Origin of the sequence: Lederbergia galactosidilytica (genome assembly GCF_017873565.1) — a bacterium.
GTDB classification, from domain to species: domain Bacteria; phylum Bacillota; class Bacilli; order Bacillales; family Bacillaceae_C; genus Lederbergia; species Lederbergia galactosidilytica.
The window spans coordinates 1-52310 of record NZ_JAGGKH010000025.1 but is presented as its reverse complement, the minus strand read 5'-3'; the positions used below and the strand labels follow the sequence as shown (position 1 = coordinate 52310).

The window sequence follows — 52310 nt, the reverse complement described above, 5'->3', positions numbered from 1 at the left end:
GGCGAGACTGCGCTGGATGGCAGGCTGTGGGGCATGCCCACGCTTCAATTGTGCCGGCATGGAGGCATCCCGTTTACACGCCTTGCATTCATAAGCATGTTCAATGTGCTGCACTTTTACCATTTTGGCAGGGATGAACTTTGCCTCCTCACGGACAATGGTGCTGCCGATATCCGTCATGGCGTGCCGACAGCACGCACAGGTCGTGTCGTCGGGGTGGTGATGAACACACTCCACCTCCACAAGGTCACACAAGGAGTCATTCCTCTTTTTCCTGGATTTCTTTCTAGCAACAGTGTACGAAACAGTCTGTTGGCTTTGTTCTTCTGTGTGCTCAGGTTCAGGAAAAGGGGAATCATCCTCATCAAATAGGGATCCTTGCCCATCGGGCGTATTGTATTTGGATTTCTCCGTTTTGGATCCGTAGAGGAGTTTGGTCAAGTACTGAATTTGATGGGTGAGTGATTCAATTTGCTTGGTAAGTTCTTGATTCTGTTGATTCGCAACAGCTAATTGTTCTTCCAATAATCGGATGATTTTTTCAGATTGCTGATCGCTTGCCACGACATTCACCACTTTCCGTCCGGTTTTGTTCCTTCTATTATAACGGGTCAGGAGTTCGGATGAAAGATAGATTTTAAAATGTGCCTTGTGGCGAAGGCTGAATCGCTTTTGGCTGTTGGATGGACAAACCTTCGAGCAACCATCGAAGCTCCTGCTGAGTTAAGTTCTTTACTTCCTGTTCGTCTCTTGGCCATTGCAGCTTCCCGCTATCCAGGCGTTTATACAACATGGCGAAGCCGTCTCCGTCAAAATACAGACATTTATACCGATCCTTTTTCCAGCCCGCAAACAGAAAGATGGAGTCGCTGTATGGATCCAACTCGAAAGAATCCTGGATCAGTGCAGCCAGACCATCAATTCCTTTTCGCATATCGGTTTTCCCGCAAATGATATAGATATTTTGAACAGAGGTATAATCCTGTCTCATCGCTTGATCAGCTCCCTCATGATCGTTTGGATGATGCGCTCCTCAACGCCGTTATGGAAGGTGATTTCGGCATTGGCCAGTTTGACGGTACAAAGGCCGGAGGTATGGGCAGAAACAATTGGAAGGCTGGCGTCTGACTCGGGATGCAATGTGACGGGGACAATAGTTAATGGTTTTTTCGGCATTAAGAAAGCACCTCCTTCAGTTGATACATTGATCATACTAGGAGGTGCTGCGTAAATATATGCGTTGTTTAATTGGGGGCTTACAATAAAAATAATAGAGGAAGGGTGTGAGCGTGTGATGATAAATTTTGTAACTACGGATGTGAGCCATTTTCGTTTCGATGAATATCGGAGAGAAATCATTGACTATGACGGAGAGGAAAAAAACGTAGTGATTCCATCTCATATTGATGGGATGGAAGTGGTGTCCATCGGGCCGGATGCGTTCTGGAATAAAGGATTGACATCGGTCATTCTCCCGCCGACGTTATCAGTTATTGGGTTTTACGCTTTCGCTTTTAATGAGCTGAAAGAAGTGCGTATCCCGAAGAGTGTTGTCTTGATCGAAGATGGTGCGTTTATGCATAACAAACTGGAGTTCCTGCGATTAGGAAAGGATCTTTTCTCTATTCCATATGCTGGGTTCTATCACAACAGGTTGTCTAAGATTGTCTTGCCGGAGAACGTACAGGAGATCCACCCGGATGCCTTTGGTCATAATCCCATCAAAGAACTTGTTTTTGAAGGGTTACCGACTTTCATTCATAGGCCTGCGTTTAACCTTGGCATAGATGACATGGGACAAGTTACAGTGTCAGGTGTGGGGGCCAGCGACCTACGCTCACTTCTCGACCATCACGCGAAATACGTTGATACCTTTCGGGCCTTGCATGCGAGCCGTCAATAAAATAAATCAGTTTCACACATGGATTTGCAGCCGTGTATTTTTTTTGAAAATGTGGTATGATGTAAATAGAACACCATATAATAAAAAAATGACCACAGCGGGAACTGTGGTCAAATAGATACCCATTCTTCCGATAGGGGATTGGCGTTATCTAATCTGTAAAAGAAAAAATAGCCCTTACCCATTTTAGCGAACAGGGGGGCTATTTTTTTGTGTTAAAAATAGCGACAACGACAGCGATTAGCGCGATGATCATCGTGGAGAACGAAATCATAAGCGTTAGCGCCTGGAAAATTGTCATGGCATCACCCCTTTCGGGGATAACTCCAACCACCCTATTCTTTATCAAGAGTAGATAATAAATCGAATGAGTATCTACTTACCAGTATAACATAAATATGCCTAGATTTCTTCTGTTCTCATAAAGAAAGCCTTGTAATATCAAGGGTTTTCACGATTCTTTATATACTTTGTAACGATGCAAAGAGTGAGGGTGTGATAGATGAAAATATCGTTGAATTTCTTTATCATTCCGGTCACTTAGTACGTGATCTAGGATGCAGCTGTTGCGTAAATGCTTTGCCGAAAGCTTTCGAAGGCCCGCTAGTCTTACCTCATCTTTCATCATTTCTTGTATACCTCTAGTTGATAATCTTTTCGGTTGTTCATTCGCATAATCGTATTGGTAGTCATTGCTACGATTATTAAAGGAAATAAATAATGGATCATTTGATAGGTATCGAGGTCTTTTAAGCGGGTCAATGGTTTTTAAATACGTAAGAACGTGCTGTAAGGGTTCGTCCGATAATTTATAGATGTTTCGATGACCGTCCTGTTTAAATTCAATGGTGGACTGCGCGAGGTTAATCATGCTCATGTTGATAGACGATATTTCTTTCGGGCGAAGTCCTTTGTATCGAATCAAATAGACAATAGCTATATTTCTATCGATAGAATATCCCGTGCTGCAGAATCGATGGGTCGTTTCATGGATTTCAGTAATCGATGCATTTCTTTATTCGATATGAAATCAGTTTGTTTTAAAGGCGAAGCGCGGTATGTTTTAACATGTTCTGACGATGTGGCATGGTTGTCGTAATGCACAAGTAATCGATGAATAACAGACAGGTGGCGCTTGATGGTAGTATCACTAAGTTTCTTTTTCTTTAGGTGTTCAATGTAAGAGGTAATATGTGCAGCGAAAGATCTTTTACGTCCAGCCATGAAATAAATGGTTTAAGGTCAGAGGTGTATTGCTTTAGCGTTCCCTGCTTTTTCCCTGCTTTTTTTAATGCCTCGAGATAGCGGTTCAGATAGAATATATTCTCCATTTTATAACGCCTCCGTATAAAATTTTACGCATCCAACCTGATAGTTTACTACAACCCTTATCCCAAGAAAAGTGAATATGTGTTTGGATAGTTGTTTTGTCCTAGAAGGGTGATTAATACAAAAACCCGGTGCGTAAAGTTTTATGTTATAAAAAGTGGATAAATAAATGGTTGATTTTATTCTTATAAGATTCTATAATCATCTTATAAGAAATAATTAAAATAAATCTATTAAAATCTTATAAGAAGAAGGCGATGGAGCAATGAAATTAGAAACGTTGCAAAAAGCTTTAGCCTTATCATCAGCAAACACCACGGACGAATTTGTTGATGAGGTCTTAACTGTTTATATTGAACAAAAGGAAGCAGAGGCGGCCAAGCGTGGGAATGCTCCCGTTCATTATAGAACTGCATGGGGGCGAACGAAGGAGTTTAAAGCGGAAGGATTCAGTGAAGATGGTCGAACGATTCATATTAAAGAGGGGTCGGATTTCGCATCCGAAGAAACGCCATCACTAACGCCTGGATACAGAGATTTCCGACGTGAGTTAATAGAAGATGGCGTAGTGAAAAAGATAAACGATGAGAAGTATGTGTTTGATAAAGATTACACATTCTTATCTTTTTCCACAGCTGCCAGTGTAATTCGTGGAGTGGTGTTAAACGGAACGAGATCTTTTAAAAAAATGACGGATTGATGAATCTGTCATTTTTTTAGAACTATGACACTAAAAAATATATTCGGTACATTGTCAACCGAGCAATGAATAAAAAACTTAATTGTAAATTATAATCAATGTCATTAGACGATGCGTTGAAAGAAAGGATAAACAAGTTTCTAAACACCATAGAGCGTGAAGTGAATAAGGGAGAAATAATCTTTTTTTGTTGTGGTTAGTGTGGAGATAAAAGGATGTTGTTCAGATCGTTGTAATTTTATTTGTGAGTATTTCAGGAAGCAGAAAAAAAGATGCCAAACTATTCTAAAAAGAGATGGAACGGTAGGAATGTGGAAAAATGATTACATAGTCCGAGCATAAATTGATTCACAGAGTTAGAATGTTGTTTACAAAAAAATGGGACATGTTTAATATTACGACTTTTTATAAAAGTGACTTTCATAGGGAAGAAACTGCAAGACTGTTGAAAAGATTGGGTCAATCTACTGACATAACGAAAGATGTGTATTACGGCACATTTGCCTATATTGTTGGTGCCACATATAAAGTAAGCCAAATATGGGACACTGTAGATGAAGATGGAATTGATCTTGAAAGATTGCTTGAGACAATAGACCCATATTCCGTAAGTGAAAAAATAATGATACGATTTGCTTTGCAATGCTTTAATAGCCGTTTAGATGATATTTCGATTAGTGATGTCATGCGCCATCTAGATGACGAAAACACAAAGGTAATTAAGCAGGCGATAGATATTAGGTATTAACACAGCAAAATGAAATTCTTTGTTGATCGTTTCAGCTACATTGTTTATTTTTAGGAATGTTTCACATTTAATAATCGCTGCTGTTATGGGAAGAAAAGAAGGTATTTTGGGTGAAGGAATGTTTAACTACGCTTTAGAAGTTACTCATTCTTATTCTAAAATTCCTGAAATAGTAGTATTTGTCATTGGTTTAATATACTTAGTATATGCAGAAATAAAAAAAGAAAAATGACAAAAATATGTAGTGGAACTTTAACAATTAAGTAATTACAGTCAACTAAGTCTGCATTAAAATATAGTGTTAAATTAGATTATAACCTAGAGATAAAAGTAAATAAAAAGGGCATGTTTCGAACTAAGAGTCCACTAGAACATGCTCTTTTTAATGAGATTGTTAAAATTTTTTATAAAAAATGGAATTATTGCTGCGTAACTATAAAGATGTTTAAAATCACAATAAAATCGTTTAACGGTGCCTAAAGATTGTATCATAAGTGGCTCAAAAACATGGCACCATTCCTTCGCTTTCCGCGGGCGGTACGGGGAGATCACTGTGGAGCACTACCTGTCACGCTAATCCCCCAAGAGTCGCCGCCCAGAATTTAAACTTTAATTTAGCGCAGTGACTGTATTTTCTTCGAGGAATTGCAGAATGCTACTGGTCTCGAATCTATAAGTTTCTCACAGTTGGGCTAACGTTTAAATCATATTCCTACGGAATTCTTTCAAAAGCTTTATTTATTCAAAATCAAGCACTCCTCGCATAAGATTTCCGAACTTTTCTGCATCTCATTTTCGTTACATCATCATCTGAGTGACCTAACCTTTCCAAAATCCTTTCCAAACTAACGCCAGCTTCGGCTAATAAAGATGTATGAGTATGTCTCAGTGAGTGAGGGATTAAAGATATTAAAGTATTATTTAGATTAGCTATTATTAATCGCCATTCTATGTTGAAGGATCTTTACATATACAGGGTAACCTGGGTATGTTCCATTATTACAAGCATTTCGTCAATTTCAATAGTGCGTTTAGATCTTCTTCCATCTCCAATTCTACTAGGGGTAGCATCAGATAACCGCGGAATGTTGGCGGTACCCTATATAGCTTCCCCTTTAAGTGATGGTTATGTCATAGCGTTTTTTACAATGTTGCGGTAGTAGCCTATGGTAAACAGAGCGAATACAAAATAGATAACCGTGTAAATCACCATGACGATGGATGCCGGAAACGTGGTGTCTGACCGGATCATAAATGAAGCCGCCTTGATAGCAAAGATCGAATGCAGCATACCGATCGACAGAGGGAGAAGGAACACGATGGTCTGCTTTCGTATAATGCCTTTCATGATCATATCCACGTCAAATCCGAGCTGACGCAACGTCTTAAAGCTTTGTTTTTCCTGCTCGGCTTCGGTCATTTGCTTGAAGTACAAGATGCTGCCGGTTGAGATTAAAAAGACAAGTCCAAGGAAAGCTGCGATGAAAATGAGCAAGCCTGTCAGTTCCAACACTTTTTTGTATTGCGCATAGTAATCATACTTTAATCTTTCGTCATTGTCGTATTTTTCGTATATTGAGGAAGCGATGGCGAGCTCTTCCTTGTCCGAAACTTGATACGTATCAAAGTGAATTTTTTTATAATCAGGCGTATCGGCCATTTGTTCTGCGATATTGTCCATCGTCGCTTCTGACACTAGCAGCTGACTGCCGGGAGCATTTAAATTCATGATATTCCTTTCCCTCAATGTCCTCAATGTATACATAACGGTCTGTTCATGCTGCTCCAATGCTATTTCGGTTGGATATCGCTTCGACTGCTCATCTAAGTCCCCGGCAAGTGAGGCCCCAGCGTCGTACAAAATGGCTTCACCATCTGGCGGCACGTTGAGGTCTGCGCCTGTTTGTTTAAGCTGTTCGGCTGGAAGCCATAACAAACTTTCTTCAACCTTGTAGGATTCGTCATTCGGATCAAGGATGATACCCACCGTCAGAACCGCTTGAACGACGTGGTGATGAACATTGATGCCTTCTTTCTCCAGCTCCATTTTGAACGACAGCGCCTCCTGCTGATCGTTTTCAAACATAAAATCATAAGGGAGATCGCGACGGGTCTCATGCTCTACGGAGTAGTAGAAGGAGTAAGCCATGGAAATCAGCGTGATGGTCAAGGCTGACAACACCGTAATCAAGGCAAGTGAGTTGGCATTTGCTTTCGTATGGTGCATCAGCGGAGCCATCGACAGGCTGTTTGTTAAGCCTAGGTGTCCATCTTTACGTTTGCGAAACCGATAAAGGCACCATCTAATCGTAACGTGAAACAATAAGTAAGTCCCTGTAACGATAGATCCGAGCATCAATAGTGCGTTGGGGAATAACTCTTTATCGACATGACCCGATAATTTATAGCCGTATCCAATCAGCGCCAGACCGAGCAGGGCGAAAATAGCAGATGTCACCGCTTTAGGCGGCTTAGTGAGATCAGGCCGCTTGTCAGCTTGAAACAGATTCAGAAGGGTGTTGCGATAAACTGTCAGCATTATCTGAATGGAAGTGATGACGATGATGAGAAGATAGACCATCGCCGTTTTAAAAGCCGCTGGTACGGAGAAGCTGATGCCGACAATCCCTTCTAAGCCGAGCAGATTCAGCAAAATCAAGACGAACAGCCTTGAAACCAACGCGCCGCAAATGATCGCAGCAAGTAGTGCACCAAAGCCAAGCAGTATATTCTCGATCATTAGATATCGGACTACCCAGCCTTTGGAAAGACCAATCAGCCGATATAGTCCGATTTCTCGACTGCGCCGACGCAGGAAAATGCCGTTGGCCGAGACGGTAAAGATCGCAACGATTACAATCAGCATGACTCCTGCAATTTGAAAGAAGGCAAAGCTCGTATGTGTCATATTCTGAACAGCCTGATCGTGCTGAAGTGAGGCGAAGACAAAATACAGGCTCATACTAAAGATCAGCGCAAAGAAGTACAAATAATAATGCTTCACATTTTGCCGCATACTGCGAAGCACTAATTCAAAAACCGTCAACATGGTTGTCCCCCCAGTACAGCTTGCACGTCCATAATTTCATTAAAGAAGGCATGTCTTGTTTTATCGCCGCGGTAGAGCTCGGAATAAATCTTCCCGTCTTTTAAAAACACAACACGGTTGCAATAGCTGGAGGCTACCGGATCATGGGTCACCATGACAATGGTGACGCCTCGCTGCTGATTCACCTTCTCCATCACGTCCAGTAACGAGGAAGCGGATTTGGAATCCAGTGCACCGGTCGGTTCGTCCGCAAACACGATCGAAGGCTGGTGGATCAGAGCGCGCCCAGCAGCTGTCCGTTGTTTCTGGCCTCCTGATATTTCATGCGGATATTTGTGCGACAGTGCTTTAATGTCAAGCACATCGGCGATGGCTGTGAACTCGCTTTCCGCTTTCCGCTTCCTCATTTTGCTAAGGGAGATGGGCAGCAGTATATTTTCCTTCACTGTCAACGTGTCCAGTAGATTGTAATCCTGGAAGATGAATCCCAGCTTGTTGCGCCGAAAGGCGGAAAGCGCGGTATTACTCAGCTTGGAGGTATCTGCGCCATCGATTAAAACTGTTCCATCTGTTTGATGATCAATCGTGGCTAAGACGTTAAGCAATGTCGTCTTGCCTGAGCCGGAAGGGCCCATAATGCCGACAAATTCACTGCGGGTGACCCGTAAATCTATTCCTTTTAAAACATGCTGTGCATTTCCTTTATTACCATATGTTTTGTGGATGCTTCGTGCTTGTAAAACAGTTTCTCCTACATTCAACTGATCCATAACGTACCTCCCAATCATAATTGTTGCTTGCGGATAGCTTTATTATACGATTGGATTTTCCGCTTGTCGTACGTTTAAGATGACAATCTGGCAAAACAACGTGACAATATTGTCAGATTCACTATTCCACGCCAAAAAGCAGTCAGGAGCAATCCTGACTGCTTCATAGCTGGATATTACTTACCCGCCCTCTTCGGACAGCTTCGAATGCGTTGGGATCGACAAAGATCATTCGCATCACCGTACCTTTCGTTTGACTGGGTTGCGCTTGGAGGGTAATTCCTAATTTATCTGCAACGGTTTTTGCAAGATAGAGCCCAAGTCCAGTCGCTGCGTTTTGAATCCTGCCGTTTTCGCCTGTGAAGCCTTTGTCAAAGATACGCGGCAATTCGTGCGGCTGTATTCCTGGTCCTTCATCGATGACATCCAAAAAGACTTGGCCTTTCTCTGTTACATCTGTCACGATCATAAGTGCCGTATTCGCAGGATTATATTTCACGGCATTCGTCAACAGTTGCCGAAGGATGAAGCGGCACCATTTTTGGTCTGTAATGGCCTTTACATCCGTTCCTTCGATACTGACCGCCAGATTTTTTTCCATACACCATGGCGCCAGCTCCCGTACTTCTTCCGCGGCAAGGCGCTGTATGGAGGCCAATTCAAGAACATAGTCTGATTCGATCGCGGGCAGACGTGTCATATACAGCTGACGGTCGACTAACAAATACACCCGCAACCATTCCGCCTCAATTTTACGTATTTCCGGATCACTTGACCGAGCGTCCAGGATTAGCTTCATAGCGGTGAGAGGAGTCTTCACCTCATGGATCCATGCGGCCGTGAATTCATTCTCGATAAGTTGAGTTTCTTTATAGTCAGAAAGCTTTCGTTTGAACTGAAGGGAGGCCTCCCGTAAGATGTCGTTTGTCATCTGATCTAGGCCGTCCCCAGGCTCAGGAAGTGACTCGATCCAGTCTAAGGCCATGTCTTCCTGCAGAGCAGCCAACGCGGCGGCATATTTTGTCTCTCTTTTGAAGCGCCATATAAAAAATAGGATAAAGGACAGAATAAATGAGGCGTTAAAATAAAGGAGAGAAGTAGATGTGACCTGGATGCCTTGATCAAGCAGGATCAGAGCATTGGCTAAGCCGAGCAAGCCGGCAAACAGTAAAATCCAGCTTTTCCTTGCATCAACGTAACGGATAAACATGGCACGGTTCCTCCTATCAGTACATGTTCATAATCTCTATAAAGTGATGGCCATATAACCTAGCCCTTTTTTTGTCACAATAGCGTCTGCCAGATTGATCGTCTCCAGCTTCTGCCGCAAACGGGTTATATTCGCCGTGAGGGTATTGTCGTTCACGAACTGCTCGTCCTCCCATAGCTTTCGTATCAAGTCATGGCGCGAGATAATAACATTGTTCGACCTCACAAGCGTGATTAGTATAAAAAATTCATTTTTTGTTAAATCCACTTCTTTCCCAGCGTTTCGAATTATACCTCGATTTAAATCAATCAAGGCGCCGTTCCATTGAAGAATATTCGATTGCTCTTCGCCATAAGCATATGTCCTTCGGAGCACGGCTTGAATTTTGGCATAAAGCACGTCTGTATGAAACGGCTTCTGGATGAAGTCGTCCGCCCCCATGCTCAGCGCCATAACCATATCCATTGGGTGATCGCGGGAGGAAAGGAAAACAATGGGTACCTTGGAAACAGCGCGAATCTCGCGACACCAATGAAAGCCGTCAAATTTCGGGAGTGTGACATCCATAATAATGAGCTGAGGCTGTTGTTCAAGAAATGAACGCATCACACTTTCAAAATCATCTGGTCTCGTGACCTGGAACGACCAAGCCTCTAGGCCTTTCTTCAACGCAGCAAACAAAGCATCATCATCTTCAACAACAAATATGTTTATCTTCATCGAGCTAGCCTCCTAGTGTCGCAAATTTGACTGTTGTAAAAAAAGTTGAGGTAACAAAGAATTACTCCTCATTAATATAACACAAATTAATGTTTCACCTATGGTAGGGGATGGAAATGATTCGAGAATTGAAGGGCTACTATGGGAATATTTACTTTCATCTTAGGCACGGCATGATGTAATAACGCCCACTCAAAGAAAAGAAGCTTCCTCTAAGTCTGCAGACTTAGGGGAAGCTTCTTTTTTGATAAATCCTTTTTTGTATGCCTTAACAGTAAGTGAAGTAGATTAATCGGGAAGTGTCTGGCACATACTCTTATGTTCCTTAATACAAAGCACTCCGATCAAACCGATGATGGAAAAGAGGACTGGAATGATGAAACCGTAGCGGTAGCCGGCATTTATATTTCCAGCAGCTTGAAAATAATCTAATACATTCCCAAAAATGGTTGGAAGCAATACAGCACTTAGGAATCCGCCCGTATTGGCAAACCCGGAAACAAGGCCGGATTCTGATATAGGATATGATTGCCGGATGAAGGCAAATGTTAGCATACAGGCTCCATAACAGAGACCAATAGTAAAGAAAAGTAACATAACCAAGAAAACCGGCGGCTTCTCAGCAAGAAACAGAAAGGCGGACCAGCTCAATAGCATTGTTGTATGGACCCAAACATAGGGACGTTTCACCAATTCTAATCGATTGGAAATCCAGCTAGATAGCGGTGCACCAATAAGTGCTCCGATTAGGCCAATCATTATAAGTTGACTTGCATCTGACCGTGTCATTTCAAACACATGCATCCCATAAGGCACTGCCCATGAACCGATAAATCCAACATACGCACCGACCATCCCAAAATGGCAAAAGAATAAAGCCCATGTTTGCCAATTCGAGCAGATTCTTTTTAGTAAAACGAATGTTTTTTCACGCTGTGCTTCATTTTTTATCCATAACGATTGCTTTGGCTTTTTCACAAGAACAATATAAAGCATCAATCCACATAAGCATATTAACAGTCCCGCTGTAAAAAAGGCTGCTCTCCAGCCAATTAATTCAATCCATAAAGAAAAAGGCACTGTCGCCAAAACGAAACCGAGGCTCCCTGTCATTCCGGCCAAACCAATTAATTTTACAAATTCCTTTGCACTAAACCATTGGCTCAAAATTAACACCAGATTGACCCAGATCGTTGCATCTCCTATTCCTGTCAATATTCTCGCGAAAAACAGGGGGAATTCATGCCCACCAAGGCTATAAATAATTGTGCCAGCCCCTGACAGGATCGCCCCTATGATTAGAAAAAAATTAGGTCCAAAACGATCAGCTAAAATACCCATTGGAATTTGCAAACCGGTATATACAAAAAACTGTATGCTTGCCAGTAGTCCAATCGCCGATGCTGTGACAGCAAAATCGCTCATCAATTGATCTGTAATCAAACCCGGAGCCGTTCGCTGACTCGACATGAATAAATAGGTACATGTGACAGCAGCAAATACAACCCATCTAAACCTACTATTTTGTTTATCCAATGATTTCTACCCCTGTAGTTATTTACTCTTATCTATATGGGATAACTGTAATAATAGGAACATCTTTTTACTATGAAGAAGGATTTACTTATTCATGGAGGTAATACAATCTGGTTTGGAAATATACTTCTCTTTATTAAATGGAAATGGATGAGATTGGATTAGCTGGAACGGACATATGCAGTGAAATCGTAAAACGGTGTGAACAAGAGGAAAGGGTGCGATCATTTCAAACCCTTCCCCAGCTGTATGAAGAAGAACGGAGTGAATATTTAAACACAGCCAGTTTGGCCGTCTTTTATAAAAAATCTTGCTTGAAAAAGATAGCAAATTTATAAAGTTATATTAATTCCAGTTTTTCTCTATAAATTGAACAGCAGGTTGTAAATTGGTTTCGTTAGCAATTGAAATGAGAGCGGGAACCACAGATGGGGCTGTTTTGGAGAAGTTAGGGATCCGTGGATTTAGCCGAAAAAAACGATCGCCAAGAAGTTGAGAACTGACCTCGGATTCATAGTAACCGGATCCACTAGCGACAATCTGAAGAAATGGCAGTAAAGGTTCATTGGGAGACCGGTCAAAAAGAACTCCCCAATTGGGGGGAAGGTTTTTCATATTTTTGGGGCGTATGTTATCTGCACTTATCATTCCCCACCCCTTCGTATCCCTTCTTAAACGAGTAGGCTCTTGACCTGTTCCAATGGATAATACCGCAATTTGATCCAACGGCTGTTTGGCTTTCCCTACAGCAAACGCGATACTGGCTGTACTTGGATTAGTTGTTACTGTATACCCATCTACGTAGTTTTGATAGGCTCTTTGCGTCGCGGGAGCACCACTGCTCCGTAATATTACATCACTTGCTTTCTCATATAAATAGGGAGAGCTACGGAAGTTGTGAAATAACACAGGAGTCCAACGGTTTAGCTCCGGTGAGAATAAATGAAATGCAGGGACAACAATTCGCTTTTTTAAGTCTTTGAGGAGAAGATCAGGTGGAAAAAATGTTTGTACTGCTTCAATGAAACCAGAATATGGTAATTGCTGGTTAAAAACAGGTCCACCGGGTCGGGAAAAGCTAAATGCTGGCAGAATTTCATCCTTAAAATACTGGAATGTCTCCTTCGGCGATCTTCCGCTTGCTAATGCAAGGGCAGTGAATGAACCGATTGAATTTCCTGAAAAAACATTGGTTCGACTAATTAAATTAGAGTTTCGGCGAGCCAGTCTGTTCAAAAGTTGTAAACTTAAAGCGCCTAGGACACCGCCTCCATCAAAGGACATGATCCGATATTTAGTCAAAGCTGCTTTCTCCTTTCTAATCTGGTCACAAGTATCATTCAGTATATGTTTATTTTGTCTCATACATGAGTATGAATACTTCTTTTATGCAAAATCCAGCAGAGCAGGAGCAGATTAGAGCATTATGCTTTTTAAAGAAGGCATCTCACTAGTTTACTGAACCTATGAGACCTCCTTTCTTTTGTTACATGACCATCAATATTATTAAACCATTTCGGGGTTCCAAAAGTTATTTTAGAACTTCTTCTAATTGTTTTCTTATAACTTCACGTCAGGAATATTCACCTGAAAGGTTTATTAGTATTCATTGAATACAGCTTTGAGGCATGGCCAACCATCTATTAATGCGAATTTGTATTTTTAAAAAGATTAATGGATAAAGAGAAGTAGCAATCAAGGAAAGTACCTTGAACAATTAACAGAAGAGTGTGATAACATATGTAGTGAAGATTGGTTCCGCCTCAAAAATATTTACGAGGAGGTTTAAAATGAATAAAAGATATTCACTTTTTGGTTTTGTGTACTTTGAGCTCCATGCAAAGTCTATATTATGAACAACAGCGGTTGTTTGTATGGAGCTAGCTAGTTATAACCGTTGGACTTCACTCTGGATTGAATGGTCGATATTGTTGATAGTATAGGCTTTGCTACCTTAAAATTCATAATTATTTTAAGGAGCGGAGCGAGAATATGAAATATATTAAAGCGTATTCGATTTTTCCAAAGGATCTTCTTGAGGAAATTCAAAAATATGTTCAAGGAGAACTAGTATATATCCCAAGGCAAGAAGGCGTCCGTAAGGGCTGGGGAGAAGAATCCGGGTATAAAGAAATTTTGAAGCTACGAAATGAAGAAATCCGCCAAAAGTTCTGTAATGGAGTAACGATTCATGAACTTATGGAACAATATTTTCTTTCCTACGATAGCATTAAAAAAATTGTCTACTCAAAGAAATAGTTGAAAGGTCTGTGAGGTATTTAACTCACGGGCTTTTTTGTGCAAAAAACATTTATAAAATAAATTCTATATATCATCAGGAACTCGAATAACTTACCATTATGTGGAAACAAGAAAAGGAAAAATTTAAACCGATTAGATAAAGAGGTGATATCTAATGGGATTCAACTTTCGTGCATTTAGGGATGAAGACGGTTGCGAAGCCCTTCGCACAGTGATCATACAAAGTTTAAAAAGTGAACGCTTAAATTTTGGAAGGGAAGGAGGGATAATTTTATGGTAAATGTATTTGCCGTAGCCGATGTGATTGTTAAGCATATAAAGCATCATTGTCCACAAGATATCGCTATTGTTGGATATTACGGCTCTTATTTGCAGGGAAGAGCAACAGAGCGATCAGATTTGGACTTCTTTTTTATACCAGCTACACCAAGAGGAAGAAAAATGGAAGTTCAATTTATAATAGATGGAATAAGTTTTGATTTTTATCCTATTGGTTGGGAACGCGCTGAAAGAATGGCGGCATTTGATGAATGGAATACAACCATTATTGCGGACTGTGAGCTATTGTATATTCGCTCTGAGGAGGATCGCGCTAGATTCCTGAAGCTCCGTGAAAATATCCATGCCATGAAGGAATCGCCCAATGCTATCAAACTGATTAATAAAGCTGAGCTTGTTTTATGCGAATGTTTCCTTAATCTAGATAAATTTCGACTTGCTGGTGATTCTTTGGATTTGCCTTATTGTCGAGTGCTAGCTCAGGAAGTTGCGGGAAATATCTTTAAAAGTCTTGGGTTTTTGAATCAAATTTTTTATACACGTAGTTGGGGGTATTATCGTGAGCAGGTTAGCAATCTTCCACTAAAGCCAGATAAATTGGATAAGCATCTAGATACAATTATGTTTAGCCATTCTACGAATGAAATTATGTCCGCTTGTGAGCAGCTTATCATAGAAACTCTTCATTTGATTTTAGAAAGGAAAAATAATCAGAAAGACATGCGATCCTACAAAAATTGTATGAAGGGATATTACGAAGAGGAAAGGGGGATGCTTAACAAACTTTTGACTGCTTGCGAGAATGGCCATTATGAAACTGCGTATTTCGTTGCTATTGCCGTCCAAGATAATTTGGCGAAAATATTGTATGTTGCTGAAAAAGGGCATTGGCCTGCAACTTTTGATTTAGGGAAATACCGGGAAATTTATCAACAGTTTGGGTATCCGGATCTCATTTCTCTTCTTGACCCAACTGATCTCCAATCATTAAAAACTGCCGTTCTCCAACTAATAGAAATGTTAGAAAGTCATTTAGAATCGGAAGAAGTGCCCTTAAATATATTCAATTCTGTTGAGGAATTCGAAACATTTTATAATAGGGTTTAATTATTGTGAAATAAGCATCTTTAAGGAGGGAGAAGGGATGAGGATAGAAGAATTCATAGACGAGGATTTTAGTGGGGTCATATCGATTAGTGAAAATGGCGCAAATGTATACCGAAAAGCGTTTGGCTATGCAGACTTGCCCAATAAAGTAGCAAATCAAGTGGATACAAAGTTTGCAACAGCTTCAGCAGGAAAAGTCTTTGTCGCTGTAGCAATTTTACAACTTATTGAACAAAGCCGCTTATCTTTTGATCGTTATATAGGAGACATCTTGAATTTTGACTTGAAGAATATTGATCCTCACATCACCGTTGGACAATTTCTTAATCATACATCAGGGATACCTGATTATTTTGATGAGTCCATTATGAAGAATTATGATGAACTGTGGATAGATTATCCCAATTATAAAATTCGCACATCATCAGATATCATTCCATTATTTATTCATAAGCCGATGATATATCCTGCAGGAGAAAAATTTCAATACAATAACAGCGGATTTGTTGTTCTTGGTCTTATTATTGAGTCCATTACTGGTTTACCATTTGATGTCTATCTTCGTGAAAATGTTTTTATTCCGTGTAATATGCTGGATACAGGATATTACGAGTTAGACAGATTGCCTGCCCAATGTGCAAATGCGTATGTATATGATCACAGCCGTCAGGAGTTTTATAGCAATATTTACAGTGTTGATGTGAAAGGAACAGGAGCAGGTGGAGCATTTACAACTGTAATGGATATTGAAAAATTCTGGGCGGGTTTGTTGGCTGGACAATTAATTTCGAAGACAATGTTAAAAAAGATGTTAACTCCCCAAGTGAAAGAAGAGTGCTATGGATATGGAATTTGGCTTGATAAAAAAGACAATGGGACATTTTCCTATCATTTTGAAGGCTGTGATCCAGGTGTTAGTTTTTTTAGTTCATATGATAGAGAACGAGATTTGCAGATCACATTGGTGAGTAATTTTGGCTGCGATGTATGGAAGATTTTTGAAAATATCTCAAATGCTAAATAGAATTTTGGGAAGGCGACTATATTAATCCGTTTGATACGCTTGCACGCCGTAGAATGCACGATTGAGTTACCACCTACCATTGCGGGCTCGAAAAAGTTTGCTGAGGAAATTGCTGATCTTGTCTAAATGAATGGATGAATAATGTTTACGATTAAAGATTTAGAGTGTGAAAGTATAGGTGGTATGAATTTAAATAGAATTGACGAAAGAAATGGCACTTTAGCATTGGAATTATGATTGATAAAGAGTACTGAAGTAAGGGATATGGAACAAAAGCGATCAAAATTAGAAGGCTACCTTACCGAAATTATCCACAAACAGGCGCAAAAATAGCCTAGTTCTTTATCGAGGGGAAGACGGAATCGGCAAAAACTTTTACTCAATCGGCACTTCTATAAAACCATCCGTATCATCCTCGTCGTCTTGTTGCTGATTGCTGAAAGGAGTACTTTGTTCGCTGGTGTAGTGTTCTTTGTCTGTTTCTTCGTGCAAATTATTGGGAGAATCCGAAGATTCACTATTGAAGGCGTTTTGACTCTCTTGTTTTTCTTCCGTTACAAGGTTTTGTAAATCATCGGTTAGCTGATCGACCAATTCTCCTGGAATGGAGCCTTTGCCATAGGTCGTACCAATATTTAATTCGCCACCAAGCTCCTTGATGCCGAGGGAGGCAATATTATTGTTTTGTTCGTATCTGTCTAGCATGATTTTATCCACTTTCAATTCGCGAATGATCACATGTTTATCACCAGTAGTTGTTGGTTTATCCTTTTTTTCAGCTTATCAATTTCCTCTTTACATTGTATGATCTGTTGCTGGTTTTCTAGCAGGAGTTTTTCGGTTAAAGAAAAGTTTTCTTCGAGAGCTGCTGTTCTTTCCGCAAGCTGGTCAATTTCCTGTTGGATCGGGCCTAATAGCTGTAAAATATATCTAGATAATTGCGAGTAAAGGCGTTTTTGTAAGGCAGTAGTTTCCTCCCGTTTTAGTGCTAGCATTTTATCGGTTTTTCGCGAGACTTCCTTGTCGACAGTGCTCTGTTTTGTAGAAAAGGTTCCGGTTCGCCACTCATTTTCAAATTTTGCCAAACGTTTCATATATACATCAAGCGAATTTGTTTTCATCTCAAGTGTTTTGACTCTTTTTATAAGTTTATTCATTTCATCATTTTTTTCATTGTGATTGAATAATCCTTTTATAGACATTGTGTAAATTCCCACCTTTTTTGAAACGAGTATCTTGGAAAATGAATGGAAGGAGTGTTATGGATGAGAGGAAAAGCAAATATTAACTTGCATAATATCCACATTTCAACAAATGGATAGATCAGCTTCGATGTCTTTAGGAAAAACTAAATTAATTGGGACCCATGCTGTCATTCATCGGAATGAAGGATTTGGTGAGCAAAATGCCGATGGTGTTATCAAAACGGCACCTAGTTCTATTGTCGATGATGCGGATCTCTCCGATACGAATTCAACAGCATTTAGACAATTATAGGATCGTAATTTCTTCATGTTGGCTGTATTTACGTTCGTATGTGACAAACAAAAGTCCATTATCGAACTTGGCTCTTATATCTTTACTATCGGCGGGTTCGGGCAACTCGATGTTCCTTTCAAATGCGCCATATTTACGTTCATTTAAAAATGAAGAGCCTGAGATCACCGGTATTTTGCTCATACCCTTGATGAGCAAAATATTTCCGGAGAGGGATAATCGAATATCTTCTTTCCTTAGTCCAGGTAATTCAATAATAACGATAATTTCCGTTTCCGTTAAGAAAATATCTGTTAAAGGGAATTCAGCAGAAACATTAGCTGTTTGAGATTCCCTTTCGTCTCCCTGATCACTTCGTTCAGTTGGGCCAGTATTATGGTAGGTTGCACCAGTATTTTGATGGTTGGCTCCCATATATTGATCAAAAATCGTATCCCAGAAGTTCCCGTTCTGGTATTTTTGCGCCATTTCCATCCATTGTCGAAGTTGTTCTATATCCATAAGCCCACCTCCTCACTTAACAGGGTTTCGTTATATATGTATTATCGCCGTAGTTCATTAATTACCTCAATTCTATGTACAGCCGCTTTTTATAACATAAGTGAATGGTTTTAGCATATATTCACTTAGAGGAGGGAGGGGCGATAGGTGAGAGGAGCATCAATCAATATCAACATTTTTATGCTAAAAATTAATTCGTTCGAAAACGCTTCTGCCGTCAATGTAGGTCAGAACCTTTTGGCTGACTGGAGAAATTCAGATAAGAAAACCCAAGGGTATGGGCAGAACTTCGGTGATGGAAGTGAATTTTTAAACCCACAAAGCTTTATTGATGATCGTGATCAAGTGGATTCTCCAGCTTCCTTTAACGCCTTACCTCAAAAGAGGGAGGGATAACATGTTTGGACCGTTTGTTGTAAATGTGTTAGGAATTAAGGTGAATGCCATGGATAGGAATTCATCTATGAACTTAGCGCCTTCTCCACGTGTTGACACGTTTTTGACGTTCAAACAAAATTATGGACTAGGAGAGGAAAACGGTGATTTTTCTATTGTGAATGTGCCGTTTAATCTTGTAAATGATATGGATGTGAATGATACGAATTCTCAGAAGACAAGTATTATATAATATGACAGGGAAAAACATGGATTTTATAGCTGGAGACCATTAAGAAATGCTGAATTTATGGAGATTCCTACTAAAATGGGGGATCGCTTCGGAACGGCTACGTAACCGGTAGCAGCTTTATGGTTAAAATGCTGGCAATTAGAGAACAAAAGATAGCCCGCCTACTGGCTAAGTATAACTAAAATTAGGATGTATCTGGCGCTAATGTTTAATCATTCATTTTATGTAAAGGAAGCCGAGGCAGTGTAAGAAGATGATCTCTGTATTGAACAGGGGGTCATCTTTTTTCAATGCATTGGGTATCTATAGTAATAATGGTAGAGAAATCAAATATTGTTTTATTTCAAAGAAGGGCTATTTCCCACATATCTTTTGCTTAAAGGGGAAAAACACTTATAATAATGATTAAAAGATAGAAATGGAGTGCATCAAATGGTTCAATCAATTAATACAAAAATCGATTTAGTTATTGATGCCACCTCCCATATGGGAATTTCAGAGTATGGTAAAATCATGATCGGGGACAAAGGGTTTGAATTCTACAATGATCGTGATGCGCGTAAGTTTATTCAAATTCCTTGGGAAGAAGTTGATCACGTGATCGCTTCGGTTATGTTCAAAGGGAAATGGATCCCGCGCTATGCGATAAAAACGAAGCGGAGTGGAACATTTTCGTTTTCCTCGAAAGATCCGAAAAAAGTGTTACGAACTATTCGTGAATATGTGGATCCGAATCATATGGTGCAATCATTAAGTTTCTTTGCTGTGATAAAACGTGGCCTAAAGAGTATAGTTAAAAAATAAAAATTTCAAATGCAAGACAGATTGTACCTGTTTGGATCCCCATTATTAGACGATATAAATGAAAATTTAAACTTTAAACTTACTTTTCAATTCTCCATTTACAGCATATGCAAAATAAAATATTATAATTATTTTTTTGTATTTTGTTTTGATAGGCATGAGTAAAGATTATTGATTGAAATGAAGAATTAGAGGATAATCTATACATGTACTTTCATTTAATTCCCTTAATACTTAATATTTTTGTAGGATTATAATTGTTTTACATACGCGGAAAAACTGCGATAATAATGAATTGGTTGTAAAATATCAATAGGAGGGTAAAAAATGGTCGGAATTATCATTGCTAGTCACGGTGAATTTGCTAATGGAATCATGCAATCTGGAGCAATGATCTTTGGTGAGCAAGAAAATGTGAAGGCTGTAACATTAATGCCAAGCGAGGGACCGGAAGATATTAAGGCAAAAATGAAAGAAGCCATTGCCACTTTTGACAATCAGGAAGAAATATTATTCTTAGTTGATCTATGGGGAGGAACACCCTTCAATCAAGCTAACAGCTTACTTGAAGAGGATAATGGCAAATGGGCGATTGTTTCTGGGATGAATTTGCCGATGCTGATTGAAGCCTATGCATCACGTTTTTCAATGAACACAGCTCATGAAATTGCTGCGAATATTATCGGCACTGCTATAGATGGGGTTAAAGTAAAACCGGAAGAATTAGAACCAGCAGAGACAAAGGCTCAACCCACAGTAGAGCCATCCAATGCTGGAGCGCCTGGTAAATTTAAATACGTATTAGCACGTATCGACTCTCGTTTACTTCATGGACAAGTAGCGACTTCTTGGACAAAAACGACTAATCCCACAAGGATTATTGTTGTGTCTGATGTAGTGGCTAAAGATGAACTTCGAAAAAAACTGATTCAACAGGCTGCACCCCCAGGTGTGAAGGCCCATGTTGTACCGATCAAAAAAATGATCGAACTGGCAAAAGACGATCAACATTTTGGAGGCCAGCGCGCGTTGCTCCTTTTCGAGAATCCACAAGATGTGCTTAGAGCAGTAGAAGGTGGGGTACCATTGGAGACGATCAACGTTGGTTCGATGGCCCATTCACCTGGCAAAGTTCAACCGAATAAGGTTTTGGCCTTTAGTCAAGAAGATATTGATACGTTCGCAAAGCTGAATGAAGCTGGTTTGAAATTTGATGTAAGAAAGGTTCCGAATGATTCGAGAGGGAATATGAAGGAAATTCTTAGGAGAGCACAAGAAGAGTTAAATAAACAAAAATAATCAGGGAAAATGGAGGGAAAATCATTATGGATTTAAATGTAATTCAAATCATACTAGTCATTATCGTTGCCTTTTTAGCTGGTATGGAAGGGATTTTGGATGAGTTCCATTTTCACCAACCTATCATAGCCTGTACGTTAATTGGCTTAGTGACAGGAAATTTAGTTCCCTGTCTTGTCTTAGGAGGTACCCTTCAATTGATCGCCTTAGGATGGGCAAATATTGGAGCTGCCGTCGCACCAGATGCTGCGCTAGCATCCGTTGCATCTGCTATTATATTAGTTTTAAGTGGACAAGGTGAGTCTGGTGTGTCATCGGCAATCGCGATTGCTGTTCCTCTAGCAGTGGCGGGACTATTATTAACGATTATTGTCCGTACAATCGCTACAGGATTAGTCCATTTAATGGATGCTGCAGCAAATGAAGGGGACATTAGAAAAGTTGAATTATGGCATATTGTTGGAATCATCTTGCAAGGATTACGTATAGCCATCCCAGCTGCACTAATCTTGGCAATTGGTGCAGGGCCAGTTAGAGAATTGCTTGAAGCTATGCCAAGTTGGTTGACAAACGGTTTAGCTATTGGTGGGGGGATGGTTGTAGCTGTTGGTTATGCGATGGTTATTAACATGATGGCTACGAAGGAAGTGTGGCCATTCTTTGCCATTGGTTTCGTATTAGCGACTGTTCAGGAAATTACACTTATCGGCCTAGGGGCTATCGGTGTGGCACTTGCACTTATCTATCTAGCGCTATCTAAACAAGGTGGCTCAGGTAAGGGTGGAAATGGTAACACTGGTGATCCACTAGGCGATATTATTGATAATTACTAAAAGGAGGGGACAAAAATGGAAGAGAAACTGAAATTATCTAAAAGAGATCGGATTGCTATTTGGTGGCGTTCTACTTTCATTCAAGGTTCATGGAACTATGAACGAATGCAAAACGGCGGTTGGGCATTTTCAATGATCCCCGCTATTAGAAGGCTATATAAAACGAAAGAAGACCGTTCCGCTGCATTAAAACGTCATTTAGAGTTCTTTAATACACATCCTTATATAGCTTCACCCATCCTTGGAGTAACTTTAGCACTTGAGGAAGAACGGGCAAATGGCGCGCCGGTCGACAACGCAGCAATTCAAGGGGTTAAAGTGGGGATGATGGGACCTTTAGCTGGAATTGGGGATCCTGTTTTCTGGTTCACGGTTAAACCAATCCTTGGTGCATTAGCGGCTTCTCTTGCTTTAACAGGTAATATACTTGGACCGATAATTTACTTTGTTGCCTGGAATATCATTCGCATGGCCTTTATGTGGTATACTCAAGAATTTGGTTACAAAGCTGGTTCCAAAATTACCGATGACTTATCAGGTGGGTTACTCCAAGATATCACGAAAGGTGCCTCGATACTGGGAATGTTTATCCTTGGTGCATTAGTGAATCGATGGGTTACGGTCCAATTCACGCCGGTAGTATCCAGAGTGAAACTGGATGATGGGGCTTATATAGACTGGGATAAACTACCAGCAGGAGCAGAGGGGATTAAATCCGCCCTCCTGCAACAATCGGAAGGTCTCTCGTTAACCGCTCATAAGGTCACGACATTACAAGATAACTTGGATAGCTTAATCCCGGGTTTAGCTGGACTGGCCTTAACACTCCTAAGCATGTGGTTGCTTAGAAAGAAAATTTCTCCTATCATTATGATACTTGGCTTGTTTGCTGTCGGGATTGTCTTCCACTTAATCCATTTAATGTAAATAGAGCTTAATGGTGACAGGTCCAGACAACTTTGTCTGGACCTTATAGGGTATTAATTTTATTTATTTTAGGGGGCTACTATGCTTACTATTGGTTATATCGGAAATGGGAAAAGCACGAACAGATATCATTTACCGTTCGTACTACAAAGAGAAAATATAAAGGTAAAAACAATTTATCAAAGAAATCCAGATCATGAAAGTTGGCAGCGCATCACAGGAGTACATTATACATCTGATTTAGATGAATTATTAACTGACAAGGACATTCAACTCATTGTGGTTTGCACGGGAGTTGACAGTCATTATGAATACACAAAATTAGCATTAGCACATAATAAAAACTGCTTAGTTGAAAAGCCGTTTATGGAAACCTCTGAACAGGCAAAAGAAATATTTGCCATGGCGAAAGAAAAGGGATTAATTGTGCAGGCTTATCAAAACAGACGCTTTGATAGTGACTTTTTAACGGTGCAAAAGGTGATTGAAGAAGGAAAATTAGGAGATTTGCTGGAAGTAGAAATGCATTTCGATTATTATCGCCCAGAAGTACCTGAGTCTGTTCATTCTTTTAATCCGCTTGAGTCTTTTTTATATGCGCATGGCTGTCATACATTAGATCAAGTTATTAGCTATTTCGGGAAACCAGATCATATTCATTATGATGTAAGGCAATTACTTGGACAAGGAAGAATGAATGATTATTTTGATTTAGATTTATATTATGGTGTGTTAAAAGTATCAGTGAAATCCAGCTATTTTAGATTAAAAGAACGACCTAGTTTTACTGTATATGGAAAAAAAGGGTGCTTTGTGAAAGATACCAAAGATCGTCAAGAAGAACATTTAAAATTATTTTACATGCCTGATAATAAAGATTTTGGAGTAGATACGATTAATCATTATGGTGTCCTGACATATGTTGATGCAAAAGGTACGATTCACGAAGAAAAAGTAAAATCTGTTAATGGTGATTACGGCAGAGTTTATGATGATTTATACAATGTCATCATAAATGGGAAAGATAAAACTATTACAGATGAACAGACACTTCTGCAGTTGGAAATATTAGAAACAGGAGTTAAAGACTTGCAGTAACGAAGTTAAGAATTCGGGCTCTTTACAAAAAAGGGTTAGATTCCCAAACGGTTCATATAATGTAATATGACACACGAACACTAGAAACACGAAAATTCCTTTGTATATTCCGCTATTAACTTTCTATTGAGTGAATCTGCAGGCTAGACTCCGCAATAAAATGGTTAAACCTGGCATATAAGCTTATGAATATGCCAGGTCATAATTTTAATCTCTCTTCTTTATTTTTCCGCATCTGATACATTCATCAGTATAGTAACTATATTTATGTCTCTTTAAAAATTTACAAATTAATGCTTTTATGTTCATTTAGAAACTCCCCTGATGTTTATTAGCATAGTTAAGCTTACCAAACGAAGATTAGAGACTGTTTACAGCCAGATTACTATCTATTTTATATAAGGTGTTTTTTTGGTTACAAAAGAACTTTGTGAATTTCTGAAATAAGACCTGGTCTAGAAAGATTTACACACTTTTAACTTTCTCTATATGCCTAGCTAACATTAGAATGATACATTGTAGGCGTAAGATAAATCGAGGGTGAGGTGCTTCAAATGTTAAAGAAGATTTTTAATCTATTTAAAGACGAAGAGCCAGATTACGTATTACCCTGGGAATTGGAAGCTGTTGATGATGACGAAGAATTAGAGGAATATGAACCAGAAGATAGGCATTACTTTTATTAGTCCTTTTAGGGGCTTTTTTATTTGTGGATTGAAGAGTTGGATGATGAAATGCACCTGTTTAAGGAATGAATTGGAATATGAAGTTAGAACTTGAGACCCCTTAATATATTTAGTGAAAATGCTCCTTCTGAGAATAAAGTATTCTTCAAGGCAGAAGTATCAATTAACATACATCTGAAGATTGTAAGGATGTATTTTTTAAAAGGATACCTTAAACTTGACACATATGTTAAAATTAATTTATCAAAGAAATTTTTTGATAAGGAAATTAATTCACACCTTCGCGAAGGGTTTACAACTAAATTTTAATATTATAATCTAAACCTAGCTCTTATATAGAGCTAGGTTTTTTGACGTCAAGACCGATTTAATCGCTTAGAAGAGAAACGCGATTATGTAAAATAAAAGATGGCAATAAATCGATAATTACTTAGAGAATTATTGTTTGTTTATCATGGTTTCTTTATGTATAAGTGTCGGAAAATTTCAGAAATTACTTATCTAGCAAAGTAAAAAACATGGTCCTTAATTGAAAGTGAAAAGAAAAAGTTCAAATAAGGATATATATATCGGAAAGCGATAATACAAAGGAATGATGATGAGAGCTCTATATTTCAAAATCTAATGATTCATATTGGGGGAGATTCACATGAAAACAACTGTTAGGGATTTTATATTAGATAATATGACGGATCAAAACTTTGAAAAATTAGTGGATATGTTGTTAGTGGATATCGTAAGCCTAAGTGATAATGAAATGATCGACAAAGTATCTGAGTATTTAAAAAGGCAAACTAGTTATACACAAGAAAATACATTTGAAATAGTAAATGAGATTAAAAAGTTAACTACCAATTATTATCCGACTAAAACCGCAGATGAGCTTCCGTTTTATGATTTCGAGGAGTTGAATGATCCAACACCCGTTTGGATGCCGACAACGAGTAAATCAGGAGAAAAGCTAAACATAGAGAAACATGACCATTCGGATGATGATCCCTTAGGTAGCTCGGAGCCACTGGAATTTAACGACTCAGAATACACTTTCTTTGAACAGGTGAAAATTGACTTTCGCACTAAAACCTACGAGGATATTGAGAAAAATTATCTAGCTCCTTGGGATATGAATGAAACGAATTACCAAGAAATTATTTATCAGGAAAAAAATAGAATCGCTTTAGGTTTGTCTAATTTTATATATGAGGTTTTGCATTATACCAGAGAAAACAAATTGGAAAATAACTTTGAACAATTTTCTAATGAAAGATCACATGTGAAAATTGATATTGGTTATGTATACGGTGTCGATTATAGTGTGCATTTTCTCCTTGACCACCGAAGTCGATATGTATCCGCAGAAAGGAAAAGAGCGTATTCAAATTATTATAGTTATCAGGATGTATTCAAAGTAGGAGATATAAATTATGATTATGGGGAAGTTACTGTTGAATTTTCTGTAGAACCACCCAAGTTTGTTGAGTACGAAGAATTATGGGAACATTTATCGGTGGGTGGACCCTATATTCTAGCCCCGTTTACAGCCTATCTTAACGAAGAATTAATCGTTCCAGAGGTTTCAAAGGAAGTTTTGTATGCCCTTTTTGAACAACTTATTTATCTTCTTACCTATCAAGGATTTAACAAAGAAGAGCAATTAAGGGAAATTATCGCTTCTAATAAAGATTATGCCTATAATTTGTGATGGTATCTATAGAATATGCGAAAGCGATTCATAATTAGACATATGGATGAGATGGGGAGTGGCAAGGTTGACGGCTGAAATTGTAGTTATGAATACAGGCGGAATTGCTTTAGCGTCAGATAGTGCGGTAACCATTAGGGGAAGAAAGGTATACAATTCAGCGGACAAGTTATTTGGATTCTCAGAGAAACAGACAATCGGAATGATGATCTATGGATCAGGCTCTATGTTCCAAGTTCCATGGGAAACGCTAATAAAAGTTTACGAAAACAAATTAGATTCACAAGCATTTGACACAGTAAAGGAATATAAGGATAACTTTTTGCAGTTTCTTAATAAAAATCAATACAGTGAACTTATGGCTGGAGTAAATGAAGATAGGTATATAGAAAAGGCTTTATATGCCAATATAACCTACCTATATAAGCAATTATCTGACATGAATATGGATTTATACAGTGAATATGGTGAGCTAAGTTTACAAGGCGAGATTCAAGAAATGTATGTACAACAGGCAGAGGAATTTTTAAATAACAGAATTCTAAATTTAGAAGAAAAGGCATTTCCAAACGGTTTTAATAATAATGACTGTGACTTATTATTTGAAAAGCTTGGGAATAAAGTAGAAGAATTGATTGATAGTGAATTTGAAAGTCATCTGTTCTTACGAGAATGGATCGGAAAAATTAAGTTTATTATGATTCAATCATTAATAAAAGACTTTTCCGATGATTATTCGGGTATTGTCTTTGCGGGGTACGGGGATAAAGAAATATTTCCATCTGTCCACATACTTATAGTAGACGGAAAAATTAATAAGAAAACGAAGTATTTTTCCAGAAAAAAGACGATTAATCATTCCACTCATGCAGTCATACTCCCGTTTGCGCAAAGGGATATGATTAGAAGTTTTTTAGATGGCATTCATGAAGAAGTGGAAGACTTTATTTCGACGGTTTTATTAGAGGAATTTGATTCATTAACGGATATATTGGTTGATAGATTAAAAGATCATTTTCATGAAGGTGTTGAAGTTGAGGAGATAGAAGATGAGATGGTAGAAGCCTTTAAGCACGTATATAATCAGTACCAAAATAAGTTATCTAGTTATAAGCAGGAAAGGTTTATTGATCCTATTCTAGATGTTGTGGAATCTTTACCTGCGACAGAGCTAGCCCATATAGCGGAGTCCTTATTAAATATAGCCTCATTAAAAAGGAAATTTTCCATTTCAATGGAGACGGTAGGTGGCCCAATTGATGTGGCGGTCATTACAAAAGGTGATGGTTTTACATGGGTGAAGAAGAAATAGGCTTAATTTTTCTAGAAGAAGTCGATAAAAAGGGTAAAAAGTTTATTCTTCCAAGTATTTAAACATGAATGTTAAAAGAAGATGTGGCTTTTGGAAAATAGAGAGCATTTATTTGGAACAAAAGCGATGGACAATGGGTAACATTATAACAAGTCATGTTAATTAAACAATAGGAGATCATATTGGGACCATAGCGTATAGTGGAAACATCTGATACATAAAGCTTTTTACAAGTAGGGTGGATAAATATGGTTCTATGATATTGAAAGACCTTCGATTTAAGTTCTGAGTAAAATATGAAGCACGTAAGGTAGAGTATAGCGATAAAAATTCGCTAACTGCTTATAATCATGATGGTGAATATGTTGAAATAACTCGAAAGGATCCTGACCTATTATATTTTGAAAGCTATGGTGTAGCCGAAAACCTTTATAAATCCTCACAAGCTGAAGCAGAAGAGTATATGGCAGATCATGAGAAAGAAGGGGAGTTCCGTTAATTTGTTTAGCTCATTATTACCTCTGAACTTTTTATGAAATTCGGCTATTCGTCAGTTAAAAAAAGAGATGAGGCTGGGACATAACTAAAATGCTAAGCCTCAAAAGCGAACAATGCATTACCTTAGCGAAGTATATTTCCGGAGTGGGTTATTTTCACGCTAGTAGTTCGGACTTTTCATAAGCGAAAACACTTTTGTCCCAGCCACATCTATTTACAATTCAATACACAATTAATCTCCAATCCAAGCAAACAATTGATTCGAGTTATAATCTTTCCCCTGTCTGCTCCCAAGCCAAAGTTAAGTTGTGTACATATCCTTTATTCATTAAAATCTAAGAACACAAAAAAGAGATAGGATCAAATTTTAATCCAATTTTAAACAAAAAGATGATGAACAAGGTAGAATTATCTGAAGGAGAGAGTTAAAATGGGTAGGAGTGAAACGTTTAGATTTTTACAAAGGGGACTTAGAGATGCAACTTGGAATTATAGCGAGCCCAACAGAAGCAAGCTTTCAACGAGCCAAGCAAAAAGGTTTAGATTTTATCGAACTTTGTGTGAATGAAGGACAAGATGTTCAGGCATTCTATCAAAATCGCAAAGATTTATTAAAATGGCAAGAACAATCGAATGTTCGTGTCGCTTCTATAGGTAGATGGAAATCACTCCGAATTGATAAAGAAGGAAATGTGATCAAAGAAGAATTAGAGAGATGTTACCGTTTAATAGATGTAGCGAGTGAATTAGGTTGTTCTAATTTTGTCAGCGGATGCAATTATGTAGATGAGCTGTCTTATTATGAAAACTGTACGGCAGCGATCAACTTTTTTACTTTATTAATTGATTATGCGAAGCCAAAAGGAGTAAAGGTTTCGTCTTACAATTGTCGAAAAGTAAACTTTGTCCACAACCCTGAAGCATGGAAAATTATCCATGGTCATCTAAAAGACTTAGGAATAAAATTCGACCCATCTCATAGCCGCTATTTCGGAGGAGATTATTTACAAGAAACACTAGACTGGGGAGATCGGTTTAACCATGTCCATTTAAAAGGATCGATGATCATTAATGGAGAGAGAGTCGATGACCCGCCAGCTGGGCTAGATCAAACAGATTGGAAAACGTTCATCTCTTTATTACGTGTAAAAGGGTATACAGGAGGATTAAGTATTGAACCACACTCCCCAGTTTGGACTGATGAATTGGGTGAACAGGGTGTTGACTATACAATTGCCTATATGAAAGAGTTACTTTTTAAAAAAATGTAAGAGAGAAGTGAATAAGATGACGGATGGAAAATTAAGATATGGACTTATCGGAGCGGGGAGTAATGCTGAGAAGAAGCATTTAAGTAATTATAGTAATCTTCCTGATGTTGAGATTGTTGCGCTTTGTGATGTTCAATTAGCGAACGCTACTCGCTTAGCCAAAAAGTATGATATTAAAAGGGTTTATAGTAATTATGAAGAAATGTTCGCTCATGAGGAATTAGATCTTGTTAGTGTTTGTACGCCGAATTTTTCCCATGAAGAAATAACCGTTCAGGCGCTTATGAATGGGATCCATGTTCATTGTGAGAAACCATTAGCGGTGGACGCAGCGGCAGCCAAAAGAATTGTCGAAGCAAAAAATAAATCCGGCAAGCTAGTTATGGTGGGATTGAATAATCGCTTTACTAAAGAGGCGGTTACGCTTAAGAAGTTTATTGATGCAGGTTACTTAGGAGAAATCTATCAAGCAAAAGCAGGTTGGACAAGACGCAGTGGTATACCTGGACGAGGCACTTGGTTTACAAACAAAGAGCTTGCTGGTGGCGGAGTCATGATTGATTTGGGTGTGCATTATCTTGACCTTGCTCTATATATGATGGGGCTGCCTCAACCTGCTTACGTGTCAGGAGCTACTTATCAGCATTTTCATGAAACGACTACACGAAATCGAAATGGATATAAAGGAAATCCGGATGGCATTTTCAACGTGGAAGATACGGCAGTTGGTTTTATGGGATTAACCAACGGGGCTACTGTTCAATTTGAATTTAGTTGGGCTTCTAATATCGAAAAAGATATTACGACAATCGAATTACTTGGAACAAAAGGTGGAGCAAGTCTGATTAATGGCGAGTTAAAGATTTATTCTGAACTCGAAGGTACTTGTGTTGATATCACACCAGTCATAAATGGGCAGGTAACAAGTGAATTTGAGCATTTTACGAATTGTATTCGAAACGGTGGGGAATTAGTTGCACCTGCAGAACATGGGGCATACATCATGGAGATTATTGATCAATTTTACCAAGCTGCTAGTCGCAAAGAACCAGTGAGTCTTGTGTAAACAGAAAAATTTCGGTGTGTCCGATAAAGCATAAGTCAAGTGTCAAAAGATGCCATGGGATCCAACTACTAAAACAGTATTGAGTAAAATATAGATGTTATTGAAATAAAATACAGAAGCAACACGCCTGTAGAATCGTTAAGACTGATTCACAGGCGTGTTTGTTGTTTACTTGTTTGGGACAGAGTCATTTTAATCCATTTCCCTTTGTTAAAGAACACCTGTATAAGTTTGTTTTTACTGCAGGCAAGTTTGGAAAAATAGCTGCAATGGCGAAGACTAACAATATTAAAACTTGTAACAAAAACCCGATATTAGTAGAGGAGAAGAGTATGGGAATATAGAAAGAGGTGGGAATTATGAATAAAAAAAATAAGTTGAAAAAGCCGGTGAGATTCAGCTGGATTCGCAGTAGTATCTCAATGAAGGTGTCTTTTTCATTACTGATTATGATTGTGATTATATTTTCAACGACAGGAACTGTTATTTATTCATACACAAAGTCATTATTGGTGAAAAATATAGAAACGGAGCTAACAACAAAAAGTGATGCGATCGCAGCGCAGGTGAATAGCTTATTTGCCGAAAAAAAAGCTGTGATTAATCAATTTTCTGCCAATCAACAGGTTACCAATTTACTGGCTACCGCGAAATCACGAAATGATGTACAGAAAAATCCGCATTATGATGGGGTTATGAAAGCACTAGAGCAAACAGTACAAAATGATGAGGCAGTCGCTATGGCCTGGGTTGCTAGTAGTAAAGCCAATTTCTTAATCGGGAATGATCATTTATTATCGGCGCCAGATTTTGATATTACTAGTCGACCGTGGTATGGAGCAGCTCTAGAGAAAGATGATGTCTACTTTACTGAGCCCTATATGGATGAAGTATTTGGCAAAGTGATTTTAAGTATTATGAAGCCAATTAAAGTAAATGATGAACCAGCTGGGTTTGTTGCTATTGATTTATTTTTGGATAAATTACCTGATATTATGGAATCTTATACGCTAGGCAAAGGTGGCTATTCCTTTTTACTTTCTGAGGATGGGACGATCTTATATCACCCCAATCCGGACTTGATCTTGGATGAGCAACTCCAATCAATGTCAGGTGATCTTGGGGAAATTGGCGAGAAAATGGTAAAGGGAGAAAAGGGACTTAGCTTAAATCTAGTAAATAATCATGAAGAATATATTGGCTATTCACCAGTTCCAACGACAAATTGGTCTGTTGCGACAGCTGTACCACAAAAGGAGGCATTAAAAAACCTAAATTCTTTTTCTTTAACAATGCTCCTACTATTTGGGGTTGGTTGTATTATCCTCATGGTCCTCGTGTTTATTTTACTAAAGCATTTGTTAAAAGCATTACCAGAAATCAGTAAAAGGATGAAGCTTCTTGCTGATGGAGACTTAAGCCAAGAAATCTTAACGACGAAAGCAAATGATGAAGTCGGTCAGTTGGTTGTTTCGACAAATCAAATGAATGTTAAACTACGAGAACTTTTACAAAGAATTAGTACGGTTTCAGAAACAGTGAGTAGTCAAAGTGAGGAATTAACTCAATCAGCGAATGAAGTGAAATTTGGATCTGAACAGATATCTTCCACAATGGAGGAATTATCTATGGGCTCAGATTCTCAAGCTAATCAAACGAGCGAACTTTCAAGTACGATGAGTTCCTTTACAGATAAAGTTCAAAATGCAGATGAACGCGGAGAGAATATGAAACATTCATCACAGCAGGTATTGGAGTTGACAAACAAAGGTAGTAATTTAATGGCCATGTCCTCGGGGGAAATGGTGAAGATTAATCAAGTCTTTCGTGAAACAGTTGAGAAGGTAGGGGGATTAAATACCCACTCGCAAAAAATTTCAAAATTAGTATTGATTATTAGAGAAATTGCGGAACAAACTAATTTACTAGCTCTCAATGCAGCGATCGAGGCCGCACGTGCTGGAGAACATGGTCGTGGTTTTGCAGTTGTTGCTGATGAAGTGAGGAACTTAGCAGAGCAAGTAGCTGATTCGGTAACAGATATTACTGAAATAGTGCAAGATATCCAAATTGAAACAGGTAATGTTACCCAATCACTAACAGAAGGATATAAAGAAGTTGAAAATGGAACAAAGCAAATTGATATGACAGAGCAAACATTTACAGAAATTCAAAACGCTGTTCAGCTAATGGTGGATGATATACAAGGAATTTCAGAAATTTTAATGGATATCACGAAAAATGCAGAAGAAATGAATGGGAATATCCAAAATATGGCTGCCTTTTCTGAAGAAACGGCTGCAGGCGTTGAAGAGGTATCTGCTACATCTCAGCAAACAACAAGCTCAATGGAAGAAGTAGCAAGTAGTTCAAATGAATTGGCTAAATCAGCTGAAGAATTAAATGAGTTAATTCATCAGTTTAGGATGTAATGCTAAAAATGGTAACGGGTATAGAGAAAAGACAACTAGTTTCCTAATCTTAAGTAATGAATAATAAGGATTTATAAGATAAATGGATGCCCGAAAAAACTTCCTGAATATTTGACGTTAAGTTTCCTTTCTGTTCTAGTGCATTTATGGTAAGTTTTAAAGGTTGTAAATAAATTCCTAATGCGGATTTTAAAGATTTTGCACCACATATTAATCCCCACGGAATAGAAAAGAGGAAAGTAGTATGCTTACGTTCGAAGAAAAGCAGGCGATTATTGAATCATTTCCGCAACTCACACGCAAAGATGTGTCAATGAAACGCCTGAATTATCATTATTTAGATAGCCTGTATGATAAAACAATTGTCGTTTATCATCTCCATCCAAATGGGAATGGCTTTGTTTTTGTTGGGGATTTGCAAGGATATCAGGCAGATAAAAAGGGATTAATGAATATCCGTAATGCTTCTGAGGAAGAATTACGAAAGGTTATTTCCGACTCAATTAAGTATTTATCTGAAGGAACGGAAGATAAGAATGGTGATATTGTGTTACCCGAATATGAGTGGCTTGATCAAGAGGGGCATAAGCTTATTCTGACATGTGAGGAAACGCTTTGGAATATATATGCGGGGATGAACTTAGTCGAAAGTTTTCCTTCATATGAAGATGCTGAAAGTTATTTACGTGAAGAAGGATTTAAGCAGACGGTGTAATGAATAACCTATAATTTTAAGTAAAAAACAGCTAACAAAAGTGGCTTTTTAGATTGCACTTTTGTTAGCTTGATGGCTTATAAGGCGGCTCCGCACTTTATTCCTAAAAGCTGTTTAAACGTTGCGATTCCAATGACGTTGTGCGGCGACGGCATCAATAAAGGTAGTAATGAAATTTCCCACCTGATCACCTGTTATAACTCCCGGCTCTTCAGTTATACCGTTTTCGCGCAGGATGTTAATGCCTTTTCCTGTCGCACCAATAGGCTTAAAATGCTTAAATGTTTCTTGCACCATATAACTAGTTTTTTTAGTGAAATCTTTGCTTGAGTTTTTGCCACCAACAACATATAAGGCATCAAATAAAACAGGATCCCCAGTATCAAATGTGGCAGTAGCTTCTAACTCCATTCCGTTTTCGCCTTTGATTCTGCCAAGCTTCGAGCTGATCACTGTTGGATAGGTTTGATGCTCCTTCAGTCCTTGAATGACTGTTTCCACCTCAAGATCATTGAAGCCTTCATCTAATACTACAGCAATTTTCAAAGTATCAGGTTGATAGATAGTATTCATCTGGCTAAGTGCTGGTGAGGATTTGGAAACATCAGATCCACCAGTAAGCGGCTGCTGAACTCCAACATTGTCTGCCACTTTCTGCGCTAATCCTAAATGAATATGAGCGATCATATCAACGACTTGCTGGCGGATATGCTTATTATTGACCATTCCAAGCTCAAAGCTGAAAGCATCTTGGATATGCTGTTTTTCCACATCTGACATACTATTCCAAAACATTGTCGCTTGAGAGAAATGATCTTTAAAACTTTCACTGCGAGCCTGTATTTTCCGCCCTTCGACTTTTTCCTGATAATGCTCATATCCACCTTCTTCCACAGATGCAGGGGAGGGAGTGTTGTTAGCAATGGAGTTATTATGATAACTTGACTTACCAATATTAATTGTCTGACGCCCATATCCATCACGCTGATTGTTATGGAATGGACAAACAGGACGATTGATTGGCAACTCATGAAAATTTGGCCCACCAAGCCTGATCAGTTGTGTATCTGTATAGGAAAAGAGTCTTCCTTGCAGTAATGGATCATTGGAAAAGTCAATTCCTGGCACAACACTTCCTGGGTGGAAGGCGACTTGTTCTGTTTCAGCAAAGACATTGTCTACATTACGATTCAACGTCATTTTGCCGATGATTTTCACAGGTACATCCTCTTCTGGCCATATTTTTGTTGGATCAAGAACATCAAAGTCAAATTTGAACTCGTCTTCCTCTGGCACTATTTGTACTCCTAATTCCCATTCTGGATAGTCGCCGTTCTCAATCGATTCGTGAATATCTTGACGATTGAAATCAGGATTTTTGCCATTGATTTTTTGCGCTTCATCCCAAACAGCAGAGTGAATACCGAGTTTTGGTTTCCAATGGAATTTGACAAAATGAGCTTTACCTTCATCATTGACAAAACGAAAGGTGTGTACCCCGAACCCTTCCATCATCCGCAAGCTTCTTGGAATAGCGCGGTCTGACATAAGCCACATGACCATATGGGCGGATTCTTGATTGTTGGCGATAAAATCCCAAAATGTATCATGGGCAGAAGCCGCTTGAGGATAACCAGTATCTGGTTCCGGCTTGACAGCATGGATAAAATCAGGAAATTTAATTGCATCCTGAATAAAAAAGACGGGCATATTATTCCCAACTAAGTCAAAATTACCTTCTTCTGTATAGAATTTAGTTGCAAAACCGCGAACATCACGAGGTATATCGAAGGAGCCTTTTGATCCGGCTACCGTAGAAATCCGCGTGAATACAGGGACTTTCGTGCCGGGGTTCTGTAAGAACTTGGCTTTTGTATAAGGTTTCATCGATTCATACAATTCAAATTCACCATGTGCGCCATATCCTCTTGCATGGACAACCCTTTCTGGAATTCGCTCGTGGTCAAAATGTGTCATTTTTTCTCGGAAATGAAAATCTTCCATCAAGGTCGGACCACGACTTCCTACTTTTAATGAAAATTCATCCTCAGACACCTTTAGACCTTGATTGGTCGTTAAATGTTTATCACGATCATCACTGCGAAATGGATCTAATTGTTTATTCTTACTATTTCCGTTCACCTTATTCTCTTGATTCATGTGGTCTTATCCTCCTTGCATTTAAATGGATCTTCTACTATTCCGTTCCCTTGATAGAAAATGATAAAACATGATCAACTACCAACGTTTTATAGGGAATCTGCAAATTATTTTCTCTTCGTAACAATTTTCTTGAATTTTATGATGTTGAGTTGTGGAATACAGAGCAAGTTACATAATAAGGGGAGTTTAAAATGAAATTAACCTTAGCTGAACTACTACCATTAAAAGTGACCATATCGAAATTATTACATGAAAAAATCGAGGAAAGAGCAAGTGTAGCTTATGTTAAGTATGCCAAAGGGGATGAAGAAATCATTCCTGATCAAACATTTGCGCAATTAACTGCAGAAATAAAAGAAATTAGAGAAGATTATCGTAAAATAGACTTTCTTTTGGCAAAAGCCAATACAGATCATCTGATAGAGTGGGAAGATGGAAAGCTATCAATTGTTGAAGCGATCGAATTAGCCAAGCAACTTCGGGCTGAAGTGAATACACTAAAGGATTTTGGTAGAAGTAAACCAATTGAACGAATTACTCGCTATCATTTGGAAGAAGCGACCTATCGTAAAGCATTATTTGACCCCATTGAACTACTCACCACTTAATTTCTAACGAAATTTGAAATGGGAGATTCCTGCGAACACCAAGGCATCCCTCGGTTATTTTAGCAGGCTCTACCCGTAGTCCCTACGGTGAAAGCTTTATATATCCTGTACGTTGACTCCACGCACCCTACTTTACCTTGGTTTTCGCAACTTCGGAATGCGTGGAGGCGATAGAACATTGAAGATTTTACGTGACAGACGTTTTTCCTGTCACAACCTCCTATCTTCAGTTTTCAAAGAACAACTTACAGGAATATTGTACCGCGCAAACGTGCGTTCTGGATACCCCAACCGACATTCATCACCCACTTATTTTTGGGCTATGTCCTGCACAAAATTGAAAAGGGAGTCTTTTGTCGGAAAATGATAAATTAAAAGAACGGGCGAAAAAGTTAGAAAAAAGGTTAATAGACTTTCCATCAGCTAGGTATAACCTAGCTATAGGGAGTCCAAGAAAACATGCTTTTAAAAGTTTTGTGCAAAACAAAAGAATATAAAACTTTTATTTGAAGTGGAAATAATAAGAGGAACGGGTAAACGATGAACGATTATACGATTTACGTTTGCACATATTAACGGACGAAAGAAAACATGATTAGTATTTTTATATAAATTAACCTTTCTGGCTCCTAAGGTAAAAGGAGGATACATAGCAATGTGTCCTTCTTTTTATTATGATTTATTTGTTATAATGGACATCGACAGTAAATATCAAAGGAGTAAGTAGATATGAATTGGATTGAGAATATTAAATGGGAACAGTTTTTGTTAAATACAGGTATTACGCTAATACAATTAATAGCAACCATTATTGCTTATCTAATCATCCGTTCCATCGGCAATAAAGTCATTCAATCTTCTTTTTTAAAAGTACAAAATAAACGAAAGATGTCTATAGCCAGAACGAAAACATTACAGACGTTAGCGATAAGTGTCTTTTCTTATGTTTTATTTTTTATTACCCTCGTCATCATTTTAGGAATATTTAATTTCGATGCGACAGGTCTTATTGCAGGGGCAGGAATTGTCGGTTTAGCCATTGGTTTTGGTGCACAAGGGTTTGTTAGTGATATTGTAACTGGGTTTTTTATCCTCCTTGAAAAGCAATTAGATGTGGGAGAGTATGTGACAACAGCAGGATATGAAGGGATAGTAGAAGAGGTAGGGTTGCGCACAACACAAATTCGTAGTTTTGATGGCACCCTTCATTATATCCCCAATAGGGAAATTGGTTCATTAAGTAATCATTCACGTGGAAATATGCGAGCCCTTGTCGATATTGGCATTCCGTACCATGATAATATTGATCAAGCTATCGCTGTATTACAAGCAGTATGTGATAAAGTAAAAGAGGAAAATGAGAAGATTGTAGAAGGACCGGATGTTCTTGGTGTGCAAACGATAGGTCAGGATGATGTGACATTACGGATTATCGCCAAAACAGAGAGCATGGAACAATGGGAAGTAGAAAGACAACTTCGCAAAGCGATTAAAGAGGCTTTTGACAAAAATAACATGGACTCTGATCAAGTAGCAGTTGAAAAAGAGCCAGATGAAGGCTAATAGTATGGAGCAGCTAGTTTATAGAAAATCAGGAGTTTATAAAACTAGAAAGCTCTATTTAGCGATACTTGGAGTAAGAACTTATGGAATGCATAGCTGAGTAAAATGTATAGAGCAATTAGTTGCGGATAAGTTGCCGACATTTTTATGTTTAGGATTTATTAATAAGGGAAAAGGAGGATTGAATAGTTGTGCCAAATTGCTGGTGCACCTCATTCTGTCCTCCTTTTTTGATAAAATTTGTTTGATTAGCCAACAAGGAAGAATACTCTTTGGGATTTGTTGCTGATAGTTTTATTGAAGACCACTTGTAAAGAGTGGTAGTTTTTAGGGGTTTAGTTTCCAAAATATGGTAGTTTAGCATTATTTTCCATATGAAGATTGCAATATTATACATAATAAACTAATAATTGAGTTACATCTTTCGCGATTCTACTAATAGTTTGTTAAAAAACAAAAAAGGAGGAGGAGTATTGCGTATTTTATTTTTTAGCGCAGTGATTATACTCTTTTCACTAAGCTTGTGTATTTCAGCAGCTATGGCAGATAGTGTGGAAACCTATACGGTTGGTGCAACTGATTTAAATGTAAGATCCTCTCCGTCTCATGATGCGCCAATAATCGGGAAACTCCAAAAGGGTGATCAAATCAGAGTTTTTGAAGAAAATACATTCGGTTGGGTGAAAACATTCTATGGGGGACAAGAAGCATGGATCGCTTCACAGTATTTGTCTACAAAATCAAATGCAACTGCTATAAGTGGGCAGGAAAAACAGATCACTATAATTGAAGATGGTGTGAGGGTACGTACTGGTCCGGGTACAGAGAATAGTGTTATAAAACATGTTCCCCGAAACTCACAGTATACAATGGTAGGTAACTCGAATGACTGGGGAGAAATTCTATTGGAAGATGGATCTACTGGTTGGGTTGCCACATGGTTAACAGATCTTAATAGTGAATCTACTCCAGTAGAGAAACAATCTAAAAATATTACTTCCTTAACTGGCTATAATATTGTGATTGATCCTGGACATGGAGGAGAAGATCCAGGTTCGATTGGGATGAACAATATTTTTGAAAAAGATGTGATTATGAGCACAGCCAATGCTGTAGCACAAAAGTTACGTGATGCAGGTGCCACAGTGATTATGACGAGAAATGGTGATTATTATGTACCTTTGCAAAAGCGGATACAGATAAGTAATGCTTATAACACACACGCATTTATTAGTTTGCACTATAATGCCCATCCTATTAGTAATGTAAATGGTATTGAAACACATTATACAGGTGAGGGTAGTTATACATTAGCGAGAGAGGTTCACGCAGCATTAGAAAGAAACACAGCATTAATAAATCGCGGAGTTAAACAAAGTGGCTTTTATGTTATTAGTGAGAACAATATACCTAGTATTTTAGTAGAATTGGGCTTTATTACAAATCCGGATGAGTTGGAATACATTCAAACTCAAGAATACGAAAATAATGTGGCTAATGGAATTGTGGATGGAATTCGTCATTATTTCAACTAGTAAATGTTTATGAAATGAGTCCATTTCGTGATTGCTTATTAACGATCAAAACACGAACGTTATTGGTAAAGGAGATGAATTGTAAGTCAATGTATTTCCTTAACTTAGTTGTTCGGATTTGAATGCTAAAATCTCTATTATGAAATTGATTCAAATAACAAAAATTTATTATGTTTTGGAAAATAGTAGCAATTCAACTGTATGGAACAGAGGAACCCCTAATCAACAAATGGAGGACCCTAGACGATTCGCTATGGAAGAATAGGGGATCAGGAAAGGATCTTGAGAACCAAGATCTTGCTTAATCTCTTTGAAAAAAATCCCTCTAAAGCTATGGAAGTAAAAAAACTTATAGCTTTAGAGGGATTTACTTGTTTAGACCTTAGGATGTAGACGAAATGAATGACATATTTCAGGAATAGCTTCAGCAAAAAGATCATATCAACAATAAAATAGAGCTCATTCCTCAATATTCAACACGCTTATCCAATTTTGTAATCGTCCATCCTGTTAATCCAAAGAAAATAGTGAGGATCGGAGACAATATACAGAAGAAAGCAAATGGTAAATATTCAGTGGTCGGAACTCCGAGGACGCTTGTAATAAACACCCCGCAGACACTCCAAGGAACCAATGGATTAACTACCGTACCAGCATCTTCTAATACACGCGATAAGTTCTTCGGATGGAGTCCAGCTTTAGTATATGAATCTTGAAAAGCATTTCCAGGTAAGAGAATCGATAAGTATTGTTCACCAACTAAATAATTGACACCAATGGAACTTAGAGCTGTTGCACTGATCAATAAAGGAATTCGTGTTAAAAATTGTTGCATCCCCTGTAATAGAGCCGGTAAAATGCCTAATTTGAATAGTAAACCACCCATCGCAAGTGCCAGCAGAACGAGTGAAATGGAGAACAGCATGCTTTCCATTCCCCCGCGCGTTAGGAGCGAATCAAGCTCTTCTACTCCACTATTAGATTTATACCCGGAATATAATAAAGACATGACTTGCCCTAACCCATAATCTTTCTGTATGAAAAAACTAATGATTATAGCTGAAAGAATTCCGGAGGATAATGCTAATATTGCAGGCACCTTCTTGATTGCCAAAATCGCTAGTAAAACGAATGGGATGAGGGAGTACCATTGTACAAGCTGTAATTCCATTAAAGCATTTCGTAATAAATGAATATTATCAAAATTAGTCGCTGTTTTACTAGGTGATAATAAGATAAACAAGATGAGCGAAATGGTAAAAGCCGGAACAGCAGTCCATAACATATTTTTAATATGTTCAAATAAATCAACTTTTACAGTCATAGAGGCTAAATTTGTCGTATCAGATAGTGGTGACATTTTATCGCCAAAAAAGGCACCTGAGATGACTGCTCCAGCTGTGATGGCTGTTGAAAGACCTAGTGCAGAACTGACACTTATAAAGACAACTCCAAGGGTAGCTGTAGTTGTTAATGAACTCCCAATACTCATACCAATAATAGACGTGACAATAAAAACGACCGCAAAGAAATATTTGCCGTTTACGATTTCTAGGGCCAAATAAATAAAGGTTGGAATCGTACCACTCGCCATCCAACTGCTAATCAACATACCAATAAAAAAGAATAGGAAAATAGCACCTAACCCTGATTTTGCCCCCTCTATCAACCCGCTTTCTAACTCCTTAAAAGGGACCTTTTTGCATAGTCCATATATTAATAGAAGGAAAATGGAGAAAATGATGGGTGTATGGGGCTCAACTCCATAATATACAATGGAAAAGCTAATCCCGCCTAAAAGAATAACAATAACAAGAAAAGCTTCAAGAGGTCTTAATGTTATTGCTGCTTGATCCTGCTGCATCTCAAATTCCTCACTTTCGTCAGTCAATTTCAATAAAAAAACCCCTTCAACTTAGGGGGAAGTTATTCAGTGTCAATATGAATAATCAATCAATAGTTTTTGGCCATAACCCTGTGTAATTGTTGCATTTAAATCTATCCGTTCATAAAATAACATCGCTGCTTTTAGTGCTTGACCGCTTTTTCGCAATAAAGCAAGTTCACTATATAGCCTTTTTAATGAAATGTCAATTACTTCGGTGTTAATTCCTTAATAAGGGACAAATGTGAATTTTAGCATTTTTTAATAGATTGACTATGGTACAAGCCATTCACTAAAAGTTATTAGATTGCAATTGGAAACTATGGTTTTTTATGGGGCAGTATATTGTAGTAAAGCGTCTACAGACGTAAAAAGTCTATACATTTCTAATCATGTACTTGAGTTTTTGTTCCTGAAATGCGTATTACGAGCATAATACCAGGGGAATGTTCTACAATAAATATAGGCAAATAAAGAAGGAGTTGTTGAAATGGAACAATCATTAAAAGGAAAAGTTGCCTTAGTAACAGGTGCTGGTAGAGGAATTGGTAAGGCGGTCGCACTTGCTTTAGCCAATGAAGGAGTAACTGTTGGTTTGCTTGCTAGAACAGAGACGGACCTTAAGGAAGTCGTAGGTGAAATAGAAGAGAGAGGAGGAAAGGGAGCCTATGTAGCCGTTGATATTTCATCTCGTGATGAGGTTGAACAAGCAGTTAAGAAACTTACGGACGAGTTAGGGGCAACTGATATCCTTATTAATAATGCAGGGATTGGGAAGTTCGAATCTCTTATGGAAATGGACCCTGATGAATGGAAGAGAACGATTGATGTTAACTTAATGGGACCGTATTACATAACACGTGCCGTACTTCCACAATTAATTGAGAAAAACCGCGGAGATATTATTAATATTTCTTCTACAAATGGATTAAACGGCGCTGCTACTTCTAGTGCATACAGTGCCTCAAAATTTGGATTAATTGGTTTAACAGAATCACTAGCACAAGAAGTGCGGAGAAATAATATTCGTGTTACGGCTTTGGCACCAAGTACTGTGGCAACAGAACTTGCGATCCAATCTAATTTAATTGCTGAAAATAATGATGAGAAATATATGCAACCTGAAGATATAGCTGAATTTATTATTTCACAATTAAAAATGAATCCACGTGTTTATGTGAAAACAGCGAGTCTTTTGGCAACCAACCCATTCTAGACTCTTTTGCCAGGTACCGACCGGTATCTGGCATTCTGACTAATTTGCTCCTATATATTGATTAAGTAGCTCAATATGCTCTTGGTCGCGCTCTAAGATGTTTTTGACTAGCTGTAAACTTTCAGCATCCAAGTCACCATCAAGTATTTTTTTTGATGTCTGAATTCCTCTATTTTCCCCCACCGCTGCATCTTTTAAAATAGAGTTAGTATCTGTTGTCACTTCTTTTAACTTTGACATGAATTCAATCATTTTGTTTTTACCAGATACATCATGAGCAGGTACTCCGCCAAGATCTTGAATTCTCTTGGCAATCATTGCTGCATGTTGTTTATGGTTTTGTTGAATATTTTGTAAGATTCCCTTTATTTTTGGATCATTTGTATGGTGAATATATTGATCATAGGTATGGATAGCCATAAAATTCCCTTCAAGAAATTGATTTAATTCTTTAATGGTGGATTCCATATGTGACTCTCCTTTTTGATATGCTTGTCTTATTTTAGACAATATCCAATAAACTATCCGGCTCCTTACCCTATGCACTTGTAAAAAAGTGATTAATAATATATGGATAAGTTATACTTCTATACCTAACCCTCTTTGTGGATCAAAAATGTGCAGACGTTCCTTGGGTATGGCATTTCCTTTTATAAGGTCGGTAATCATTTTGGCTGTGGCAGGAGCCAACAAAATACCATTACGAAAATGTCCTGTCGCTATATAAACATTATTCTCACCTGGCATTTTGCCAATATAAGGAAGGTCATCGACCGTTTTTGGGCGGAATCCATACCACTGATCTAAGATGGGGAGGCGTGAGGATTGATGAAGAAAGTTTTCCGCGATATTCAATAATTGTGCTTCTCCCTCTTCCGTAATACCTTTGTGATAATTAAATTCCATTGTTGCCCCTACTACAATGGAATTATCTGCACGCTGAAGCATATAAGTGCCCTCATAAAATAATGTATATGGCAAGTTGACCCCTTCTCCGTTTAGTTTCAAGCATTGTCCCTTAACTGTTGACATTTTTAATGGCAAAAGGGTTTGACTTCCAATTCCAGCTGTTACAACGATATTCTTAGCTGCAACTGAACCATCCTCAGTTGTAATTAGTTCATTCTGAATGGACCGAACAGCTGTATGTTCGTAAAGATTCACTCCAAGAGATTGAGCTGCCTTGGAAAAGGCTTTGCAAGTCTGCTCAGGATGTACATGAATATCTTCTTTAAATAAGATTCCACCCTGTTCTGGTACATTGGCATAAGGAATAGTTTGCTTAATCTCATTTGCTGTAAGATGCCTTCCAGCTGAATGGAGTGCGTTTTTTGAGGGATTATATTGATATTGTAAAATCCCACCTGTAGCTAATTCAAATTCAATCCCTGAAAGTTCTTCCACTTCTGTTTTTACATCCCAATATAAATTTTGGCTTTCTCTAGCAAATGAATAAAAGTCGTTATTTCCTATGTATTCAGAATGGGCTCCAAGCATGCCAGCTGCTGCTTTTGTCGTTCCAGACGAGATTTTTTCCGCCTCGTAAAGAGCAATAGAAAGTCCTTCTTTTGCCAGAAAAAAAGCAATCGTATTTCCGATAATCCCCCCACCAATGATCGCCACATCAACCGTCTTTTTCATAATCTCCAGCCTCTCCCTCTATATCCATTTTGTTTACTAAAAAAACCGCTCTCCAAATAGGAAAGCGGTCTATATCCACGAAAACACGATAAAGACACATCACTTTCCTCCGCAGGTCCAAACCTGTTCAGGTAATAAGGGTATCAGAGTCTCACTCCTCTCTCAGTCCTTATCACTTCATTCAGCTATTTGAATGAAGGTATATCTCCTCAAAATTTCAGCAAGGAGTATACATAGGATTCCCCTAGTGTTCTTTATACTTTTATAATATTTTTATCACTAATGAAAAGAATATCACTTTTCAGAAATAAAGAAAAGTACGAGATTAATAATTAAAGTATCAAGATCCTCTCTCTTTTATCTTTAGGGAGAAAATAAGAAATCCAAACGGAGGATTATTTCTATGTATTATAAATACATTGGTTTCAAATGATAATAGTAGGAAAACTGATCATCGTGTACTCTTATGGGAGGTAAATATGGCACCGAAAAATCGATTATTAAAAAAAGGAAATAAATCGGCTTTCATTGCTGCTATTGTCAACACAATCATAGCAATCATAAAAGGGATTGCTTATTTTTTTACCGGAAATGTGGCGATGTTTGCAGAAACGATGCATTCATTAGGAGATGCAGCAAACCAATTCTTTGTTTTTATTGGCAGTGCTTTAAGTAAAAAAACACCAACTGAACGTTTTCCAAATGGGTTTGGACGACTAGTGAATTTAGTTTTACTTGGAGCGGTACTTATCGTAGGAATTATGAGCTATGAAACGATTAAAGAGGGATATCAACATATACTCCATCCTACACAATCAACGGGTATTCTAATGAATCTTTCCGTTTTGGCCTTGGCAGTAGTATTGGAAGCTTTTGTCCTTTACAAGGCAATGAAGGAAGTAATACATGAAACACATCTAGATGCCAAGGGGCTTGCGATTGTGCCTAAAAGTTTTACAGCATTAAAACGAGCTAAGCCTGCAACGAAGCTTGTTTTTATGGAGGATCTAGTGGCAACCTTTGGCGGAATCATTGCCATTATTGGTATATTGCTTTCTCATTATGCTGACTTATATTTTGCGGAGGGAATGGCTTCGATCCTCATTGGCCTTATGATGTTCTATGTAGTCGGGAGAGTATTTTTAGATAATGCGAAGGGAGCTCTTGGAGAAGCGGATGATGATTTTGAAGCTGAAATTGCCAAGTATATCTATACAAATTCCGAAATTAGGGATATTAAAACTTTGTATGCAATGAAAGAAGGGGAAGATTATCATATTGAAATGAAATTAGAAATTGAGCCATCCCTTACCGTTGCTCAAGCTATTGATATCAAAGAACGGATTGAAGGAAAAATTAATGAAATGAAAGGTGTAACAGATGTGATCATTGAATTCGAGGAAGATGATGGCATTCAGGCGTGGAAGTAATAAAGAATTTGGAGTATTAAGCAATTCAGCTTGTTACGTGGAATTCTACTCAATTAGCTAACGTGGAATAGAAAATGATGAAGGGAATTTCGTGACGATTGCTAGTTTAAAATAGGAGAATCGTTTTCCCTTCTCATTAGAATTAACATTACAGAATGGATCGACTTAATTACTAATTATCTAAGGCAATCGGGCTGTTTTTATGTTGAAACTGGAAGCAAAAATGGTTAATATCGCTCCACTTCAATCGATCGTGATTTAGGGGTGCGGAATTTTAAATAACCAATAAGCGTTAGGAAGCACATTCCGACTAAAAAGGCGATAAAGTAAGGAGAGATGATTTGGCGAATAACTGCTGTCATAAAAGAACTAATAATCATTCCGAGCGAATACACAGCTGACATAACTCCGAAGGCCCGTCCATGCTCCTCTTTCCTAACAGCCCCGGTAACTGCAGTTGCTGCAGCAGGCATAGTAAGACCAAAACAAATTCCCATGGAAAATAAGAATATAGGTAAGCTAAGTAGACCATTAAAAAAGACGGATAAACTTATGCACATAAGAAATAAGCCGACCATCATGCGGTTGATAGGGTCAAAACGGTGTATAAAGAATAGTGATAATGATAAGAGGGTACCGATCGCCATGAAACTGAATAACTGCCCCGTGTTCATCGTGGATATGCCTTGTTCGACTGTTAAATAAGGAATTTCATAAATAATCACACCATGGATGTACATTACCGCAAATCCAGTTAAATACACTAACTGCAGTTGTGGGCTTTTAAAAACATGAAAAAAGTGAGTTGGTTTGGATGTTTTTCTGTTTACAAGTAGCATTTGTCGATCCCTTAAAAAAATCATTGTATATATGGCAATAAAAAGTAGCGCACTTCCGATGACGACATAGGTATTGGCATAACCAATTGTTGCTCCTAACTTTCCGCCAATCAGTGGGGCAACGATATTGGCGATCATGCCAAGTATGCCGATAATGGCCATGTTTTTCCCCTGTTGTCGGCGATTGGCTGCATATCCAGAAATAAATGTTAAAGCAGCTGGCATTAAGAAGGCTAGAACGAAGCTATTCATGGAACGTAAAGCGAGTAAACTAGTAGAAGTTGCAGTAAAACCATGAGCAATATAGAGAAAGCCTGACAGGAGAAGGGGCAACGTAATGAAAAGTCTTTTCCCATATCGATCCACTAATGGACCAACTATTAAGTTTCCTGTTAGACTTGCTAATTGGGATGTGCTTAACATAATGCCGATCATAACACTGGAAGCACCCAACATTGCTGCATAAGGGGTGAAAATTGGCCCTTGCACACTCATGATTAAACTAATAATAAACATCGTTATAAAAATATGTAATTGATCAAGTGTCGTTTCTTTCATAGATTTCACCTCGCATTCATTTTATGCGAGAACTGAAGAAATAGACGAGCTTTTTTTAAAGGGGCTGGGACATAACTAAAATGCTAAGCCTCAAAGGCGCACGTTACATTAACTTAGCGAAGTATATCTCCGGAGCGGGTTATTTTCACGCTAAAGTGAAAACACCTTTGTCCCAGCTTCTTTATTTTTTGATTTATGCATGTTGCTGTCCATTTATCTATGACAATGTCTTTTAGGGCGAGGATAAAGTCAAATGAATCATTAAGCATCGGTGTTCTGAAAACTTCTATACCAAGTTTCTGACAAAGACTCTGGACATCGTACCCAATGTCAAACAAAGCTTCAATATTCTCAGTAACGGTCAACAATTCACAGACGATAATACCTTTACTGCCAGTGGCAGACTCTGCTTTTATGACATCTTTAATATCTGGACCAGACCATATACCTTTGTGTGAGCCGGCGCTGCGATACGCAATCCTCCATTTTGGCAAAGATAGAGTATCCACGATGCTCTCAGCTAACTCTGTTAATTGCTTTTCAAAAGCTTGGAGCACTTCAGGCCTCCCAGCTAAACTATGAGCAGTAAAGATTACGAGTGAATCGTTTCTAATTGAATCTGGTAACCATTCCCAAGCAGTCTTAACACGGTCACGGAATACTCCCACTAATGAGGGATGACGATGCCATTGTTCAATATGAATCACAGGGATATCCGCTTTAAATTTCTTATAGCATTTCTTACTAATGACTGATAATAAATATTTCCAGATTTCGTGTGTATTGGTTTAAATGGTATTGTGATAATTTTTGTGACCCCATCAGAAAGCATTTGTGCTACGGTTTCCTCTACAAATGGGGAGGTATGCTTATAGGCGGTATATCCTTCAACGGTTTCTGATAAATGCGGCTGTAATATGGAAGCTAAAGCTTTCATTTGCTTTTGGTAATGCTTCCTAATGTATCAGCGACTCCCCAACGCCTAAACTGGTTCTTTATTTCAGCTAATTTTTCGGATGATAATTTTTTTCCGTTATGAATATGGGTATAGTATGAAGCAAGATCATCTATTGATTGAGGTGCTCCATAAGCAAAAGTAATAAGACCAATCATAATATCACTCCCTTTCAGCCACATGTGGATGAAGGTATTTAACCAACTCATCTAATTGATCGACAATATAGCGATTAGCTTGTGAAATATCTTTCGCTTTCATACGCTTAATTTTGTCTTCTTGAACAGCTGTTAAAGTTTGAAATCCTTCTGAATCTATTCAATCTTGGAATTCATCACTGGTTGTTCCTCATTCAACAAGTATAATATAGTCAGGGTCCATGTCGATTATATGTTCAATTGAAGCGGGAGAAGACTTTTCTAAACCTAGGAGATCTGATCCCGGGGTGCCGCCAGCTAATTGAACTAAATCATAAGCAATACTTGAGGGACCAAGTATATAAGGCCCCGTGTTGGAACCGACCTGAGAAAGAATTAATACGCTTGGTGCTTGATTGTAATTTTTCACAAGAGATTGAGCTTGTTTGATTTTTTGCTCCATTTGATGAATGATTTCTTCTGCTTTTTCTTCCTCACCTAATAGCTGAGCAATATCATGATAATTCTGCATCACATTTTGAACACTTGTCCAGCGATCAAAAGAAGCTAATGATTGCTCTAATAATTCTTCTAGAATTTATCGTATTTATAGGAAACACTATTCCCCCCTTAATTGCATTTAGTCAAGAGTATTTTATGGGTATAATAATGTTTACCTAAGGCAACTTTGGGGTTTATCTTATCCGTCTATGGATTCTGTTGTCAATAGGACTTAAGTAGAGTAGGTCGTAGTTGGATGATCAGTAGGACCTTAAAGGTGGCGATGGATTATGAAGATGCCCTCTAAAAATACAGAAGATTTGCTGAGTTTTAATAAATAAATATCAATTCCTGATGAGCCTTTTGGCAGGAATAATTATCTTTTAAATCACCAAAAAGCACAATTATGTCTAAAGGTCTATGAAAATTGTCATAATTTGTTATAATTACATTCGTAATGTTAATTTATTTAGACTACAACTAGAGGGGGACAATTCTTATTTCTGCTTTGTTCTATGACTAAATATAAACGATTCGATCCTTATTTTAAGCCGATTTTGGGCTTAGTGATTTATTTTCATAACTGCCACTTATAAAAATGACAGCGCTAAGCATTTTATCCTATATTCAAATTTACTTTGTCATCCATTATTGTATGCTTCCAAAGTGCCTGTTTGTTAAATAGATTGGTGATGTCATTTCAAATATCATAATCTTGAAAAGATTGTTTGTTACATAATTAGGTAGGGATGGTCTTGGCATTTATCATAGCTTTTTTCGAGCGGTAAGCTGAATGCATAAGGGATATGAGATCTTGATCGGTAGGAGTTTAGGAGCGTATTAGAGCAGAGGGAAAATTAAAAACAATTGTCAAATACGGAGGGGGAAAAATGTGTTAAAGCAACTTACATTAAAAAATATAAAAATAGGTTGGAAGTTTGGCTTAACGTTAGTCTTGGTATTTATTTTGTTTGGAATATCTACAAGCATTACAGCGATATCACTTAAAACTATTGAGAAGAATATAGATATTGTAAAACAGAGTGGAGATCGCTCAGTTAAAATTACAGAGATGGGGACTTTACTGAGGGAAAAAGGAATTAGAATTGTCAATTATGTTCAAGAAAAAGATTCGGCACTTATTGATGAATATGAAGCACAACGTGTACAGTTCGATGCTTTACAAGAGGAAATAAGCAAAGACATGAAGACGGACGAACAAAAGGATCTATTTGCTAAAGTTGTGGCTAATGATAAAAAAATTAATGAGATTTTTACTGGGAATGTGATTCCAACTATTGAAGCAGGCAATGTAGACTTAGCGAGTATACCAGCAAAGAGTGCAGATCAAATTCAAACAGAAACGGTTAGAACCCTAGATATATTAAGAGAAACTGTGAATGAGGAACAAAATTTAGCAGTGACTGAAGCGGAGAGTAGCCAAAAGAGTGCTTTACTCTTTTTACTAATTTCGATGGTAGCTTCTATTTTAATTGGAGGTCTACTTGTTTATATAATTAGTAGTTCAATTTCGCGAAATTTAAATAAGGTATTAGAGATGAGTAATCGAATTGCGGAAGGAGATTTAGCTGTTCAACCGATTGAATATGATGGACAAGATGAAATTGGAAAACTTGCAAGTGCAATGAATAGAATGAGCGTGAACTTACGAAACGTAATACAGGAAGTAGCAAATGTGTCAGAAACAGTGAATAGTCATAGTGAGGAATTAATGCAAACAACGAATGAACTCAATGAAGGTAGTGAACAAATTGCTTCTACTATGCAAGAGCTTTCTGCTGGGGCAGAGACTCAAGCTAGTCATTCCACAACATTAAATGAAATGATGGAGAGCTTTAATACGAAGATTGTGGAAGCGAATAAAAATGGACAAGATGTTGAGACTACGGCGAACAAGGTCTTGTCGATGGCTGAAGAGGGACGAGTTTTAATGAATCAATCCGTTAAACAAATGGAATATATCCATAAAACAGTCTCGGTAGCTGTGCAAAATGTAAAAGGATTAAATGAAGGATCTAAAAAAATATCTACCCTCACAGAAGTGATTCAAGAGATCGCTGAGCAAACTAACCTATTATCTTTAAATGCAGCAATTGAAGCAGCTAGAGCAGGAGAACATGGAAAGGGCTTCGCGGTTGTAGCCTCAGAAGTACGGAAGTTGGCTGAACAAGTTTCTCAATCTGTTGGAGAAATAACAGGCATTACTGGTGGAATTTTAGAGGAGTCGAATAAAGCTGTTGCTTCACTTGAGTCCAGTTATAGTGAAGTTGAAAATGGTTCGAAACAAATTGAGATTACCGGTAGCACCTTTGGGGAAATTCATTCCTCAGTTTCCTCGATGGCTGATAAAGTTCATCATATTACTGATCGTTTACAAGAATTAACAGGCTCCAGTCAAGAAATGTCGCAATCGATTGAGGAAGTGGCTGCAGTAGCAGAGGAATCAGCAACGGGAGTAGAGCAAGCGGCTGCTTCAACCGAACAGTCCAGTAGCGCAATGGAGGAAATCTCCGGCAGCGCTAGCGAGCTTGCGACCCTGTCAGAGCAATTAAACATTCAAGTAAATAATTTTAAAATATAATTTTTAATTTAATTAGGAATGCGCACAAAGAAGAACAAAATACTTGCTCAAAAGCTAGTACTTTGTTCTTTTTTCTCAATTTTTACGGTATTTTTACTGGGATACAGATGTCACAAGTATGGTTGTTCACTAGCTCACTCGTATATCTTTCTAAAATTGGTTTATTGGCGATTTGATAGCCACTTTTTTGAAGAGCCGGAAGCCATTCATCCCAGGCCTTTTGAATATCCTCGGCAGTATGATTCATTTTAAAAACAACATAATTTCCTCCCTGTAGTTCACCTTCGTTAATAGAGTCATCTAACAGATAATTTTCTGGAATCACAATACAAGCATCATATCTACAGTTTTCAGGGGCTGTTGTTTCAGGGTTATCTTGTGGGATACCTAGTATGATAGTTGAATGAAATAGCTTCTTTTTTTAGCCCAATCCTTCAACTTTTCCATTGTTTGCTTGTTAGAAGGTCCATATGGCCCCATATTTCTCATATAGGCAATCCGATATTTTGGCAGAGTTTCGAATTTTAACGTGATGCCGAAAGAAGTCTCCCTCTTCAATCGTGTGAAGGGCGCAGCCCAACGATAAGGGGGAGATGAATTTCGGTTGGCGCAAGCCAGAGAAAGGGCTTTCGTTTATGGAACGAATGTTCTATAATAGAGTTAGATATAGCAGAGGAAGTGATGGCCGTGTTGGTTAATCAAAAATATGAGCTTTTCCCAACAGAAAAACAAAAAGAAACGTTCGACCGTTGGCTTCAATACTGCCGTCAA

Annotated in this window: 53 protein-coding genes and 2 pseudogenes; 30 read left to right on the top strand and 25 right to left on the bottom strand. The window is 38.2% G+C overall.

Annotated features, from left to right (window positions below; translation table 11 throughout):
• The 3 genes from J2Z23_RS19645 to J2Z23_RS19635 form a co-directional block, all read right to left on the bottom strand.
• The coding region (locus J2Z23_RS19645; protein WP_209974913.1) for an IS66 family transposase zinc-finger binding domain-containing protein at positions 1-573 on the bottom strand (573 nt) is incomplete at its 3' end.
• Between the two features lie 64 nt (positions 574-637).
• Positions 638-991: an IS66 family insertion sequence element accessory protein TnpB gene (tnpB, locus tag J2Z23_RS19640; RefSeq protein WP_057988694.1), complete on the bottom strand. Its 354-nt coding sequence runs from the start codon at positions 989-991 to the stop codon at positions 638-640.
• The gene (locus J2Z23_RS19635; RefSeq protein ID WP_057988695.1) at positions 988-1176 is read right to left on the bottom strand and encodes a hypothetical protein; all 189 of its coding nucleotides are present in this window, start codon (positions 1174-1176) and stop codon (positions 988-990) included. The genes tnpB and J2Z23_RS19635 overlap by 4 nt, the downstream gene beginning before the upstream one ends.
• 118 nt (positions 1177-1294) lie before the next feature.
• Between J2Z23_RS19635 and J2Z23_RS19630 the strand changes: the two genes are divergently transcribed.
• Positions 1295-1903 carry a leucine-rich repeat domain-containing protein gene (locus tag J2Z23_RS19630; RefSeq protein ID WP_209974911.1) on the top strand — a complete coding sequence of 203 codons (609 nt, stop codon included), beginning with the start codon at positions 1295-1297 and terminating at the stop codon, positions 1901-1903.
• A gap of 202 nt (positions 1904-2105) precedes the next feature.
• On the opposite strand, the gene J2Z23_RS22840 is transcribed toward J2Z23_RS19630, so the two are convergent.
• The 3 genes from J2Z23_RS22840 to J2Z23_RS19620 all read right to left on the bottom strand — a co-directional run bounded on the left by J2Z23_RS22840 (position 2106) and on the right by J2Z23_RS19620 (position 3234).
• The gene (locus tag J2Z23_RS22840) at positions 2106-2204 is read right to left on the bottom strand and encodes a putative holin-like toxin (protein ID WP_420798647.1); all 99 of its coding nucleotides are present in this window, start codon (positions 2202-2204) and stop codon (positions 2106-2108) included.
• Positions 2205-2354: 150 nt separating this feature from the next.
• Positions 2355-2837: a site-specific integrase gene (locus J2Z23_RS19625; protein WP_420798648.1), complete on the bottom strand. Its 483-nt coding sequence runs from the start codon at positions 2835-2837 to the stop codon at positions 2355-2357.
• 232 nt (positions 2838-3069) lie between these two features.
• Positions 3070-3234 carry a hypothetical protein gene (locus tag J2Z23_RS19620; protein WP_165589650.1) on the bottom strand — a complete coding sequence of 55 codons (165 nt, stop codon included), beginning with the start codon at positions 3232-3234 and terminating at the stop codon, positions 3070-3072.
• A gap of 263 nt (positions 3235-3497) precedes the next feature.
• Between J2Z23_RS19620 and J2Z23_RS19615 the strand changes: the two genes are divergently transcribed.
• From J2Z23_RS19615 to J2Z23_RS19605, 3 genes are all read left to right on the top strand, one after another.
• Positions 3498-3932, top strand: coding sequence for a DUF4357 domain-containing protein (locus tag J2Z23_RS19615; RefSeq protein ID WP_057987750.1), 435 nt, complete (start codon positions 3498-3500; stop codon positions 3930-3932).
• 343 nt (positions 3933-4275) lie between these two features.
• Positions 4276-4680 (top strand): hypothetical protein, encoded by a 405-nt coding sequence (locus J2Z23_RS19610; RefSeq protein WP_057994379.1) that lies wholly within the window; start codon positions 4276-4278, stop codon positions 4678-4680.
• 19 nt (positions 4681-4699) lie between these two features.
• Entirely contained in the window at positions 4700-4912 is a 213-nt protein-coding gene (locus tag J2Z23_RS19605) for a hypothetical protein (RefSeq protein ID WP_057994378.1), read from the top strand.
• A 516-nt stretch (positions 4913-5428) separates the two neighbouring features.
• On the opposite strand, the gene J2Z23_RS19600 is transcribed toward J2Z23_RS19605, so the two are convergent.
• From J2Z23_RS19600 to J2Z23_RS19575, 6 genes are all read right to left on the bottom strand, one after another.
• Positions 5429-5569, bottom strand: coding sequence for a site-specific integrase (locus J2Z23_RS19600; protein WP_238456154.1), 141 nt, complete (start codon positions 5567-5569; stop codon positions 5429-5431).
• A 237-nt stretch (positions 5570-5806) separates the two neighbouring features.
• Entirely contained in the window at positions 5807-7729 is a 1923-nt protein-coding gene (locus J2Z23_RS19595; RefSeq protein ID WP_238482866.1) for an ABC transporter permease, read from the bottom strand.
• Positions 7723-8499 (bottom strand): ABC transporter ATP-binding protein, encoded by a 777-nt coding sequence (locus J2Z23_RS19590; RefSeq protein WP_057987756.1) that lies wholly within the window; start codon positions 8497-8499, stop codon positions 7723-7725. The genes J2Z23_RS19595 and J2Z23_RS19590 overlap by 7 nt, the downstream gene beginning before the upstream one ends.
• 163 nt (positions 8500-8662) lie before the next feature.
• Complete coding sequence (locus J2Z23_RS19585) at positions 8663-9709, bottom strand: sensor histidine kinase (RefSeq protein ID WP_209974907.1); 1047 nt, start codon at positions 9707-9709, stop codon at positions 8663-8665.
• 36 nt (positions 9710-9745) lie between these two features.
• Positions 9746-10429: a response regulator transcription factor gene (locus tag J2Z23_RS19580; protein WP_128738576.1), complete on the bottom strand. Its 684-nt coding sequence runs from the start codon at positions 10427-10429 to the stop codon at positions 9746-9748.
• 288 nt (positions 10430-10717) lie between these two features.
• Entirely contained in the window at positions 10718-11965 is a 1248-nt protein-coding gene (locus J2Z23_RS19575) for an MFS transporter (protein WP_057987760.1), read from the bottom strand.
• 140 nt (positions 11966-12105) lie between these two features.
• On the opposite strand from J2Z23_RS19575, the gene J2Z23_RS19570 reads away from it, so the two are divergent.
• Positions 12106-12303: a hypothetical protein gene (locus J2Z23_RS19570; RefSeq protein ID WP_057994372.1), complete on the top strand. Its 198-nt coding sequence runs from the start codon at positions 12106-12108 to the stop codon at positions 12301-12303.
• Between the two features lie 7 nt (positions 12304-12310).
• On the opposite strand, the gene J2Z23_RS19565 is transcribed toward J2Z23_RS19570, so the two are convergent.
• The gene (locus J2Z23_RS19565) at positions 12311-13267 is read right to left on the bottom strand and encodes a patatin-like phospholipase family protein (protein WP_209974920.1); all 957 of its coding nucleotides are present in this window, start codon (positions 13265-13267) and stop codon (positions 12311-12313) included.
• A 690-nt stretch (positions 13268-13957) separates the two neighbouring features.
• Here J2Z23_RS19565 and J2Z23_RS19560 point away from each other — a divergent pair.
• The 3 genes from J2Z23_RS19560 (at position 13958) to J2Z23_RS19550 (ending at position 16637) form a co-directional block, all read left to right on the top strand.
• Positions 13958-14224, top strand: a complete 267-nt coding sequence (locus J2Z23_RS19560; protein WP_057987763.1) for a CD3324 family protein — start codon at positions 13958-13960, stop codon at positions 14222-14224.
• Positions 14225-14500: 276 nt separating this feature from the next.
• Positions 14501-15613: a hypothetical protein gene (locus J2Z23_RS19555; RefSeq protein WP_209974905.1), complete on the top strand. Its 1113-nt coding sequence runs from the start codon at positions 14501-14503 to the stop codon at positions 15611-15613.
• 37 nt (positions 15614-15650) lie between these two features.
• The gene (locus J2Z23_RS19550) at positions 15651-16637 is read left to right on the top strand and encodes a serine hydrolase domain-containing protein (protein ID WP_057987765.1); all 987 of its coding nucleotides are present in this window, start codon (positions 15651-15653) and stop codon (positions 16635-16637) included.
• 375 nt (positions 16638-17012) lie between these two features.
• On the opposite strand, the gene J2Z23_RS19545 is transcribed toward J2Z23_RS19550, so the two are convergent.
• Positions 17013-17375 carry a hypothetical protein gene (locus J2Z23_RS19545; RefSeq protein WP_209974902.1) on the bottom strand — a complete coding sequence of 121 codons (363 nt, stop codon included), beginning with the start codon at positions 17373-17375 and terminating at the stop codon, positions 17013-17015.
• The gene (locus J2Z23_RS19540; RefSeq protein ID WP_209974900.1) at positions 17372-17839 is read right to left on the bottom strand and encodes a hypothetical protein; all 468 of its coding nucleotides are present in this window, start codon (positions 17837-17839) and stop codon (positions 17372-17374) included. Before J2Z23_RS19540 ends, J2Z23_RS19545 begins: the two co-directional genes overlap by 4 nt.
• A 112-nt stretch (positions 17840-17951) precedes the next feature.
• Here J2Z23_RS19540 and J2Z23_RS19535 point away from each other — a divergent pair, with 112 nt between their 5' ends.
• Entirely contained in the window at positions 17952-18134 is a 183-nt protein-coding gene (locus J2Z23_RS19535; protein ID WP_064468210.1) for a hypothetical protein, read from the top strand.
• Here the strand turns inward: J2Z23_RS19535 and J2Z23_RS19530 are convergent.
• Positions 18129-18635, bottom strand: a complete 507-nt coding sequence (locus tag J2Z23_RS19530; RefSeq protein WP_057987769.1) for an Hsp20/alpha crystallin family protein — start codon at positions 18633-18635, stop codon at positions 18129-18131. The two genes, J2Z23_RS19535 and J2Z23_RS19530, sit on opposite strands and share 6 nt — an antisense overlap.
• Positions 18636-18815: 180 nt before the next feature.
• Here J2Z23_RS19530 and J2Z23_RS19525 point away from each other — a divergent pair, with 180 nt between their 5' ends.
• The 14 genes from J2Z23_RS19525 (at position 18816) to J2Z23_RS19465 (ending at position 33906) form a co-directional block, all read left to right on the top strand.
• A complete protein-coding gene (locus J2Z23_RS19525; protein WP_209974918.1) occupies positions 18816-19031 on the top strand; it encodes a hypothetical protein in 216 nt (71 codons plus the stop codon).
• 1 nt (position 19032) lies between these two features.
• Positions 19033-19263, top strand: coding sequence for a hypothetical protein (locus J2Z23_RS19520; protein WP_057987771.1), 231 nt, complete (start codon positions 19033-19035; stop codon positions 19261-19263).
• Positions 19264-19695: 432 nt separating this feature from the next.
• Entirely contained in the window at positions 19696-20067 is a 372-nt protein-coding gene (locus J2Z23_RS19515; protein ID WP_209974898.1) for a DUF956 family protein, read from the top strand.
• A 327-nt stretch (positions 20068-20394) separates the two neighbouring features.
• On the top strand, positions 20395-21366 hold the full coding sequence (locus tag J2Z23_RS19510) for a mannose/fructose/sorbose PTS transporter subunit IIA (protein ID WP_209974896.1): 972 nt from the start codon (positions 20395-20397) through the stop codon (positions 21364-21366).
• A 26-nt stretch (positions 21367-21392) separates the two neighbouring features.
• Positions 21393-22199: a PTS mannose/fructose/sorbose transporter subunit IIC gene (locus J2Z23_RS19505; RefSeq protein WP_057987777.1), complete on the top strand. Its 807-nt coding sequence runs from the start codon at positions 21393-21395 to the stop codon at positions 22197-22199.
• Positions 22200-22214: 15 nt separating this feature from the next.
• A complete protein-coding gene (locus J2Z23_RS19500) occupies positions 22215-23126 on the top strand; it encodes a PTS system mannose/fructose/sorbose family transporter subunit IID (protein ID WP_057987780.1) in 912 nt (303 codons plus the stop codon).
• Between the two features lie 81 nt (positions 23127-23207).
• Entirely contained in the window at positions 23208-24224 is a 1017-nt protein-coding gene (locus tag J2Z23_RS19495) for an oxidoreductase (protein WP_057987782.1), read from the top strand.
• 554 nt (positions 24225-24778) lie between these two features.
• Positions 24779-24910 carry a hypothetical protein gene (locus J2Z23_RS22665; RefSeq protein WP_274380121.1) on the top strand — a complete coding sequence of 44 codons (132 nt, stop codon included), beginning with the start codon at positions 24779-24781 and terminating at the stop codon, positions 24908-24910.
• Positions 24911-25559: 649 nt separating this feature from the next.
• Complete coding sequence (locus J2Z23_RS19490) at positions 25560-26612, top strand: hypothetical protein (RefSeq protein WP_057987787.1); 1053 nt, start codon at positions 25560-25562, stop codon at positions 26610-26612.
• Positions 26613-26679: 67 nt separating this feature from the next.
• Complete coding sequence (locus tag J2Z23_RS19485; protein WP_057987789.1) at positions 26680-27924, top strand: hypothetical protein; 1245 nt, start codon at positions 26680-26682, stop codon at positions 27922-27924.
• A gap of 938 nt (positions 27925-28862) precedes the next feature.
• A complete protein-coding gene (locus J2Z23_RS19480; RefSeq protein ID WP_209974894.1) occupies positions 28863-29693 on the top strand; it encodes a sugar phosphate isomerase/epimerase family protein in 831 nt (276 codons plus the stop codon).
• A gap of 16 nt (positions 29694-29709) precedes the next feature.
• The gene (locus J2Z23_RS19475; RefSeq protein ID WP_238482868.1) at positions 29710-30759 is read left to right on the top strand and encodes a Gfo/Idh/MocA family protein; all 1050 of its coding nucleotides are present in this window, start codon (positions 29710-29712) and stop codon (positions 30757-30759) included.
• A gap of 359 nt (positions 30760-31118) precedes the next feature.
• Positions 31119-33191 carry a methyl-accepting chemotaxis protein gene (locus J2Z23_RS19470; RefSeq protein ID WP_083492430.1) on the top strand — a complete coding sequence of 691 codons (2073 nt, stop codon included), beginning with the start codon at positions 31119-31121 and terminating at the stop codon, positions 33189-33191.
• A 244-nt stretch (positions 33192-33435) separates the two neighbouring features.
• Entirely contained in the window at positions 33436-33906 is a 471-nt protein-coding gene (locus J2Z23_RS19465; protein ID WP_057987798.1) for a hypothetical protein, read from the top strand.
• 114 nt (positions 33907-34020) lie between these two features.
• Here the strand turns inward: J2Z23_RS19465 and J2Z23_RS19460 are convergent, their stop codons facing one another.
• Positions 34021-36066: a catalase gene (locus J2Z23_RS19460; RefSeq protein WP_057987800.1), complete on the bottom strand. Its 2046-nt coding sequence runs from the start codon at positions 36064-36066 to the stop codon at positions 34021-34023.
• A gap of 194 nt (positions 36067-36260) precedes the next feature.
• Here J2Z23_RS19460 and J2Z23_RS19455 point away from each other — a divergent pair, with 194 nt between their 5' ends.
• The 3 genes from J2Z23_RS19455 to J2Z23_RS19445 all read left to right on the top strand — a co-directional run bounded on the left by J2Z23_RS19455 (position 36261) and on the right by J2Z23_RS19445 (position 39775).
• Entirely contained in the window at positions 36261-36677 is a 417-nt protein-coding gene (locus tag J2Z23_RS19455) for a hypothetical protein (protein ID WP_057987803.1), read from the top strand.
• A 729-nt stretch (positions 36678-37406) separates the two neighbouring features.
• Positions 37407-38240: a mechanosensitive ion channel family protein gene (locus J2Z23_RS19450; RefSeq protein WP_057987804.1), complete on the top strand. Its 834-nt coding sequence runs from the start codon at positions 37407-37409 to the stop codon at positions 38238-38240.
• 473 nt (positions 38241-38713) lie between these two features.
• Entirely contained in the window at positions 38714-39775 is a 1062-nt protein-coding gene (locus J2Z23_RS19445) for an N-acetylmuramoyl-L-alanine amidase family protein (RefSeq protein ID WP_057987806.1), read from the top strand.
• Between the two features lie 466 nt (positions 39776-40241).
• Here J2Z23_RS19445 and nhaC read toward each other — a convergent pair whose 3' ends face one another.
• Positions 40242-41639, bottom strand: a complete 1398-nt coding sequence (gene nhaC, locus J2Z23_RS19440; protein ID WP_209974916.1) for a Na+/H+ antiporter NhaC — start codon at positions 41637-41639, stop codon at positions 40242-40244.
• A 511-nt stretch (positions 41640-42150) separates the two neighbouring features.
• Here nhaC and J2Z23_RS19435 point away from each other — a divergent pair.
• Positions 42151-42876, top strand: coding sequence for a 3-ketoacyl-ACP reductase (locus J2Z23_RS19435; protein WP_057987808.1), 726 nt, complete (start codon positions 42151-42153; stop codon positions 42874-42876).
• 39 nt (positions 42877-42915) lie between these two features.
• Here J2Z23_RS19435 and J2Z23_RS19430 read toward each other — a convergent pair whose 3' ends face one another.
• Both J2Z23_RS19430 and J2Z23_RS19425 read right to left on the bottom strand, forming a co-directional pair.
• Positions 42916-43344: a DUF2383 domain-containing protein gene (locus J2Z23_RS19430; RefSeq protein WP_209974890.1), complete on the bottom strand. Its 429-nt coding sequence runs from the start codon at positions 43342-43344 to the stop codon at positions 42916-42918.
• Positions 43345-43455: 111 nt separating this feature from the next.
• Positions 43456-44517 (bottom strand): NAD(P)/FAD-dependent oxidoreductase, encoded by a 1062-nt coding sequence (locus J2Z23_RS19425; protein ID WP_064468215.1) that lies wholly within the window; start codon positions 44515-44517, stop codon positions 43456-43458.
• 479 nt (positions 44518-44996) lie between these two features.
• Between J2Z23_RS19425 and J2Z23_RS19420 the strand changes: the two genes are divergently transcribed.
• Positions 44997-45947, top strand: coding sequence for a cation diffusion facilitator family transporter (locus J2Z23_RS19420; RefSeq protein WP_057987814.1), 951 nt, complete (start codon positions 44997-44999; stop codon positions 45945-45947).
• A gap of 227 nt (positions 45948-46174) precedes the next feature.
• Here the strand turns inward: J2Z23_RS19420 and J2Z23_RS19415 are convergent, their stop codons facing one another.
• The 4 genes and pseudogenes from J2Z23_RS19415 to J2Z23_RS19395 form a co-directional block, all read right to left on the bottom strand.
• Positions 46175-47344 (bottom strand): MFS transporter, encoded by a 1170-nt coding sequence (locus J2Z23_RS19415; protein ID WP_057987816.1) that lies wholly within the window; start codon positions 47342-47344, stop codon positions 46175-46177.
• Positions 47345-47457: 113 nt separating this feature from the next.
• A pseudogene (locus tag J2Z23_RS19410) lies at positions 47458-48281 on the bottom strand (ferrochelatase).
• Positions 48278-48457 carry a hypothetical protein gene (locus tag J2Z23_RS19400; RefSeq protein WP_057987821.1) on the bottom strand — a complete coding sequence of 60 codons (180 nt, stop codon included), beginning with the start codon at positions 48455-48457 and terminating at the stop codon, positions 48278-48280. The pseudogene J2Z23_RS19410 and the gene J2Z23_RS19400 overlap by 4 nt, the downstream one beginning before the upstream one ends.
• Positions 48458-48647: 190 nt before the next feature.
• A complete protein-coding gene (locus J2Z23_RS19395) occupies positions 48648-48968 on the bottom strand; it encodes an ABC transporter substrate-binding protein (RefSeq protein WP_057987824.1) in 321 nt (106 codons plus the stop codon).
• A gap of 861 nt (positions 48969-49829) precedes the next feature.
• Between J2Z23_RS19395 and J2Z23_RS22450 the strand changes: the two genes are divergently transcribed.
• Complete coding sequence (locus J2Z23_RS22450; protein ID WP_057987827.1) at positions 49830-51539, top strand: methyl-accepting chemotaxis protein; 1710 nt, start codon at positions 49830-49832, stop codon at positions 51537-51539.
• A gap of 82 nt (positions 51540-51621) precedes the next feature.
• Here J2Z23_RS22450 and J2Z23_RS19385 read toward each other — a convergent pair.
• Positions 51622-52028 (bottom strand): annotated as a pseudogene (locus tag J2Z23_RS19385) (AraC family transcriptional regulator).
• A 192-nt stretch (positions 52029-52220) separates the two neighbouring features.
• Here J2Z23_RS19385 and J2Z23_RS22750 point away from each other — a divergent pair.
• A partial coding sequence (locus J2Z23_RS22750) for a helix-turn-helix domain-containing protein (protein WP_338018448.1) occupies positions 52221-52310 on the top strand: 90 nt, incomplete at its 3' end.

Excerpts from the sequence above, each read along its gene's own strand:
- tnpB (WP_057988694.1), bottom strand. The coding sequence starts at position 991 with ATGAGACAGGATTATACCTCTGTTCAAAATATCTATATCATTTGCGGG.
- J2Z23_RS19635 (WP_057988695.1), bottom strand. The coding sequence starts at position 1,176 with ATGCCGAAAAAACCATTAACTATTGTCCCCGTCACATTGCATCCCGAG.
- J2Z23_RS19630 (WP_209974911.1), top strand. The coding sequence starts at position 1,295 with ATGATAAATTTTGTAACTACGGATGTGAGCCATTTTCGTTTCGATGAA.
- J2Z23_RS22840 (WP_420798647.1), bottom strand. The coding sequence starts at position 2,204 with ATGACAATTTTCCAGGCGCTAACGCTTATGATTTCGTTCTCCACGATG.
- J2Z23_RS19620 (WP_165589650.1), bottom strand. The coding sequence starts at position 3,234 with ATGGAGAATATATTCTATCTGAACCGCTATCTCGAGGCATTAAAAAAA.
- J2Z23_RS19615 (WP_057987750.1), top strand. The coding sequence starts at position 3,498 with ATGAAATTAGAAACGTTGCAAAAAGCTTTAGCCTTATCATCAGCAAAC.
- J2Z23_RS19595 (WP_238482866.1), bottom strand. The coding sequence starts at position 7,729 with ATGTTGACGGTTTTTGAATTAGTGCTTCGCAGTATGCGGCAAAATGTG.
- J2Z23_RS19590 (WP_057987756.1), bottom strand. The coding sequence starts at position 8,499 with ATGGATCAGTTGAATGTAGGAGAAACTGTTTTACAAGCACGAAGCATC.
- J2Z23_RS19585 (WP_209974907.1), bottom strand. The coding sequence starts at position 9,709 with ATGTTTATCCGTTACGTTGATGCAAGGAAAAGCTGGATTTTACTGTTT.
- J2Z23_RS19580 (WP_128738576.1), bottom strand. The coding sequence starts at position 10,429 with ATGAAGATAAACATATTTGTTGTTGAAGATGATGATGCTTTGTTTGCT.
- J2Z23_RS19570 (WP_057994372.1), top strand. The coding sequence starts at position 12,106 with ATGGAAATGGATGAGATTGGATTAGCTGGAACGGACATATGCAGTGAA.
- J2Z23_RS19560 (WP_057987763.1), top strand. The coding sequence starts at position 13,958 with ATGAAATATATTAAAGCGTATTCGATTTTTCCAAAGGATCTTCTTGAG.
- J2Z23_RS19555 (WP_209974905.1), top strand. The coding sequence starts at position 14,501 with ATGGTAAATGTATTTGCCGTAGCCGATGTGATTGTTAAGCATATAAAG.
- J2Z23_RS19550 (WP_057987765.1), top strand. The coding sequence starts at position 15,651 with ATGAGGATAGAAGAATTCATAGACGAGGATTTTAGTGGGGTCATATCG.
- J2Z23_RS19540 (WP_209974900.1), bottom strand. The coding sequence starts at position 17,839 with ATGTCTATAAAAGGATTATTCAATCACAATGAAAAAAATGATGAAATG.
- J2Z23_RS19535 (WP_064468210.1), top strand. The coding sequence starts at position 17,952 with ATGGATAGATCAGCTTCGATGTCTTTAGGAAAAACTAAATTAATTGGG.
- J2Z23_RS19530 (WP_057987769.1), bottom strand. The coding sequence starts at position 18,635 with ATGGATATAGAACAACTTCGACAATGGATGGAAATGGCGCAAAAATAC.
- J2Z23_RS19525 (WP_209974918.1), top strand. The coding sequence starts at position 18,816 with ATGCTAAAAATTAATTCGTTCGAAAACGCTTCTGCCGTCAATGTAGGT.
- J2Z23_RS19520 (WP_057987771.1), top strand. The coding sequence starts at position 19,033 with ATGTTTGGACCGTTTGTTGTAAATGTGTTAGGAATTAAGGTGAATGCC.
- J2Z23_RS19515 (WP_209974898.1), top strand. The coding sequence starts at position 19,696 with ATGGTTCAATCAATTAATACAAAAATCGATTTAGTTATTGATGCCACC.
- J2Z23_RS19510 (WP_209974896.1), top strand. The coding sequence starts at position 20,395 with ATGGTCGGAATTATCATTGCTAGTCACGGTGAATTTGCTAATGGAATC.
- J2Z23_RS19505 (WP_057987777.1), top strand. The coding sequence starts at position 21,393 with ATGGATTTAAATGTAATTCAAATCATACTAGTCATTATCGTTGCCTTT.
- J2Z23_RS19500 (WP_057987780.1), top strand. The coding sequence starts at position 22,215 with ATGGAAGAGAAACTGAAATTATCTAAAAGAGATCGGATTGCTATTTGG.
- J2Z23_RS19495 (WP_057987782.1), top strand. The coding sequence starts at position 23,208 with ATGCTTACTATTGGTTATATCGGAAATGGGAAAAGCACGAACAGATAT.
- J2Z23_RS22665 (WP_274380121.1), top strand. The coding sequence starts at position 24,779 with ATGTTAAAGAAGATTTTTAATCTATTTAAAGACGAAGAGCCAGATTAC.
- J2Z23_RS19490 (WP_057987787.1), top strand. The coding sequence starts at position 25,560 with ATGAAAACAACTGTTAGGGATTTTATATTAGATAATATGACGGATCAA.
- J2Z23_RS19475 (WP_238482868.1), top strand. The coding sequence starts at position 29,710 with ATGACGGATGGAAAATTAAGATATGGACTTATCGGAGCGGGGAGTAAT.
- J2Z23_RS19470 (WP_083492430.1), top strand. The coding sequence starts at position 31,119 with ATGAATAAAAAAAATAAGTTGAAAAAGCCGGTGAGATTCAGCTGGATT.
- J2Z23_RS19465 (WP_057987798.1), top strand. The coding sequence starts at position 33,436 with ATGCTTACGTTCGAAGAAAAGCAGGCGATTATTGAATCATTTCCGCAA.
- J2Z23_RS19460 (WP_057987800.1), bottom strand. The coding sequence starts at position 36,066 with ATGAATCAAGAGAATAAGGTGAACGGAAATAGTAAGAATAAACAATTA.
- J2Z23_RS19455 (WP_057987803.1), top strand. The coding sequence starts at position 36,261 with ATGAAATTAACCTTAGCTGAACTACTACCATTAAAAGTGACCATATCG.
- J2Z23_RS19450 (WP_057987804.1), top strand. The coding sequence starts at position 37,407 with ATGAATTGGATTGAGAATATTAAATGGGAACAGTTTTTGTTAAATACA.
- nhaC (WP_209974916.1), bottom strand. The coding sequence starts at position 41,639 with ATGCAGCAGGATCAAGCAGCAATAACATTAAGACCTCTTGAAGCTTTT.
- J2Z23_RS19435 (WP_057987808.1), top strand. The coding sequence starts at position 42,151 with ATGGAACAATCATTAAAAGGAAAAGTTGCCTTAGTAACAGGTGCTGGT.
- J2Z23_RS19430 (WP_209974890.1), bottom strand. The coding sequence starts at position 43,344 with ATGGAATCCACCATTAAAGAATTAAATCAATTTCTTGAAGGGAATTTT.
- J2Z23_RS19425 (WP_064468215.1), bottom strand. The coding sequence starts at position 44,517 with ATGAAAAAGACGGTTGATGTGGCGATCATTGGTGGGGGGATTATCGGA.
- J2Z23_RS19420 (WP_057987814.1), top strand. The coding sequence starts at position 44,997 with ATGGCACCGAAAAATCGATTATTAAAAAAAGGAAATAAATCGGCTTTC.
- J2Z23_RS19415 (WP_057987816.1), bottom strand. The coding sequence starts at position 47,344 with ATGAAAGAAACGACACTTGATCAATTACATATTTTTATAACGATGTTT.
- J2Z23_RS19400 (WP_057987821.1), bottom strand. The coding sequence starts at position 48,457 with ATGATTGGTCTTATTACTTTTGCTTATGGAGCACCTCAATCAATAGAT.
- J2Z23_RS19395 (WP_057987824.1), bottom strand. The coding sequence starts at position 48,968 with ATGCAGAATTATCATGATATTGCTCAGCTATTAGGTGAGGAAGAAAAA.